The organism is Rhizobium sp. YJ-22 (assembly GCF_029601685.1).
In the GTDB taxonomy this organism is placed as follows: domain Bacteria; phylum Pseudomonadota; class Alphaproteobacteria; order Rhizobiales; family Rhizobiaceae; genus Metarhizobium.
On record NZ_JARRIR010000015.1, the window covers coordinates 62,485 to 106,521 of the forward strand.

Below are 44,037 nucleotides of genomic sequence, written 5' to 3' on the forward strand. Positions count from 1 at the left end.
GGCGAAAGCTGGAGACGCGACGACGGGAGGGAGCAAGCCTTCAAACCGTTCGCCGGTTTCGGGCAGTTCGGCCGATACACGCGGGGAGCGCGCATGCACTTCGGCGCCGACATGGTGCGCGACCAGGCGCACGATGCGTTCGCCATCAGCGGGCGTCATTGTCTCGCCGGTATCGGCCAGCCCTTCGGAAAGCCGATCCACCCAGATGCGGCCATCGGGGTTCAGCATGACCTCGACCACGGCCGGTTCCTCCAGAAACCGGGCGATGGCGGGTCCGAGCGCGGTGCGCAGCATGCGAGCGCCGCGCTGGATCGCTTCCTGTCTCTGGTGAGTGGATGCCATATCGTCCCCATTTCTCGTGGGGACGCGACAGATGACCCCCGGATCGGGGATGATTAAAAGGGCCCGGAATTAGGCTGATTCAACAAGTTTCGGTCGTAGTAGTAGTGTGGCGTGCAAATACAGGAGAACGGCGGCGCGGCCCTATTCTTGAACTTGTCGATCCCGCCCCCAGATGCCGCGCGCGAGGAGGTCAGGTGTCCGATTCGGGCTTATCCTCCGAAATCTCCTGCCGCAGCTTCGGCCCCTGCGCCAAGCGTCGACCCAGCGCCGTAATGAACGCTTCGTAACGCTCGCTGGATTTCGCTCGCGCCGCCTGCGCCGCCGGCTCCGGGAGGGCGGGCGTCGTGGTGATCCAGAAGCGGATGAACACCGCCAGGGTCTCCACCGCGATGCCGACATCGCGTTCGAGGCGTGTCATTCGACGATCGAGCTGGTCGAGGCGTTTTGAAAAGATGGCTTCGCGCCGTTCGGCGTCGTCCGGCGAGAGGAAGGACGCGATGGCTGCCTCGGCGATCATGGACTGTGATTGCTCGCGGCGTGCGGCGAAATCTGCCAGCGTCTTTTCGACCTCGGGGTCGAGATAGATCGTTGTCTTTCTCTTTTTTCGGCGAACGGTCATGGTGGCTACAGCTCCATGCCGTCGTTGGGATCAAGAGAGACCTGCCGTGCGATGCCCTGCATCTGCCGGATCATGCGACGGTTCCCCACGGCCTCCTCTTCGGCGTCATCCGGGAGGTCGATCTCGAATTCGTTTTCGATGGGCGCCTTTTTCTCAACCGGCTTTACGCGGCTCAGCTCGGGTTGCAGCCGACGTTCGGAACTGGTGGTGTCCTCATCGTCCGAGGAGGCCGCGGTCGTCGCGATCTCTTCCGGGCGCGGTGGTATCGGCAGGCTGCTCCAGTCGTCCGGGCCGGTGCTGTCAGGTCGTTTCGGCTCCGGCGGCGCCAGCACCCGCTCCTTGAAGCGGGCATCCTCGTAATAGCGCGCCTTCTTCGCCCGGATCGGCGGGATGCCGGCGACCATGACGATCTCGTCGGTCGGCGGAAGCTGCATGATCTCGCCTGGCGTCAGCAACTGACGGGCGGTCTCCGAGCGCGACACCATCAGATGGCCTAACCACGGCGACAGGCGGTGGCCGGCGTAGTTCTTCATGGCCTTCATTTCGGTGGCTGTGCCCAGCGCGTCCGAGACGCGCTTGGCGGTGCGTTCGTCGTTCGTGGCGAAGCTGACCCGGACATGGCAATTGTCGAGGATCGAGTTGTTCGGGCCATAGGCCTTTTCGATCTGGTTGAGGCTCTGCGCGATCAGGAACGCTTTGAGTCCGTAGCCCGCCATGAAGGCCAGCGCGCTTTCGAAGAAGTCGAGCCTGCCGAGGGCTGGAAACTCGTCGAGCATCAGCAAGAGACGATGCCGCCCGACCTTGGCCTGCAGGTCCTCGGTTAGGCGCCGCCCGATCTGGTTGAGCAACAACCGGATCAACGGCTTGGTGCGATTGATGTCGGAGGGCGGCACGACGAGGTAGAGCGTCGTGGGATGCTCGCCGCCCACGATGTCGCTGATCCGCCAGTCGCAGCGGCTCGTCACCGCAGCGACCACCGGGTCACGATAGAGGCCGAGGAAGGACATCGCCGTCGAGAGCACGCCCGAACGCTCGTTGTCGGATTTGTTCAGTAGCTCGCGCGCCGCGCTGGCGACGACGGGGTGCGGACCGGCTTCGCCGAGATGCGCAGTCTTCATCATCGACCTCAGCGTCGACTCGACAGGCCGCTTTGGGTCGGAAAGGAAGTTGGCGACGCCCGCGAGGGTCTTTTCCGGCTCGGCATATAGGACGTGAAGGATCGCGCCGACCAGAAGCGAATGGCTGGTTTTTTCCCAGTGGTTCCGTTTGTCCAGGCTACCCTCGGGATCGACCAGGATGTCGGCGATGTTCTGGACATCGCGAACCTCCCATTCACCGCGCCTGACCTCGAGCAGCGGGTTATATGCCGATGATTCCGGATTGGTCGGATCGAAGAGCAGCACCCTGCCGTGCCGGGATCGGAACCCGGCCGTGAGCGTCCAGTTCTCCCCCTTGATGTCGTGAACGATGGCCGAGCCGGGCCAGGTGAGAAGCGAGGGCACGACGAGGCCGACGCCCTTGCCCGAACGGGTCGGCGCAAAGCACAGCACATGCTCGGCGCCATCGTGCCGCAGATAGTCGCGCTCGTATCGACCGAGAACGACTCCGTCCGGACCGAGCAGGCCGGCGTCGCGGATCTCCTGATCCTGCGCCCAGCGCGCCGAGCCGTAGGTGGCGACATTCTTCGCCTCGCGCGCACGCCAGACCGACATGCCGATTGCGACGGCGATCGCAATGAAGCCACCCGACGCGGCGATCACGCCGCCCACGGCGAAGATGCCTGGGGCGTAGGCGTCGTAGAAATACCACCACCACATGATGGCGGCCGGAAAGTAGACCGGCACGCCGAACAGCGTGAACCACGGCTCGCCGAGCTGCGCCTGATAGCCGAGGCTCCACGCGACATACTGCGTCGCGCCCCAGACGGTGGTGAGGACGATCGCAAACACGATCAGGATCTGTCCCCAAAGGATTTTGGTGGCGGACATGGCGATAATCCTTTCTGACTGAGGTTAGAGGCCGAGCCCGCGCTTCCGACCGAAATCCCAGTCGACGCCGCCGTCGTCGCGCGAGACGCCGGAGACGTGGCGGCCGATCTGCTTTTCGAGCGAGGGAGACCAGGGCACGAGCTGGAAGCCGAGGCCGTCGTCGATCATGGCGAAGCGGCCGGAGGCGAGTGCAAAGCGCTGGCGATAGGAGCCGGCGACATATTCGCCTGTCCCGGCCTGAGCGAACGGCAGCCCGGTCTCGGCGGCGAGCTTTTCTCCGAGCGCATTGACCTCACGGTCGCGCAGCGTGTTGAGCAGGCGGCGTGCGAAGACGATGCGTCCGCCCTGACGATCGGCGAGCCCCTCACCGATCAGATGCTCGGCGCGTTCTTCCATGGCCTGGCGGACTTCCGAGCCAAAGCCACCTTCGGAAAGCGCGACCGGCTCACGGGCGATGGCCTGCCGGTCGAGCCAGGTGGCGCCGGTCGCGTTCACCTGGGCGCCGAGATCGAGATCGGACCTAACGGCGAGCGCCACCCGACGCTGACCCTGCGCATCCTCATAGGCGCGCAGCTCGACGATCGAGCCGGGCGGGCTGTCGCCGGCTGCGTCGAGGTGCGGCAGCCGGATGTGATGCGTACGGCCGTCCACACCGTCGACGACGGCGTAGGCGGACCCTTTCAGCTCGTCGTCAAGGCCACGCTCGACCAGTCGGCCGACGACGGGCACGTCGAGGCTTTCGCCGGCCAGCACGTAGCTCGCAGATCCGCGTTCGATGCCGCGCTCGGTCAGCGCGCGGTGCATACGTTTGATGATGTCGCCGCGTTCGCCGAGTTCGCGCAGGACGGTTTCCGCTTCCGGCTTGATGAACCATTGGGAGTGGCCTACCTGCCCGGCGACGCCGAGGGTTTCGAGCGTGCGCAGGCGGCCGACCTTCAGCGCATGAAACTCGTCAGGCTGGCGATCTGCGAGCGGGGCGAGATCGATGATGCCGGACTTGCCGGCGTCGCGGACGAGTTGCCGATCGAGCTGGGTCCACCGCTCTGCCGTGATCTGGCTTTCGAGGCTGCGGCGGATATCAAGGTCGGTGCGTGGCCCCAGCTCATGGCTGATGAGATCGCGCGCGCGGTCACGCATCCCCTCTTTGATGTAGTCGCGGGAGATCACGAGGTCCTGGCCGTCGTCCCGCACGCCCCGCACGATAAGATGGATATGCGGATGCTGCGTATTCCAGTGATCGACGGCCACCCAGTCGAGCCGCGTGCCGAGATCTTTTTCCATCTGGCCGACGAGATCGCGGATGAACGATCGAAGGTCGGACATGTCGGGAGCATCGTCAGGCGATACGATGAACCGGAAATGATGCCGGTCGTCTCCGCAGCGCTCGGCGAAGGCTCGCCCATCGGCGTCCTCGGTTCCGGGCCCGAACAATCGGGCCTTCTCGCCGTCACGGGTCACACCGTCGCGACGCAGATAATCGAGATGCGTCCCCAGCGGCGCGGACCGTGGGCTGTGGCGGACCACGCGCGCCTTGACGACGGCGCCGCGGGTCCGCGACGTGATCAGGCGATTGGCCTGGATGCTGGCGCGCTGGCCACGGCCGAAGCGGGATCGATTGCCCGAGGTGACGCGGCCGGACCGTGAGACGCCGCCGCCTGCCTTCTTCGCAGCGGCGAGCGCCTGCGCGACAAAGGGACGAGCCTGCTGCGCGCGGGTGGATCGGATGCGCCCGGGACGGACGCGGAATTCGCGTTCATCGGACATGACGCATCTCCGCGCGGTGCGAAACACCACGCAAAAACAGTAAGATGGGCGTGCGGCGCACGGTGCGCGAATACGCTGCACGGTGCGGAACGCGCCAAAAACATGAACAAAAACAACCGACCGACGGACGCGCACCGTGCGCCCTTTTATCCTGCCATCGTCCGGTCGCTGCGCCTGCCCCCACCCCCGGCGTTCTCCATGGCACGCCAGAGCCCGAGGGGATGCACCTTGATGGCGGGCCGCTCATGGCCGGCCTCCCGCTGCATTGCCCGCGACAAACAGCTCTTGGCGTTGCAAGGCGGTGATCGAATCCTGGGTCGCCGTGAGGGATGGGAGCGCGTCGTCTGACGCGCGGTCTCCCTGCGCTGGACTGGCGGCAGAAGTGCCACCCTCGCGCACGACGAAGATCCCCGCCTCGCGCCAATTGGGCGGTCGCGGGATCATGGAGCCGCCGTTCAAGGGCCGCTCGCCTCGCAGCGCGGGCGCAAGCGAAGCGACGTAGGCCCGCGTCTCGGCAGGCAAAGGGCGACCTTTCGAGCGATGCTCGTCGTAGCGCGCCGGGCCGGCATTGTAGGCGGCGAGCATGGCTGCGACGTCGCCGTAGCGGTCCCACATTTCGCGCAGGTACGCTGTACCGGCAAGGATGTTGTCGCGAGGATCATAGGGATCGCGGCCAAGGCCGTGGCGAGTGCGAAGCTCGGCCCATGTGTCGGGCATGAGCTGCATCAAGCCCATCGCGCCCGCCGACGATACGGCGCGCACATCGCCCGCGCTTTCGGCAGCCATCACGGCGACGATCCAGGCTGCCGGGACGCCGAAGCGTCGCGACGCCTCGGTGATGTTCGCGGCGTGCGGATGCGCCGACGCGGCTCCGACGATGGACGGAACCTGCGCCAGAACAGCGGGCGTTTCGGCCGCGGCGAAGGTCAGGCCGGAAAGAAGAAGGAGGAGCGCTGAGCGCCGGACGGCGGTCGAGCCGCCGGCGCTGGCGCGGTGCTGGACCGCCGCCATTCAGTCCTCCTTCCGCTTCTTGGAAGTGAGGTTGGTGTGCAGGCCCCAGGCGGAGCCGTCGTCACCGGCGCGGAAGAGGTTGGCGCGCAGAGTGCCGCCGAACAACGGGCTGTAGATCTCGACGGAGAAGAATTCGCCGGCGCGATCTCCGACGGCCGCCCAGGCGGCGCCGATCGGTAGCCCGTCCTCGTCGCCGAGCAGGACGCGATAGGCTGGAGCGTTCTTGGCCTCCGAAGGCTCGGCGGCGACGAAGGTGATTTCCTCGTCGATGCCAAGCGCCCTGAACCGCCCTTCGAAGCCTGATTCCGTACGTGTGAAAAGTCCGATGTTGGCCATGATCGTGGTCTCCTGTTGTGCGGCGGGATTGCATTGGTCGCGCCGTCACCGCGTCGGCGCGCGCCAGACGAAGCGGCCCTCGCCGTCGTCGTCGGTGAGAAGCGGTGTCGCCCGACCGATCACCGCGGTGGCGGGAAGCGGGCCGAAGTAGCGGCCGTCAAGGCTGTCTGCGACCTCGTGGTTCATCAGGAACAGCTCTCCGTCGCCGATGCGGCGGCAGCCCTGCCAGACCGGCAGGTCGCGGCCCTGGCTGTCGCGGTCGAGCGCATCGCCAAGCGGAACGTCGTCGACGCTGATTGCACGCCCGGAGCGGCAGACGCGTTGTCCCGGCAGGCCAAGCACCCGCTTCAGGAGCGGCACGTCACGAGCGACGTAGCCGCGCTCCACGATGAACAAGGCGACGGGCTCGGGCGGCATCACGACGACAAGGTCGGGCACCTCGAGACGACCAACGGGATCGATGGTGTAGAAGCCGACGGGCTCGCTCGCGGTCGCGTTCCAGACGAGCTTCATCGGCAAGGGCGTGGCGCTGGCGAGGGCGATGCCAAGAACGCCGAAGGCGGTCAGCGCAAGGTAATCGAGCCGCGTCATCGCACGATCTCCCGGCGCCGGAGCCATGCCTGATGGCGATCGAACGTGTAGGGACGCGGCGCTTCGCCGGCGTTCATCCAGTGGGCGACGTGCCGCCAGTGGTCGGGGTCGACATCGGCCGGATCGATGCCGAGCGCGTCGATGCCATCGACGTGACGCAGCACGTTCTCGACCTTCGGCCAGCCTTCGACCTTGAGCAGAATTTCGCCGCCGGGCCGCACGAAAGGCAGTGTCTGGTAGGGTGCGCCCGGAGCGACCGAACGCACGATATCGATGCGCGAGATGACCGTGCCGTAGTCGTTCGCGGCCCAGCGAACGAAGGCGAAAACGGTGTTCGGCCGAAAGCAGACGACACGGCGGCGGCGATCGAGGATCTGCTCGTGAGCCTCGCGGCCGAACCTGATCCAGTATTCGATCTTCTTCTCGACCCACGTGAGTTCCACGCGGGTCAGATCATCCGTTGGGTTGGCGGACGGCAGCGGGCCGCCGCGCATGCGGGTAGCCGCGATGCCGGTCATGGAGGGTCTCCTTCGGTCGGGGGGAATTCGCGCGCGAGCAGATCGCGCACCATGTCTGCGACGGTCATTCCGCGGCTGAAGGCGGCGACCTTGATGCGGCCGCGCATGGCGGGGGTGACGTCGATGGTCAGTCGGGCAGAATAGACGGCGGCGGCGCCACGAGCGGGCGCGGTGTCGCCGGCCTTGATCCAGCCGTCTGGATCGGCCGGCCGCGTTGCAAAACCGCGTTTTTCGGTGCGCGCCGTCATGACGCGCCTCCGCCGTCGGACGGCAGCTCGGAGAGACGCGCGCGGGCTTTCGCAGCCATGTCCGGGTCGATCTCGCAGCCGAGATAGCGCCGGCCGGACAGCCGGCAGGCTTCCCCGGCCGCGCCCGATTCCGCGAATAAATCGCCCACCAGGCCACCTTCGGGGCAACTCGTTCGGAACAGGATTTCGAGGAGGGCCGACGGTTTTTCGGTCGGATGGATGGCACGCCCATGGCAGTTGCGCACGTAGATGACCGAGCGCATAAGGCGGGGTCCGCCTTCATGACTGACGTAGTGACCGGCGTCGATGTGGCCGGTATGGGGAGGACTTTGCTTGCGGTGCACCGTTCGCGCCGCAGCGTCCGGCGTAGTCTGGACATCGTTGTAGATGTCGCGCCAGGCCGCTTCGCCGGGATAGCACTGGACGGCCAGTTCGTGCACCCGCTTGAAGCGATTTGCGTGAAAGCCGGTGCCGTTCTGCTTCTCCCAAACGATTTCCTGCGCGAGGCGAAGACCGACGTCAGCGAACCGTTGAGCGGTCGCCACGAAGCTGCGCAGCGAGCCGAAGGCCCAGATCGAGCCGGTCGGCTTGAGGGCGGCGCGCGCGAGCGCAATCCAGCCCTCGACGCGCCGATCCCAGGCGAGCGACGTCTCGCCGTACGGCGGATCGGCGAGGATCATGTCGAATGGCCCATGCGACGGCATGAGTTCGCGGCAATCACTGGTAAGGATGATCATGACGTCGCCCTCCCGATGCGCAGCCGCTCGATCTCGGTCACGAGCGCCGCAACTTCACGGGCGGCGGGCGATCGCGCGTCGATGTCCGACGCAAGCCGCCCGGTCTGTGCGGCATCAGCGAAGACGACGCGCTGGCCGATGGTGCTGGCGAGCACCGGCGGATCGTGATTGGCGAGTGTTTCCGCCGTCTCTCGGGCGATGACGGTGCGCGCGCCGCAGCGATTGAGCGCAAAACGGGCGACGAGCTCGGGGCGATAGATGCGTGCTTCGCCAAGGAGCGACAGCATCTCGGCCGAGGCCCAGCCGTCGAGTGGCGACGGCTGTACGGGGATCACCACGAGGTCGGCCGCGAGCAGCGCGGAGCGCATGAGGCCTGCGACGCGCGGCGGGCCGTCTATGACGATGTGATCGACGTCACGGGCGAGCTCGGGCGCTTCGCGGTGCAACGTGTCGCGCGCCAGGCCGACGACGCCGAACAGGCGCGGCAGGCCTTCCCGCGAGCGTTGCTGCGACCAGTCGAGCGCGGAGCCCTGCGGGTCGGCGTCGATCAGGGTGACGCGCCTGCCGCGGCGTGCCAGCTCGCCGGCGAGATGCAGCGCGAGTGTGGTCTTGCCGACGCCACCCTTCTGATTGAGGAGCGCGATGATCATCGGCGTCCTCCCGGCGGATCGAGAGGGAGACGCGGCGCTCGGGCGTCGTCTGATGTCGGCGAAGCGGAACGGTCGCGGGCTGGGCCCGGTGGCGTCGGCAGGCTCTTCCTGGCGGCGACGCTGAGGTTTCTGGCGGCGTCGCGAATGAGGTTATCCACCTCGCGCGCGCGCTCTACAGAGTTAGATTCCTGGTTAGACTCTAAGTTAAGAGGGCGATTTCTTGTTTCTGCGCTGAGACTTAGGTCTGGTTTGGGTTCCCGATAGCACGAGCCCCCGGTTCCCGATAGCACGATACTTCGGGTTCCTGATAGCACGAGGCCGTCCACAGGTTGTCCACAGGCCTGCGCGGGCTCGAAGGCAAGCAGCGTGCGCCCGCCGGGTTCCGTTTCGAGGAACAGCGTGTAGCCGGGAAGCGGCTGGCGCCGGACGATGTCGCGCAGTTCGAAGGTGAAGCGCTTGAACGGCGACAGACTCCCCGATTTCTGGTGGAGGTGGCGGAAGTCGAAGCGCCAGCCGTGTCGCTGGCGGCCACCGTGCTTGCGCACGAGGCGATAGAGCCAGCGGTCAAGGCCGCCCGTCAGGTCGAAATAGGCGCGGTCGATCGTGAGCACGAGAGCGTCGTCGAGAACGGCCTTGTAGAACCAGTCCGGTACGATCAGCTCGACGCCTTCGGGGCGGCCGTCGCGCCCGGTGCGTTCTTGCCACTCGTTGATCCAGGAAAAGCGATGCCGACGGCCTTCGGCCGGCTGGCGGATCGAGGTGGACACCGTGGTCGATTGCAGGCGGTCGAGGGCCGCCTTCAGCCGCTGATAATCGCGCGCGCTCGTGCCGCGACCGACATAGGAGAGAATTTCGTAAGGGGTGGCGGCCATCAGCCGCGACGTGCGAAGCCCGGCGTCGCGCGCTTCGACGATCTGGCTCGCGGCCCAGATCAGGATATCGGCGTCCCAGATGGTCGCCATGCCGTGGTCGTGAACGGCCTCGACCCTGATCGTCACCTTGCCGGCGACGAAATCGATCGGTGCGGTGCGATGGGTCTTGGAGAGGGAGAAGAAGGGATAGGCCATGAGATCCTGTGCGTCTCTTGGCGCGAAGTCGCCGGGGAGCGCGCGAAACAGGTCGAGCTGCCCGCGCTCCGAGAGGGATCGACGTCGCACCGCCATGAACGGAACCGGCCGCGATCAGCGTGCGTAGCGGCCGGCGTGGACCGGCCGGACGGGCGCCTGGCGCTTTGCTGGCAGGATCGAGCCGCGCGGATCCGAGGTGGACGTCACTGCGCCGCGGGCGGCCCAGCTTTCGAGCTCGTCGATCGCATAGACGACGCGGCCGCCGAGCTTGTGATACGACGGACCGGTGCCATAGGTGCGGTGCTTTTCGAGCGTGCGTGCGGAGAGGCTGAGGAATTCCGCCGCTTCCTTGGTGCGCAGGAAGCGCGGCGGGAGAAAGACGGGTTCGTGTGGCATGGTCGGGCCTCCGTGGTGTTGGGGACGGCCGCTGCGAGAAAGCGGCGGACGGCGACCACGGTGGCGGAGAAAAGGCGGCGAGTTGCAGGGCGAAGTTGGGGGGTGTCGAAATCGCCCACCGTCCGCGGCGGGGCGAGGCTCAGGATTGCCGGCGGTGACGGAGGAGCTTTCGATAGCCGCCGGCGATCATATTGCGGGCATCGCGTAGCAACGCCTTGATTACGTGGCGGGCAGAAGACGCCTGCCAGTCATCTCGATCGAGACGTTCCTGGTTCAGGATGACGTGGGCTATTTCCTGCTGTGTCGCGCCAGCGCGATGTCCGTCAAAGGCGCGGAGCATTCTGCGCTGGCGGATCCGCTGCTGGGGCGTCAAACGCGTGTCGGGCGGGATGGCGCGCCCGTGCAGGGCGGAAAGGAGGCGGTAAACCGCCTCTATCCGATCGAAGCCGTCAATGCCGAGCGGTATGGCGGCTACCGATGTGGTGCGGCCCTCGAGGACGTAGTCGATAATCTGGACGCGCTCATCGTTCGGCAAAGGAAGACGGAACGAGGCGCGACCGTCGCCGATCGGCGCCGTGTCGCTCCATGGGAGGAGAGGCGGGTAATCTTCAGTGTCACGGAAGTCGAGTGGCGCTTCGATCAGTACAACAACGCTCGTGTCATGGAGCGGGAGCCAGAAAACCGGAGCTTCAGGAGGCGGCTTCAGAGGGTCTACAGGGAAATCGCAGTCCCCAGCGCTGCTGGATCTGCTCGTTCACGGAGGTCGGAGCGCCGCGTTCAGTCGCGGATGCTTCGTAGTCCGCATCGTAAGCATCATTGCGGCGCAGCCATTCCCAGGCCAGATCGGATGGCGTCAGTGTGTCCAGATGGTCGTATTCAGCCGACGAGCGCCATGTAGATGCGTCAGGCGTCATGATGATCCTCCTGCGACTATTGCGACTTGGAGGTTGTAGAATTCCCGTTCGGGTTGGATTTTGGAAGTCACGTTGAAATCAACAGGTGATGCCTTCAGCGCATCACGATCCAGACTTCCGCTGACTTTCACGAACCAGTTCGCGATAACCGTGTTCGGTCATCCAGTGCGCGCGTGCGAGGTGGGAATTGTGGATCAGTCGACAGCGCATCGGATCGTCATGAGGATCGAGGCCGAAGAGGATGTGAATAGCCTCACGCCAGTCGGCGCCCTCCCGCTCGGCGTCGAGCAGCCGCAGATAGAGCTTCATGTGCTCGCGGTCGTAAGTCGTAAGCGTGTCGCTGGACGGTGGCGCGTCCAGGAACGCCGGTATCGCCTGTCCCATCAGAGTACCATAGTCACGTGCACGACTTTCGTTAACCGTCCCGAAGAGCAATACAGTGCTTTTATGTCAGCAAACCGTCTGTTGATGGCGCAAAGCGCTAACCAGGCTGGTCAGCTTGATGCAGCAACAGGACCCCCTCTCCCTTTTCTGTCGACAGAAGAACGATCCCGGCCGATTCGAGCGCGCGCCGTACGCCATCTCGCGTGGTTTCAAAAACGTCGAATCCGTTCTCGGATTCGAGGCGTTTGAGCGCGGTCAGCGATACTCGGGCCTTGTCAGCGAGCGTCTCCTGTGTCCAACCCAGCAGCGCGCGTGCGGCCCGTGATTGTCGGGCGGTGATCATACATAATCACCTCCCACTTCTACCCGCATGCACTCCAGAACTACGACTATTTTAGTCGTCCTACGGCAGAAAGCCACCCCATTTTTGGGCTTAAGCCGCTAATATAGCTGCGTTTCTCGACCCAGCTCGGTAGCTGATTCGGTTGCCCTCAAATGGCCGGAAAAATCGCGGCCGGTCGCACAGGCTGGAGATCTGGCACACACGGCTTCCGGCCTCGGGCGGGGCGGCTCTAGCGAGCGTGGCCCCAAGCCATCGCCTCGGTCCGGGAGAGGAGGATGGGTTTGGGAAGGAGGGCGAGGGAACCGTCGCCTCCTTCCCATGGGAGGGTTCGAGGGAGGGGTCTCCCTTCCCTTGGGAGGATGTTTGAAGGAGGGGCGCCAGCCCTTCCTTCATGGGTGAGCTGGAGAGGGGCTCACCCCTTTCCAATAGCCGGGAAGGCCGGTCGATCCGGCCGCGCCCGCTCCCGTGATGGTGTGAAGGCGGCAGGCCGCCAAGGCCGCCTGCCGCCCGATCGCTGTCACCAGACGAGACCGTCAATCGCTTCGTAGCGCTCGCGTTCATCGTCCGGCTCTTCGCCCTCGATGGAGAGGTCTGTGGTAAAAGTGTTGAAGTATATGCCCGTCTCGGCGGCGATCTGGCGAGTGATTGCGCACAGGCCGTACAGGCGGTCGTCGCTCACTTCCTCGCGGGGCGCAGGGAAGTCAGCGACGAAATGCCACCGTCCGGTGCGGCTGTCGTACCATTCGTTGGTAGACCAGTCGACGTGGACGTCGTTGCGCAAAAGGTCGATGCCATCGGGTTCGCCCCAGTAGTGCGTGAGCTCCTGTCCGGCGCACCAGATCCGCTCGCCCAGATCATCTGCCTCGGGGCCGCTCGGTGCCAGTGCGAGTTCGCGTTCCGCGGCAAGCGCACCGCGCACAAGATCGACGAGCTGGTCGAGCCGCTCCACGAGCCCGTCGTGTGCTCCGCGGCTGAATTCGTCGTTGCAGCCAAGGCGATTGGCCATCGCCATGAGGCGGAATCCTGCGAACTTCGCGTAAAGTTCGACATAGTGGAAATCAGACATTGTAAGTCTCCTTTCGTTTCTGACGAAAGGTGTCCACGCTGTAGCCCAGAGGGGTCAGGGACCGCGGTACGCGGCCGCCGCGCGGCAAGCGGAGGAGCCGATTTTGTGGCGTCGGCCTCGGGCCGGCGAAAGAAAATTGGAGGGGCCGCGCTGTCCTTGAGGCCGGATGGGCTGGCGTAAAATGGACAGTCAGAGAGAGATAGCCCGCGGCCCCGATCAGGGGCCGCGTCCGTATGGGCCGGGGTGGTTTGGAGGGGGTGGTTCACCCCCTTCATGGGTGGGGGAGCTGGAGGGGGCGGGGCGTGCCCTGCCCCTTCCGGGGAGAGTTTGAGAGGGGCGGCCTGCCCCCCTCTCATAAGCAAGGACGAACGGTCGATCCGCTCGCCCTCGCTCATCCTGAACATCGCGACCCTCGGGAAACGCGGGAAAACCCGGCGGCTTGCGCCGCCGGGCTCCTGGCCTTCCCGCTCAGAACGGGATGTCGTCGTCGAGATCGCGCTGGCCGGCTCCGTTTTCGCTTTGCTGCGCCCGGCTCAGGAAGTCGACCGTCTCGGCGATGATCTCGCTGCCGTAGCGATCGTTGCCCTCCTGATCGGTCCACTTCGTGTAGTGGATGCGGCCGCGAACCAGAACCTTCATACCCTTCTCGCAATATTCCTGGATCGTCTTGCCGAGGCCGTTGAAGGCGGTGATGCGGTGCCACTCGGTGTCCTGAACCCGGTAGCCCTTCTCATCCCGGACAACCTTGCCTTCCGAGTAGCGGGGGCGCGAGGTGGCCAGCGTGAAGTGGGTGATCCGGGTGCCGCCCTGGGTGGAGCGGGTTTCGGGGTCCTGACCGATGTTGCCGGCGAGAATGACGATGTTCTGCATTGTAGGTCTCCGTTGCCTCTCGGAGGGACCATCCCTCCGACGAGACCCGGCCAAGGACGGCGGGAGACGCCTGCAACTGCCTGCTTGCGGGCAGCTCGCCCATAAGGCCCGGAGTGGGGCGGGCAGCCGCGCTTGCGCGGCAACACGGTCCGGAGCCGCGTGGGTTGCGGCCGGAAACCGAACGGACTTAGGGGATCCGTCAGTCGGAGGGATTGGTGCCTCTGAACGCATACGAACCGAGACGCACAGCCGAACCATCGTCCTTGCCGGCAGCAGCGAAACGGCAGGCCCTATGAGTCTGCGCCGCCCAGGGCGGCATCCGGAATCTTCCATTTCCGGCCACCCGCTTCTTCGCTCGCGGAAGCTGTCCGGGACGAGGACGAACAAGGCTGTCGGCCGAATGGCACGGAATGGCGCCGCATCCGCTTCGATGGCGGAAGGTGCGATCCGACAGAATTGCGAGGGGTGGGAATGAAGGTGATCGCGGCTTGCTTTCACGGCGCGAAGGGGACTGACCGACGGCGCAACAGCCGTTCACGGCCTGCGGGAGTCATGCCGATGGTCGGGCGATCCCGAGCGACCGGGTGATGCTGACGGGAAACGGCGGCACGGGGCCACAGCATCGACGCTCCATGCCTGACCTGAGCGGGAAAGCCGGACATCCGGCGGCGCAAGCCGCCCTGGTTTTCTTGTGGCAGTGATCGATCGCGGTCGGCGGGTCAGCGCGAAAACACCGAGACGCCGAGGGCGTTGACGTTGACAATCGCGGCTATGCCGATGAACAGGCCGCCCGCGCCGCCGAGCAGATTGAGCACTATCGTCGAGTCAATCGCGTTCTTTGTGACGCCGAGCACGAGGGAGTATCCCGCAATGGTGGCCGGAATCGCGAAGATCGCCAGCGCGATCAGGCGCAGGGCCGGATTCCTGGCAAAGCCTAGAACCACGATCACCAGCGCAATCGATAGCAAGGCGGCGCCCATGGCGGCAAGACCGGACAGGAAAAGCCCGGCGCCGGCCCCCCAAGCATATTGCGCGGCCGAGAGGCCGACCATGAAGGGCAAGGCGTAGATAGCAAAATTGTAGGCGATGATGCAGAGCGTTATCGTCAACGAGATAGCAAGCAAGATCAGCGACATCGAAACCTCCAGATGAACGGTTGAGGGTTACGACAGGCTGCCCGCAAATACGCTCCGCCTGCGACTATGCTACTGCGCCGGTGCTGCATGGATGTGCAAACAAAGCCATCAACTTCTCCTTTAGTCAAGTATTTGGGGGCCGGACAGCCCCCCGAAGGCGGCGCTTACGCGCCGCCATCAAATTGCATGGTGGGGATGCCGAGCTTGCGAGCCTTGTCCGCGAGGTTTCCCTGAATGCCGCCGCCGCCGAAGACGAGGACGCCGACCGGCAGCACCTCCAGCATAGTGTCGTTGCGCTTGTAGGGAGCCTGTTTCGCCGGATACTTCTCGAAGTCGGGCGTGAAGGCGATCTGCGGCACCTTGCGGTTTTCTGCCCAACGAGCAGCGATGCGCTCTGCGCCCGTCTTCGCGCCACCATGGATGAGCACCATGTCGGCGTGCTTCGCATGGACCTGATCGAGTTTGGCCCAGATCAGGGTGTGGTCGTTGAAGTTGGTTCCGCCCGAGACGGCGACCTTCGGACCGGCGGGCAGCAGCACCTCCTTCTCAGCCCGGCGCTTCGCGGCAAGGTAGTCTCTGGAGTCGATCATCGCGGCTGTCAGGTTGCGATGGCTGACCTTCGAGCCGGTGCGGGGCCGCCAGGCGCTGCCGGTGTGGTGCTCGAAGGCCTCGGCGGAGACATCGCGGAAGAGCTCCATGCTGTTGCGCCGTTCGATCATGGTCTGGCCCTCTGCCGTGAGGCGTTCGAGCTCGACCGACTTCACCTCGCTGCCGTCCTGTTCTTTCTGGAGGCGACGCTGCGCAAGCTCGTTGTCGTCCAGCTCGCGCTCCACCCGAGCGGTGGCGCGGTGGAAGAGATTAACGGCTCCCCAGAGCAGTTCTTCGAGATCGGGTTCGAGGCGCGTGTCGCCGAGCGTGGCGATCAGGGCGTCGAAGATATCGGCGACGGCTGCGGCGACGGCGTTGCCCTCCGGAAGCGGCCTCGGATCGGGTTCGTCCTGATACGGCCGCCAGCCGTAGAGCTGGAGTTCGTTGAGGACATGATCGGTGGGGGACGAGGTGTGGATCGGCTCGTAGCCTGCGGTTTCGTCTTCGTTCGTCATCGTGAGCGTCCTTCGTCTGGAGACCGCGACCATCGCGGCCTTCGCAGGCGTCGACGCCCACAGGCGGACCGGACTGGCAGCCCTCGTCTCTCGCGAGGGCCTCGATGGCCAAGCCCGGCTATTTTGCTTCGCGATGCAAAGGCGGCACAGCCGCCGGCGGAAAATAGCCGGGCGCCGCGCCATTGCCCGGCCGGGCCGTTTGTGGGCCGATCGCCCTCTCAGAAGGCCGTGGCTGCGGGCTCTCGGACAGCAAAGGCCGCTTGCGATGATGAACGGAGACCGCAGGTGAAGACGCCTTTACCGCGCCTTATCCCCCGCCGATCGCCTCAGCCGTCCACGAAACGGCGGACGTCGTCAGGATGAATTTGCTCCATCAGTGCCGCCCGGAGGGCGTCGACTCCGCGCCATCGCAGATCCTCGTTGAAGTCCTCAAGCTTCGGCGACAGGGAAATCGCCTCGATCCCGAGGCTCGCTGCTCTGGCAAGCAGGCTGTCGCGTGCGCCATCTCCGGCCGGATCGCGATCGCGGAGGACATAGAGCCTGCGGAGCGTCGGCGGAAACAGGATGGCGGCGAGGTGCGCGGCCGAGAGCGCCGCCATCATGGGCATGTGGGGCATGACCTGACGGGGCGACAGCACGGTCTCGATGCCCTCGCCGGCTGCCAGCACCTCATCCGCGACGCCGAACCGGACGCCGTGCCCGAGAAGGTCTCCCATCGCCCGTCGCGGTGAATCGACGGGCGCCTTGCCCGAACCGTCCGGCGAAAGCCAGGTGCGGTGCGCGCCGGTCTGCCTGCCGTTGAGGTCGGTGACGGACGCGACGATCGCCGGCCAGATCTCGGTGGGCGAATGCTCGTCCGGTTTATAGTAGCACCGACCATGGTAGCGCAGCGCGGTGACGCCGGATAGCGACGTGATCGACCGCCCGTTGAGGTAGATTTCCGCAAGCGTGCCGCCGATCGGCTGCGACATCGCGAAAAGTCGGCGCGAGGCTTCCGGCGATCCCGACGGCGCGGGGCTGGACGTGCTGCCGGTCGGCGTCCCCGTCTTCTCCGGCTCGGGATGAGGGAGCGAGAGGAACCGGCGCGCTTCCTCTGCCACGTCCTTGAAGTCGATGAGGCCGAGCGCCTCGCGGATGACATCGAGGAGATCGCCGTGTTCCCCGGTCGATGCGTCGGTCCATTTGCCGGCTGCGCCCTTGCCGGTTTCAGGCCCGGTCAGGCGCACGAACATCGAGCGTCCGGGGCTGTTGCGCGCATCGCCAACCTGCCAGTACCGCCCGGCGCGTCGGCCGGATGACAAGTATTGGCGGCAAACCGCTTCGGCGTGATGGCCGAGGCGGATAGCCAGTTCGGAGGCGTCTTGACGGGACATCAGGCGGCCTCCCGCTCGCCGATGCGTTCGACCGGAAATCGGTCGAGCACTTTGGCAAGCACGACCGGGCCATTCGCGTCGGTCGGCACGAACATGCGCAGCTTCCACGAGATGATCTCGTGGAACAATCCGTAGGCCGTCAGGCGCTCGCGCATCGTGTCGTCGAAGCCCGACAGCTCGATGCGGTTCGCGCCCATAACGCGGACGCGGCGAAGCTGAAGGCCCTCGGCGAGGTCGAGGATCGTCCGGCCGTCCATCAGCGCCGTGAAGGCGTCGTCTGACGTGATCCTTACCGCGCCGGTCGTGGTGGCGGTCGCCGCCCATTTCGGCGAGACCCTGCGACCGATGATGCGCTCGCCCTCGTCTGTCTGGAGCCGGTAGACGCGCGTCGATTCGTTCGGCAGCCGTTTCCAGATCGGCAAAAGCAGTCCTGTGACCATGTGAAGCGTCGCGTCGGTGAACTCCGGCACCTCGGCGATCTCGGCGCTCCAGGCTGAGGCGAAGGTGTTCCGGTCGGTTTCGACCCAGTGGGTCTCTCCCATGAAGCGCACCGGGATATTGTGGGCCTCGGTCGGGCGGATCAGGCGGACGCGCCGTTCGACCTCGCCATCATCAAGCATGACGCTGCTCGCCGGGATCTGGACGGCGGCTCGGCCGGAGCGCTCGTTGACGAGCAGCTTTGCGCGCGGATCGCCGAGTTCGGCGAGAGCTGCGTCGAGCGTCACCGGCCGGTTGCGCCTGCGCTCGTTGATCGTGAGCAGGCTGGTTTCCGCGCCGGTGCGCGGATACGTGTAGATCGTCTGGCGATCGACGACGACGAAGCTCTCGGCGCGCAGCGTCTCCAGCCCGGCGTCATAGGTTCCCGAGGCGATCGCACCCTCGATCCGGGCGGTCAGGAGCTGCTCGAAGGCGGTGAAGAGGATGCCCTGAAGTTCGATCGTGAGAGCGAGCATGCGATTGAGAAACGTCGTAATCGGCGGCAGCTCGTCCTTAATGCCCGTCGAATCCATCAGCTTTAGGCCGGTGGCCCGCTCGAAGCGGTCGAGCGAGCAACCCTCGACCTTGCCGCGCACCAGCAGAAGGTAGAGCTGGCGCAGTGCATCGCGGGCGTAATGGCTTTCCAGATTGTCCTCGGGGCGGAACAGCCCCTGGCCGCCCGTCTGGCGCTGGCCGCGCGTGATCGCGCCCAGCGTGTCGAGGCGGCGGGCGATGGTCGAGAGGAAGCGCTTCTCGGCCTTCACATTGGTCGAGATCGGCCGGAACAGCGGCGGCTGCGCCTGGTTGGTGCGGTGCGTGCGGCCAAGGCCCTGGATGGCGGCGTCTGCCTTCCAGCCTGCCTCGAGCAGATAGTGGATGCGCAGCCGCGTGTTCTTCGCCGACTTCTCCGCATGGTAGCTGCGCCCGGTGCCGCCGGCGTCGGAGAAGACGAGCACGCGCTTGGCGTCGTCCATGAAGGATTGGGTCTCGGCGAGATTGGCGGCTCCGGCGCGCGTCTCGACGACAAGGCGGTCGACGGCGACGCTGCCGCCGCCCTTGCGCACGATGCGTCGCGACCGGCCCGTCACCTCGGCAACGGTGTCCGTGCCGAAATACTGGACAAGCTGGTCGAGCGCGCCGGGAACCGGCGGCAGGTTGGCGAGCTTGGCGATCAGCGCGTCGCGGCGGGCGACGGCCTCCCGGCTTTCGACCGGCTGGCCGTCGCGATAGACCGGTCGAGACGACAGATTGCCCTCCGAATCCGTGAACGGCTCGTAGAGCTGGACGGGGAAGGAATGGGCGAGATAATCGAGGACGTACTCGCGCGGAGTGATGTCGACGCGGACGTCGTTCCACTCCTCCGTCGGTAGCTCCGCCAACCGCCGTTCCATCAGCGCCTCGCCGGTCGAGACGATCTGGATGACGGCCGAATGTCCCGCCTCCAGATCGGCGGCTATCGAGCGCAGCAGGGTCGGCGTCTTCATTGAAGTCAACAGATGGCCAAAGAAGCGCTGCTTGGCGCTTTCGAAGGCCGAGCGCGCGGCGGACTTCGCCTGCTTGTTCAGCGTGCCCGACCCGCCTTCGCCGCCGCCAGTGATGTTGGCCGCCTGCATCGCCGCATCGAGATTGTTATGGATGACGGCGAAGGCCGCGGCATAGGCGTCGTAGATGCGGATCTGCTCGGCCGTCAGCTCATGCTCGACGAGCTCGTATTCGACGCCGGCGAAGGAAAGCGAGCGGGCGGTGTAGAGGCCGAGGGCGCGCAGATCGCGGGCGAGCACCTCCATCGCCGCGACGCCGCCGGCCTCGATCGCCTCGACGAACTCGGCGCGCGTGGCGAAGGGGAAATCCTCGCCGCCCCATAGCCCGAGCCGCTGCGCATAGGCGAGATTGTGGACGGTGGTCGCGCCGGTGGCGGAGACATAAACGATACGGGCGTTCGGAAGCGCATTCTGGAGGCGCAGGCCGGCGCGGCCTTGCTGCGAGGCGGCGACATCACCGCGTTCTCCCTTACCGCCCGCGGCGTTCTGCATCTGGTGCGCCTCGTCGAAAATCACCACTCCATCGAAGTCGGAGCCCAACCATTCAACGATTTGCTTGACCCGCGAAACCCTCTCTCCGCGGTCGTCGGAGCGCAGCGTGGCGTAGGTTAAAAATAGGACGCCTTCGTTCAGCGCGATCGGCTTGCCCTGCGGGAAACGCGATAGCGGCGTGACCAGAAGGCGCTCCATGCCGAGCGCACTCCAATCGCGCTGCGCGTCCTCGATAAGCTTGTCGGATTTGGAGATCCAGACCGCCTTGCGCCGGCCCTGGAGCCAGTTGTCGAGGATGATCGCGGCCGACTCGCGTCCCTTGCCGACGCCAGTGCCGTCCCCGATCATGAAGCCCTGGCGGAGACGGACAGCGCCTTTTGCGTCCTCGACGGCGGCGGACAGCTTGTCGAAGGTGATGTCGACCGTCCATTTGCCGGCGAGGAAGTCGGCATGTGCTTCGCCGGCATAGATGACGGTTTCGAGCTGCGCGTCCGACAGCAGACCAAGCACGTTCGCCGGCAGGGTCGGGCGATAGCTCGGCTTCGGCGGGGCGACGCTCGCCATCGACGCCGACTGGACGAGCTGGGTGGGATGCGCCGCGGCGCCGGAAATCCGGATGGTCTGTAGGCCGTATTCCTCATAGATCGCGTCGGAGAGGCGTCCGGCCTCGGCGGGCTTCCAGTCAACGGTCTCATAGGCGAGCGGAACGCCCTCCGGCTGAGAATGCGTCACAGCAGGTGCCGCCTTGGCCGCCCGGTTGACGTAGGCGCGCACAGTCCGGGCCGCGACAGGCGCGGCGACCGGCACAGCGATCGCCGGATCGACCGGCAGGCGCGCCGGGAGATGCTCGGCCAGCCATCCAAGAAGCGTGGCAACATCAGGCGCGACCCCGGGCGCGGCCGGGACGGACGGATCGGCAGCCGGAAGCTTGTCGATGACGGTCAGCCGCGTCGGGATGGTCGTGCCATGCTTGGCATAGACCGAGCCGTCGATAGCGGCGGAAAAGACGACGCGGCCGCGTTCCTGCAGACGGGCATAAGCCGAAGACCATGCTGGCGAGTCGGGCGCGAAGTTCGCACCGGTGATCGCCACGAGCCTGCCGCCGGGCGCGAGGCGCGACAGCGCCGAGGCGACATGCCGGAAGGCGGCGTCAGCGATGCGTCCCTCGACATTCGCCAACACCGAGAACGGCGGGTTCATGAGAATGACGGTCGGGAGGAGAGCCCGGTCGAGGTGATCGTCGATCTGGGCCGCGTCGAAGCGCGTGATGGAAAGGGCCGGAAAGAGGAGTGAGAGAAGATCGGCGCGGGTGTCGGCAAGCTCGTTGAGCAGGAGCGAGCCCCCGGCGATCTCGGCCAGGATAGCGAGAAGCCCGGTCCCGGCCGAGGGCTCCAGCACCCGGTCGGCGGGCGTAATCGCCGCGGCGACCGACGCCGCCAGGCCGAGGGGGATCGGCGTCGAGAACTGCTGGAAGCTCTGCGCCTCGTCGGAACGGCGCGTGTGCGTCGGCACCAGCCCGGCGATCTTGGAGAGTTGCGACAGGATCGCTTGCGGAGAGCCGGCTTTGCGGAAAAGCGGCTTTCCGTATTTGCGCAGCATGAGGACGGTCGTGACCTCGCATGCCTCGTAGGCCGTTTTCCAGTCCCACGCGCCGGCGGTGTCGGAAGCGCCGAATGCGGATTCCATCGCGCCGCGCAGCACGGTGGCGTTGATAGGCTGACCGCGTTCCAGGTGAGGCAGAAGAAGCTGCGCGGCCGCGACGATCGCCGATGCCATGCCGGAAGCGACGACGGGCGGAAGCGATGCGGCGACCTCGGCGGCCGCGGTTGCGGATGTAACGTTCATGATGGGGAACCTCGGGAGAGCGGACGGGATCGAGCCGCGCAGCGCTCTCTCTCGACCGCACCGGCTCAAATCCGTCCCGGCCCCTCTCTTCCTCTCACAGCTTCCGCGAAATCGCCGAGAGCAGCCGTTCGCCGCCGGAGGTTTCCGGCCGTCACCTCGTTGAGACGACGGCTTTGATCTACAATCGAGCGGGCTAGATTTGGCGCAGGTTTGCTCGCGCAAATCCCGAAAAAACCGCGATATTGGAAGGATTAAGCTCGTGAGGACATGGCTGCTTCCGCGTGCGCCGAGATTCTACTGGCTCATCATCCTGGCGTTCGCGGCATCGACGATCACGTCCGATTTGCCGGGTTTCGGAGAGGGGCATTGGTCGACCTCGACCGCCTTCCGTGCCTGCACCATCGCGATCGCGGTTGGCCTCGCGGCCCTGTCGGAGATCTGGGACATCGCGCCCGCGGTCATTGTCAAAGCGGAGGCCCGCTACCAGAACCGGCAGGCACGGGAGGTTTACACGATCCCCGTCGTTTTCGACGCTGCGCCGACCGTCGCGCCGGGAATGTCGCGACTGCGCGTGACGCGGACGGATGACAATCTGGCGATCCGGCCGTGGGCGCTGCGCTTCGAATACGCGGTGGACCGGCGTAAGGGTGAGTGGTAGCGCGGCCCCAACGACCCGCCAGGCGAGCCAACGCGACCATGCCAGGAGCGTCCCGGCTTGGAGACGGGACGCTCGACAGCGTCAGCCGAAGCGACGGCCGGCTTCGGTGAAGGTATATTCGTTCGCGATGATGGTCTCCTCGACGGACTCATCCGAGGTCAGGTATTCGTATTCGCGTTCGAGCTGCCGGTAGAGCCAGTCAGCGAGATCGCGCAGCGCCTCGGTCACGATCTCCCCGGCATGGGCGGTCATGCCCTGCCAGGTCGGACTGTCCCGCTCGACAGAGATCGCCATGCAATAGGCGTGATAGTAGTGGCCACGGTGGCTGACATCAGCGCGGAGCTGATAGAAATTCCGTCGCTGGACGGTCTGCAAACCGTCGGCGATGGCATGCAGGCGGTCGTCCTTCGGGGCATGGCCCCGGATGTCGCGCGAGGCGTTCTTCCGGTAGGAATAGAACGCCTCGAAGCAGGCGCCGTCCCCTTGCGACCAGAAGCCGGTGAAGTAGATGCGTGGCTGCTGCCGGGTTCCGCCGCCCATCAGCCGGACGGCGCGCGCCTTCAGGCGAACGCCGAGGATTTCGCAAATCTGCTCGAAATCATCGAAGATGGTAGCGTACCAGTCATAGTCGAAGCCGCCCTCTCGATACCATGCTCGGGCGTTCTCCCTGGCGGCGTCGGATAGCTCAGCAAGTTGATAGACCTTCGTCTCGATCACCTTACTCATCGGGATCGCCTCCGCCGAGGACCCACGCAAGCCACCCATCGGTGTAGGTCCATGCGATCGTCTTGCCAGTGGTGAGGTCGACTACATGCGCGCCGCCGCCGAAGGCGTCGACACGCGGCTGCGAGCAGGAGTTGGCGTACTGGAAGCCCCAGCGGCCTTTCAGGCCAAACTCCGCGGCGCAGATCCTGACGAACTGAAGGAGGCGTTCCGGATCGCCGGTTACGTCGTCGCGCATCCAGAGCTTGCTGCCGCCGTGCTCGGGCTGGATCGACAAGAGGAAACCGTCCGAGGGCGGATCCTCGGATGCGCCGTCTTCGGAAAGCTGATTGTAAAGCGCAAGCGCGCGGGCGGCATTGTCGGGTGTGCCGACGTCCAGCAGGCATGAGAAATGGGTGAAGTGGTCGGCCATGTCGGGCTCCTGAAAACGAGAAAGCCCGGCGCGACGGCCGGGCGATGGTCGATGGATACGGTGGTGTCGTGGTCAGAGGCGGAAGTGCGCCACAGTCCGCTGAGCCTCGGCGTGGTGGCCTAACATCTCGCGATAGAAGCGCTTTCGCGCGTCCCGCTTTTCGGGATCGTTCCAGGCTGAGCGGGACAGCTTGCGCCGCGCCGCCCGGATGACGGCGCGGTCGCTGTCCCAGACCAGAATGTCGAGACGGAGATAGGTGGCGTACACCGCCGCCTCCTAGACTTTGAAGCGTCGGTACAGTTCGTCGATCTCGTGGAGTTCGAGGCCGGCGTGCGCGCCGTTGTTGGTGAGGTCGCCCGTGAACACCGGATCGAGGGGCCCATTGATAAGAGCAAGCTGAAGGGTGGAGAGACCGGCGAGCACGGCGTCGCGCTCGCGGGCCGTCACGGTGATGGTGTGAAACGCTTCGACGGTCTCTCGCGGTTCGAGCAGGCGCACGCCGCTGTGCTCGTCGATTTCGTAATCGTCGAACTCCTGCACGTCGCCGGTGGCGAGCCATTCGCCATCGTAGTGGACACTTTTGGCGAGGCTTCGCGCCTCTTCGGACGTGTCGGCCTCAACGACGGTCTCGTAGTAGACGAAGGCATCGTGGCCTTTGCGGACAACAAATTTCGGCATTGGGATACTCCTCAAATGAATGTGTCCGGCGCGGTGGCCGGGCTGGATCGGAAAACCGGGGTCTGGCGTCACGCCGCCCTCAGCAGCGCGGCCCGCACCGTCTGCCGCCAGTCGGCATGGACAAGCCGGCCCTCAAGGATGCTGGCGCGGAAGCGCAGGTCCTGGGCGGAAGCGGCATTGTCCCGGCGCGCCTCGGACGACGCTTCCCCACGCAGCTTGCTGGCCTTCGCGACGACGAGGCGCGTTTCGCCATCCGAAGCGACGGGATCGCACCAACGAACGCTGCGATGCGAAGGCTCGCCAGCGAGAACCTGGCATTGTTCTCCGTCGATAACGACGAACAGTCGAGGCTTGAACGTCATGGCGTCGCCTTCGCCGGTCTCGAAGCGATCGCGGCGGGAGAGGCGTTCGACGCAGGCGATCGCGTCGTCGAGGGAACTGCACTGGCAGAGATCGACCGTGCTGATTAGGGTGCAGGAATCGAGATCCGGATCGTTCCCGGCATAGCGGGCCTCACCGAGGCAGGTTATTCGCAGCGGAAGCTTTCGGGCGGCGGTGAGCGCCGCGACTGCGGGAAAGGTTCTCGCGCCGAGGTTGGCAATGCTGAAGCTGTTCATCGTGAAGTCTCCGTGACAGGCGGCGGAAGCCTCTCTCCCGCCCATCATCCCGTCACGGTCAAACCGACACCCCTCTCCCTCTATCGCTCTCGAATGGCGGCCGTGGCCGGCATGAAAAAAGCGCCCCGCCAGGAAGACGGGACGCTCGATGTCCTTCAATCGATTGCCTGATAGATCGCCGATGCTTCGGGATGTCCGTCCAGATAGTCATGGAGGCGATGATAGCCTTCGGCGAGATGATCGGATTCGTATTGGATGGAGAGGTGCGACAGGACGAACAGGGTCGCGATGATGCCCGCGGCCTCCGCGGAGACCTCGCCACGGAACTCGGTGATCCCGCTTTCGATCCGCATGCGCTTGCGGGACGTAGGCGCGAGGAACAGAGGCCGGCCCCGGAGCTCGAAAAAATCCCAGAAACCGCCGCCATAGTCATAAGGACTGAGCCGCTCCATGAAATGATAGACGGCGTTTTCCGCGATTATGAGGTGCCGGAGACCGAACAATGTCGGCAGGAAGTTTTCGCGACGATCATACGGTACAAGGGTCGCAAAGTGGCGTGCGCTGGTCTGGAGCGTCATGGCCTGGTTCTCCTGAGAGAGGATGGAGACAGGTCCGGTGAGCGCTCTCTCTTCGCCGGTCCGAAACCAGCCAGGCCCGTCCGCTCTCTTCCTCTTCATATGCGCCAGAGCCCCTGCGCGATTTCGCGCGCGAGCATGGCGTGAGCATTGGTCATCACGTCGCTGCCGCTGGTTTCGGGGTGATCGAAGAACCGCGCGGCTGGGCCGTTCTCGATCCAGTCGGCGTAGTAGCACCAGGACCGATCCTGAAGCCGGAAAGCTGCCATATCAGCAGCCCAATGCGGCTTCGGCTCGACGACGACGGTGACGCCATTGCGGGTTTCGGGCCACGGCAGCGAGCGCTGCGAGGGAGGGCAGCGCAGGTCCGCAGCCAGTATCTCTTCGACGGTAATCATGTCGCAGTCCCCCCGTCCGGCGTTGAGATGAAGCCGTTCGGATCGTCGGGATCGGGCGGAAGGTAAGCATCAAAGGGGTTGCCATCGGCGAGATGGCCGAACGGCGTCATGACGATATGGCCGCCCTCTGCGCGGCCCACGGCGCAGAGGACGTAGCGACGCTCACGGGGTGACGGCGTCCAGGCACTCCGTGAGCGCCAGATTGCCGTCGCCGGCGGCGCACAGCAGCGTGTTGAAGTTTGTGCGGACTGGATCGGGAATGGCCACGATGGTCTCCTGAAACGAAAATGGCCCGGCGAGAGGCCGGGCCGTGAAGTGGGAAGAATGAAATGCGAGGCGACCGAAGCCGCCTCGACGTTCGGTGTCATTCGGCGGCGACGAGAACCACCGGATCGTTGGACGCATCCGCCTTGTCATCGCCGGCAAGGAACTCCGGCAGCGCCACATCATCTTCCTGGGCTACTGCCTGCATGTCGGCGGCCGGCTCCTCGACAAAGAGGCGAAGCGGTTCCGGCAGCCAGCCGGTGTCGGCCAGGAGGCGTTCGGCCTGACGCGCCATCTCATCCTTCTTCATGTGGTCGATGAGACGCGCTGTTTCTTCGCCCAGCGCCTCATGCACGGCTTCGTGGATGCGGGACTTGGTCACGCGGCCGAGGTAGTTCGTGACGGTAGGACGGAAGCCGGCCTCCGCCATGTCGAGACCCGTGACGCGGGCAAGGCGGTCGGCCTCGGCCATACGGGTGCGAAGGTCGTATTCAGAAATGCCGGTGGCACTGTGCGGATTCGGCCGCTCGTAGAGCGCGTTGATGCCGTAGGACACGCAATGAGCGAGAAGAGCCAGCCGGCTATCGAGATCGAGGGCGTCGAGCCAATCCCAGAGAGCGTCATCATCGGCCGGAATACCTGCCTTCCAGCCGGCGTGCCGTTCTGCCACCGACTTCGCATAGGGGCTGTTCTTGAGATCGATGCCCTGTTCGCGGAAGTAGACTTCCTGAACCTCGACCTGAACGGTCGCGCCTCTCGGAGACCGCTTGAAGCGGTCGCGTACGAGACGATGCAGCAGCGCCGTCATGGCGATATGCGGATTGGCGGCCACGGCGTCGCTCAACGCAACGGTGCGGTGTGCCGTCAGCTCGGCGACGAGCTTCTCGGGAAGAGGCCTGATCATGTCCTCTTCCTCGTCGAACTCGACCGGCTGACCGCCGACGGTGATCACGGCGTGCTGGACATCGGACGTGGTCACGCCGTCGGCATCCCCGTCGCCCTCGATCTCCGGCGTTTCGCCCTCGACGGACGCGGTCGGCTCGTCCTCGGGACGGACCCAGCCGCGATCGACAACGAGCTCGCCATCCTCATCGACAGTGACGAAGACGCCGGCGATGGCAATCTCGGCGGGGTCGTAGATAACCCGGCGACGCTCGAAGGCCTCGATCTGCTTTTCAAGCTCCGCAAGACGATAGTCGATTTCGCGCGGCAGTTCGTCGACCGCATGATATTTGTCTTCGAGGTCGGCGTGTTCGTCGCGCAGCGCCAGGAAGGCCGCATTTTCTTCCTCGGTCAAATCATCGATTTCGCCCGGGATGGGTCGCAGCCCATACTGATGGCCGTATGGAAGATAGAGGTCCGCCGAGACCCACTTCCAGCCTTCGGCGGCCACCGCCGCAGCGACCCCTTTAAGCTTTTCGGCGACGAGGCGATCGAGAAGCGGCACATCGTCGAGCCAGCCGTCTTCCTCATCGTCGAAGAGGTAACGCGGCAGAACCGGCCCGCCGGCCGCCACATAGGTGTCGAGGCCGATGAAGAGCACCCGCTTGTCGGATGCGGGAACGCTGGTCTCGGTCAGCATGTTGCGAATGCGCCAGGGCTCGCGATGGTGGGATTGCCGGACGGCGTCCCAGACCTGTTCCTGCCGTGCGTGATCCGGGTGCGCGGTGAACGACTCGAGCATCGCCAGCGTCATGCTGTTCTCTGTATAGACGGCATGGAGCGTGGGCGAGACCTTCGCCAGTGCAAGGCGCTGATCCACATAGCGCTCCGTGGTGAAATAAGCACTCGCGACCTCGGCGTTGGTCATGCCGCCGTCGACCATCCGCTTGAATGCCTTGAACTGGTCGAGCGGATGAAGCGCGAGCCGGAACGTGTTCTCGGCGAGCGAGTCGTCGATGGCCGATGTCTTGGCGTTGGCTTTCTTGACGATGCAGGGAACCAGACCATCGGCGGGGAAGCGGCCCCTCTCCACCAGCCGGGCGATGACGCGGAAACGGCGGCCGCCGGCCGGCGTCTCGAAATCTCCGGTCTCGTTGCCGTCGGCATCGAGGATGGCGCGGACGTTGATGCCCTGGATCAGATCTTCGCGTCGTTCGACGTCATAGGCGAGATCGTCGAGACCGGCTTCGACATCGGTTTCGCGCACATTGTCGTGGGACAAACGGATGCGGTTGAAGGGAATGTCGCGCGCTCGCGAGAACTCGATCAGTTCGAGGGCAGGCTTCTTCTTGGCTCGGGCCATGGTGGCTACTCCGTGACGGGCGCCGAGAGCCTCTCTCTCAGCCCTAAACCCGTCATAAATCCCCATCCCCCCTCTTCCTCTCCGGCGGCTAAGGCGGGCTCGGTGTGAGGTGGCCGCCCCCCTCCGTGGCCTGGATCCTGCGCGCTGCACGACGGATGACGACAAGGCGCGTATCGGCGGCCTGTGCGATCCGCTTTATTGTTGACAGCTCCGCATCCGAGCACTCCCCCATCACCTCGATCTCGACGAAGTGGCCGCCCCTGTCGTTGGAGACGCTTGGGCGGTGGCTGTAGGAGACGTAGAAGCTTTCGTGGCGCTCAATCGGTCGGACACGCGACCGCAAGAAAATGATGCCTGAGCCGAGATTCCCGCAGAACAGCAGCTCGTCGGCCGGTGTGGTCTTCGGCCCGTCGCCTTTCTGTCTGCGGCCGATCTGGCGGAAGGCCTGGTCGAACGTCGCCGGGTCGCGCGTGATCCGCGCCTCGCGGTCCTCATGGAATTTCCATGGTGGCCGCCAGGGGTTTAGCTTCCCGACCGCGATTTGATGGAGGAAATCGGCGAAGCTCGCCGGATCGGCCGGATACGGGCAGGCCCGCCAGATCTCGCGCACCCGCGCGCGCAGCGTGTCCGGAAGCGCGAAGAGCCGAGCGCGGCCCTTGCGCCACCAGGCAGCGCGCTGACGGCGGCGCTCGCGTTCGGCCTCGTCCCACCAGACAGCTCGACGGGCCATTTCCTCGTCGACGGAGAGCTGACCGGCGGCGATCTCTTCGGCGAAAAGCGGCAGCGCCTCGCGTTGGAGGCGCTGCTTGCGGAGAAATGCCGCGCGTTTACGCGACGTGTCTCCATAGGGTGCGGACCGATGCCAGCGACGAAAACGCATCACGCCGCCCTTCTGTCGATTGCGCCGGCGGCGGGAGCATCGGTCTCGGGAAGGAAGGACAAGATCCAGTCGGCCGCTCTGCTGGCCTGCGAGGCGGCGCGGACGATGGCGCGATTGTCCTCGCGTAGCACCTCCAGCCACGATCCGATATAATCGGCGTGTCGTACGGTCGGGACGATGCCGAGCGAGGCGCAGCAGAAGGCGGAGCTCATCTCGGCCACGAGCTCCTCGAACGCATACTTCCTGGTTCCAAAGGAACCGGAGAGATCGCGGTTCAGCCGGCTGTGGTGGCCGCTGGCGTGGCCGATCTCGTGGAGCGCGGTCCTGTGCCAGTTGATCGGCTCGAAATAGGCTTGCGGCGGTGGCACGGCCACGTAGTCGAGCGTAGGCATGTAGAAGGCCCGATCGCCACCAATGCGGAAGTCAATGGCGGTCGCCTTGATGAGAGCCTCGACCGTCGGTTCGATGAGGCCGGGCGGCGGGAGCGGCGCGGCAACGGTGATGTCGTCGGGCAGGCCCTCGCACTGGGCCGTGTTGAACACGGTGAACCGCTTGAGAAAAGGTATGGCCTGGGCTTCCTCGCCGCTTTCGCGCGCCCGCCGCTTCTCGTCCTCGGGGATGAAGCGGTCGGCATAGACGACGGTGGTGCCGTGCTCGCCCTTGCGGACATTTCCGCCAAGCGCGGCCGCCTGACGGTATGTGAGCCAGCCCTGACCGGGAAAGCCATGCTGTACGACTGCGCCCCAGAGGATGAGAATGTTGATGCCGCTATAGGCGCGGCCGGTGCTGGCGTTGTTCGGAAGCCCAAGCGGGGCTTTGGCCTCGGCCTTGCCCCAGGGCTGCACCCACGGGAAGCGCCCGGCCTCGAGGTCGGCGATGATCTTGTCGGTGATTTCGTCGTAAAGGTTCGTCCGGTCGGAGCCGGTGCGAGGGGTGCGGTCATGTCTGGACATCGCGGTTCTCCGCGACGGGCGCCGGGAGCCTCTCTCCCAGCCCTCAACCCGTCACGGCTAACCCAGTCCGCACTCTGACTCTCGGGGGGCGTTGCGGGGTCTCCCCGCAGAAGGGGGTGTGCCGGCGACTTCGGCGCCGGCCAGGGGGAAGACTTTCCCCCAAAGTTCTATCGGATCGTAAACCCGGGAAAACGCAAAGCCGACTATCAGTAATTACGCCCTTCAGGCGAGGTATCCGAAAACGGTTACTCAAGCCGAAACCGCATCCGCCAACCCGTCTATGAGCAGATCAAAAGCGATGCGCAGGTCCTCCTGCCGTAGCTTCTCGACCAAATCGCCGCAAGTCGGCAGGCCAATCTCGACGGACCTGCGACTCGTTCATTCGCATCAGCCGCGGACCAATTGCGCAGCCGCTTCGCCGGCGCTGTCCATATAGCTGGTGTCCCGGTGCAGAAGCACGACGGCGAATGCGCCATCGAGAAGAAGAACGATCTGCCGCGCGAGACGGCGCGCTTCGTCGGGGGCCCGGATTTCCTCCAGCACGACGCAGAGCCAGTCCTCGACCCGCTTCTTGTGCGCGCGGCCCGCGAGGATCGCCGGATGTCCCGGCAGGTGGATGAGCTCGACCGAAGTGCGCAGGAACCCGCACCCCTTCCACTTGGGATGCCGCGCAGACGCCGCCAGATTGCGGAAAATGCCTTGCACCTTGTCCGCCGTGTTGCCCTCGGTCTCGGCGAACCAGTGCTGGAACAACGCAAGGTTCGGCTGGTCGCGCGTTTCGAGATAGGCGGCGATCAGGTCGTCCTTGCTGCGGAAGTGATAATAGAGCGTTCGCTTCGTGAGCCCGACCTTTTCGGCGACCGCGTCGACGCTCACGGCGCGGATGCCTTCCGCGTGGAACAGCTTCCCGGCTGCCTCAATGATGCGCTCGCGTGTCGGTCTCAGTGATCTAGCCATGCCCGAATGTATACCGACTAGTGAATATACTCAACCGGCCTACACGTTTATCCTTCCGGCATGCGTAACCCGTCTTCAAACACCACTCTTATTGAAGGACAGCCGGTCGAGCTTTCCTCACCAGACGGTGTTCTGCTTGCCGGCCATCTCTGGCGGGTCCGGCAAGCGGACCCTATGGGGACCGTCATTATCAATCCTGCAACCGGGGTGCTCGCGCGCTATTACCATCGCTATGCCCGTTTCCTCGTGGAGCACGGATTCGACGTGCTGACCTATGATTATCGCGGCATCGGGCTGTCGCGGCCCGTCCGTCTGCATGGCTGCGGCTATCGCTGGCGTGACTGGGGCGAGCTGGATTTTGAAGCCGCCATCAGGTTCATAGAGCAGCAGGGTCGTCATGACAGAGTGCTGGTGGTCGGGCACAGCGTCGGCGGCTTCCTGCCGGGACTCGCTGCGAGTGCTCGCCGCATCGAGCGCATGCTGACCGTTGGCGCCCAATATGCCTGGTGGGGCGACTACGCCTTGCATCGGCGGCTCCACCTGTTTCTCAAATGGCATGTCGCGATGCCCGCGCTGACACTTGCCTTTGGCTATTTTCCCGGCCGCCGGCTGGGTTGGCTGGAAGACCTGCCGGCTGGCGTCGCTCTTGAATGGAGTTTTCGCCGGCCGCGTTTCGAGCATAGCCATCCGCGCGCGGTGAGGCGGGGCGCGCTCGACCGCATGGCTGCCGTCACGGCGCCGATCCTGGCAGTGGCCATGTCCGACGACGAGCTTGGGACGCCGGCCGCCATTCGCCGGACGTTGAAATACTACACCGGCAGCGCCGAGCGAATCGCGGTGCTGCTACGGCCGTCGGACTTTGGCCGCGACACGGTCGGACATTTCGGCCTGTTCCACGACAGCCATGCCTCCGGCTTCTGGCTGGAGACGCTTCTGTGGCTTCGCGACGGCCGAAATCCATGGCGCGGCCACGTCATCGATCCTTGAACGGGAGGTTTTCATGCACCGTCTCTTTTACTCGCCCGGCGCCTGCTCGCTCGCTATCCACATCGTGCTGGAGGAGATTGGCGAGCCTTACGAGGCCGAGGTCCGCTCAGCCAAAAACGGCGAAGGCACGACGACGGCGGACTATCTGGCGCTCAACCCGAAAGGCCGCGTGCCGGCGCTGACAGGCGTTCCCGGTGGCGCTGGAGGCGCACCGGACCTTTTAACCGAAGCCGTCGCCATCCTGTTGTTTCTTGCTCGAAGCCATCCCGAGGCGAAACTGCTGCCTGCCGATCCGGCCGGTGAAGCCCGATGCCTGGAATGGCTGAGCTGGATCTCGATCGATCTACACGGCATCGGCTATGGCCAGCTCTGGCGTCCGCACCGGTTCGTGGCCGATCCGGCGCTCCATGAGGCAGTGAAGAGCAAGGGGATGGAGAACATCCTCACCGCCTACGATCATATCGACCATATCCTGTCCGATGGCCGCGAATGGGCAGTGCCCAGCCAATACACGGTCGTCGATGCCTATCTGGTCGTGTTCTGGCTTTGGGGCCGGCGGATCGGTCTTGAGATGGACACGAGCTGGCCGAACTGGGCACAGCTGATGAACAAGGTGCTGGAACGTCTGGCGGTGAAGCAGGCGCTCGAGCTGGAGGGCCTGGCTTGAGATGATGTCCATCACGGCCCATCAGGCGTGCGTTGCCGATGTCAGATGCTCGAACAGACTGCGCGCGGGCGCGGTCAGCTCCGCTTCGCTGCGAACACAAACGGACAGTTCGCGCGTCGCCCAGCCGTCCTGAAGCCGAGCCATTGCAATACGTGCGGATCGCCTCAAGCGCCGCGCTGCCGTTTCCGGTACGATGCCGACGCCGACGCCCTCGCTGGCCATTCGGCAGATACCTTCGAAATTGCGAAGCGCTACGCGCAACTTCAACTTCGTCCCAAGCTGGCCAGCCTGCATCTCTAGGTGCTGTTGCAAAGCTCCGTCCGCCAAGGCGATGAAAGGATGATCGAGCAGATCGGCGAAGCGAAGCTGGGGCTTTTTCGCAAGATCATGGTCCAGCGCGAAGACGGCTACCAGCCGGTCGATGGCGAAGGGGTGCGATATGAGGTCGGCGATCTCGGCGGCGCTGGACAGGATACCGATTTCGGCAAAGCCCGCGGCAACGCTGCGCGCGATCTCAGAGCTTTGCCTTTCTTTCAGTTCGATGTCGATCTGTGGATGGGCTGCCATCCAGGGCGCGAGCCGTGCGGGCAGAAATTCCGTAACCGCCGCCGTATTGGCGAAGATGCGGACGCTTGCGCGCATTCGCTTGGCGTAGCGGGATATCTCACCGCGCATCTGCGCCATCTGATGCAGGATCGTGCGCGCATGGTGGGCGAGCGCCTCGCCGGCTTCGGTCGGACTGACGCCCCGCCGGCCGCGCTGGAGCAGCAGGACCTCGCCTGCGGCCTCCATGTCGCGCAACCGCTCGCTGGCAGCCGGCAGCGACATCCCTGCATCGGCCGCGCCATGGGTGATGCTACCGGCATCGACGACGGCCAGGAAAAGGCGCAGATCAATCAGGTCGAAACGCATGCTGAACGTATAGTCGCATTTTTGCCTTCGGCATAGCCGAAGTCACGCATCGGTCTTTCCGCATTGCGCGAAGACGTCCGCTCGACAGTCATGGGCAATGTTTGATCTTTCCACACCGTTACTGGCCGCAGTCGTTGCGACCTTCTTCGCGGCCGGCCTCGTCAAGGGCGTCACCGGCATGGGGTTGCCTACCGTGGCGATGGGCGTGCTTGGTGCCCTTGTCTCGCCGCTAGCGGCCGCAAGCCTGCTGATCGTGCCGTCCTTTGTCACCAATGTCTGGCAGCTCCTGGCCGGCCCGAACTTCGTCCCGCTCCTGCGGCGGCTCTGGCCGATGATGCTGGCTGTCGTCGCGGGAACCGTGCTCGGATCGACATGGATCGCCGGCGGCGACACAAAGCTTACGACAGCGTTTCTCGGCATCGCGCTCGTCGTCTATGCGGCCTATACACTGTTCGCGCGCCAGATCAGAGTTCCGCGCCGTACCGAGCCGTGGCTGTCACCGCTGATCGGCGCTATCACAGGAGCCGTGACGGGGGGAACCGGCGTTTTCGTCATCCCGGCAGTTCCTTATCTCCAGGCGCTTGGTCTGTCGAAGGACGACCTCGTGCAGGCTCTCGGCCTCTCGTTTACCGTGTCGACGATCGCGCTCGCCATCGGACTTGGCGCGCATGGGGCATTCCAGGCCGATCGTCTCTCGCTATCGGCGCTCGCAGTCTTGCCAGCGCTGGCGGGCATGTGGGCGGGGCAGCGCGTTCGCAACCGGATCAGCCCGCTCGCCTTTCGCCGCGGCTTCCTGATTTGCCTGCTGCTGCTCGGCTGCGAAATGGCCACGCGGTCTCTGCTATGATTTGAGAAGTCTCGTGGGCACGCAAATCCACCAATGTGAGAGGCCGATTGTTTACTCTAACTTCGGCGAACCGGAACGTGGTCGGCACTCGATCTTCTGCTAAAAGCTCATAGAGCAGAGCACAAATAGCTGTTAGATCAAGTTACATTGGATTCCGGCGAGCACGAATCGGGAGGGCGGGAACGATGCATTTAAGGAAGCTTGCTGTCCGCAACTTTCGACGGCTACAAGATGTTGTTATCGACTTCGCATCTGATATTTCCATCTTCGTCGGCGCTAATAATAGTGGCAAGACGTCCGTCGGCCACGCACTCCAGCTCTTCACCGGCCATGGCCGTTTCAACATCCATGATTTCAGCGCGGATTTATGGCCGGGGATCGTGGCATTCGGTGCGGGCGACGACAGTCTGGCGTTGCCGACCATGGAAGTCGATATTTGGCTGGAAATCGGGGCGGAGGATGTTCATCGTGCCATTGACCTGCTGCCTAGTCTCGCTTGGGACAGCACCCTCGTCGGGATGCGTGTTGCCTATGCGCCGATAGACCCTGACGCGACACGTGACCGTTTCATTGAGGCCCGCGAGCGCGCGCTCGCTGCAGTCGAGAAAGATGCGAACGGCGCTCCGGTGTTTGACCCGGCGCCACGACACCTTCGTGATTATCTGCGCGATACTCTGCATGATGAATATGAGCTGCGCTACTTTGTGCTTGATCCGGCGCGGTTCGACACCGACATGGTCGCCGAGGACGGCTACATACCCTCGTCGCTTGCGGGTCGGGATCGCAGCGGCCGCGAAATTCTCAACAGCATCCTGCGCATCGATTTCCTGGACGCCCAGCGTCACCTGTCCGACAGCGCTGGAGGAGGTCGGGCCGAGGACCTGTCGCGAGTCCTCAGCCGCTTCTACGGGCGCAATCTTGAGCAGAAGGGTGACGACCTCGAGGCGCTTCGCGCATTGGCTCAATCGGAGATCGCGCTCAACCAGCATCTGGAGAGAGTGTTTGAGCCGACCTTGAAGAGCTTATCGAAGCTCGGATATCCCGGACTCTCCAACCCTCGCATGATGATCCGCTCCGCGCTCGATCCGGCACAGATCATGAGCAGCCGTGATGCGGCCTTGGTCCACTATGCGCTCGGCCCAGACGATGGTGCGGCCGATCCCCCGACATTGCCTGACCGCTACAACGGGTTAGGGTTCAAGAACCTCATATTTATGGTCGTTGAACTGCTCGACCTCCATGCGCAATGGCTGGCTATCGAAGAAAACCGTCCGCCGGTCCATCTGATCTTCATCGAGGAACCAGAGGCGCACCTGCACGCGCAGCTCCAGCAAGCTTTCATTCGCAAGGTGATGGACATCCTCGCGCTCAAGGGTGTCGACCGGACCGCTTACACAAGCCAGGTCGTCGTCACCACGCACTCGACCCATATCCTCTACGAGCGAGGCTTTCGGCCGATCCGCTATTTTCGGCGTTCGCGCGCGAACGCCGAGTCGACGTCCGACGTGCTCAACCTTTCTGCATTCTACGACAGCACCGCCCCGGATATTCGCACCTTCCTTGAACGCTACCTCAAGCTCGCGCATTGCGATCTGTTCTTCGCAGACGCCGCCGTGCTCGTTGAGGGCAATGTCGAACGGCTATTGCTGCCGCAAATGATCGAGACTGCTGCTCCGCGACTGCAATCGACATATCTCACCATTCTAGAGATTGGTGGCGCTTTCGGCTACCGCTTCAAGGCGCTGATCGAATTTCTCGGCCTCACCACCCTCATAATAACCGACCTTGACAGTGTGTTCGGTCCAGCGGTCTTGGCCGAAGGCGAAGACGCCGTCGTAGGCCAAGCTGGTGGGCCCACGGAACAGAGTGAGGCTGCCGCACAGGAGGAGCCCGATCTCGGCGCCGCTGACGAGGATGATGAAGGCGAAGAGGCGGCGCCAGCGGCGGGCGACAAGCCGGGCAAGGCCTGCATTGCCGGGCATCCAGGCGCGGCGACCTCCAATCAGACGTTGCTGCAATGGCTGCCTAAATGCGGGACCGTCGAGGCGCTCTGGGATGCGACGGCCGACGACAAGACTCAGGCTCGTGTGAATGACGATGACGCGCTTGTTCGGGTTGCCTATCAATGCCGCACTGACGTCAGTTGGGGTCACGATACGGCCGCGCTCGCAGGACGAACGCTTGAGGAGGCTTTCGCGCTTGAGAACCTCGAGTGGTGCCAGCACAAGGATCGCCGGCTGCTTCAGTTGAGGATCGCGAAGAACGACGAAAAGACGCTGGCTGAGCTCGTCAGCCGTATCCACAAGCGCGTTCAGGCGAAGAGTTTCAGCAAGACCGACTTTGCTCTGGCGTTGCTAGCTGAGGATCCGACCAAGTGGATTGTGCCGGAATATATCGCAGAAGGGCTACGTTGGCTGGAGGGTGAAATCGCGCCACCCGAACCGGAACCTGATGACGAGGACGAGAGCGAAGACGAAGGCAGCGATGGTGGGGCTGACGGCGAGCACGGCGACACTGGCGCTGAAGGCGCCGTCCACCTCGCCGTGTCCGCCGCTGGCAACGGTTTTGCCGCATGACCAGTCGCATCGGCAGCCCGGACACACCCGCGGACGTCGAGGTTCGTGCCTGTCTTGATGGAGAAGTTCCCCGTTCCTTCGTGATGGTCGCAGGGGCCGGCTCCGGCAAAACAACCTCGCTGATCAAGGCCCTTGACCATCTCGCTCGAACCCGTGGCCCTTCTCTGCGTCGCGCGGGGCAGCAGATCGCCTGCATCACCTATACAGAAGTCGCTGCCGGCGAGATTTCTGAGGATGTCGGCGTCTCGCCGCTATTCCACATCTCAACGATCCATAGCTTCCTGTGGTCGGTGATCCGGCCGTTCCAAAGCGACATTGCAACCTGGGTTGGCGTCAGAATCGAGGAGAAGATCGCCGAGCGGCGAGCGCATTACGAAAAGCCACGCACGCAGCCACGAACCAAGGCGCGGTTAGAGATCGAGATCGCCGAACTCGAGGCTCAGTTGGGCGCGATTGCGTCGGTGGATAGGTTCACCTACGGCACTGGCAGCAGCTATGCCGAAGGTATTCTGGGTCATGATGACGTCCTCAAACTGACGCCCTATTGTGTCGGCGCGCATCCACTGTTGCGCAGAGTGATCGCCAGCCGTTTCCCATTCATCTTTGTCGACGAAAGCCAGGACACCAACCCGGAAGTTGTCGAGGCATTGCGCTCGATCGCAGCCGAGCAGCCTAGATTGTGTGTCGGATTTTTCGGCGATCCGATGCAGAAGATCTATATGAGCGGCAGCGGCGCTGTTCCGCTTGACGAAGGCTGGGCAAACATCAGCAAGCCGGAGAATTTTCGTTGCCCGACGTCAGTTCTCGCGGTCGTCAACGCCATCCGCGCCGGCGGCGACGGTCTCGTCCAGACACGTGGACGCCGGATCAAGGTCGGCGAAGTAGAACAGCCCGTGGTTGGCACGGCCAACCTGTTCGTTCTGCCGGCCGACCATCAGCGAAGCGCTCGCCTCGCCGCGGTTCGTGCATGGCTCGCAGCGCAAACCGAAGACGAGCTTTGGCTGAGCGATGTCTCCGAGGGCGATGTCAGGCTGCTGGTCTTGGTTCACCGGATGGCCGCCGTCCGGCTCGGCTTTCCGAGCCTCTACTCTGCGCTCAACGATCACGCCCCGACCAGCTTTGCCGAAGGAATCGCTGACGGCTCCGCCTGGCCGCTTCGACCTATAGCGCAACAGATCCTGCCGATCGTCTCGGCAGTTCGGCAAGGCGACCGCTTTACGGTCATGTCGATCCTGCGTCTTGCCAGCCCCAAGCTCCAGCCCGATCGCCTGCGTGGCCAGCCAGCGGCGGCTGTGCTGACAGGACTGCAGCATGCGGTCGATCACCTTGTAGCGATGCTTGCTGACGGTTCGCAAGCGACAGTCGGCGCGGTAATGCGGCACGTCCACGATACGGAACTGCTTCGACTGGATGACCGCTTCGGACCGCATCTCGTTGACGGGCCGGTGGACGACGGTAGCAGCGGCTTCGCAAATGTTCAGGCTTTACTCGCCTGTAGCGTCAACGAGCTCTGGGCGTACCGCCGCTACTTCACCGAGGAGTCGCCGTTCGCGACGCACCACGGGGTGAAGGGAGCGCAGTTCGAGCGGGTCCTCGTCGTGGTGGATGACGAGGAGGCGGCGTTCCACCAATACTCTTACGGGAAATACTTCGGCTACGTACCGCTTTCTGAGAATGACCAAGCCCGGATTGAGGCTGGCGAAGAGACGGTCCTCGATCGCACCCGGCGTCTTTTCTACGTATGCTGCTCACGCGCCATGACGGATCTTGCCGTGGTGCTCTTCGTGCCGGACGTGCCGGCGGCGCTCGCCGCAATCGCAGAAAAGGGGTTGTTCCCGGACACCTCGATTTGGGGCGTTGAGGCGCTCGCCTGATCAACGGGAGCGAATCGCACCACCGTGGTATCCGTTTCGGCGCCATGAAAACAGCGACTGCCTCAGGCCGAAGGCTTCAAGAGGTGAAGGCGGGGATATCCCAACCGGGAGGATCGTAGATCTTCGAACGTTTGATCTGGCCCGAGAAGCCCGTCGCTTTCGCGATTGCCGCCCTGTCGGCCTTCCAGCCCCGTCGATCCCGGTTCGGATCGGCCATGATCTGTGTGATCATATCGTGAGGGTCGACCGGATACCGATAAAGACCGCGGGGATCGCAGTTGCCCGCATCGCCGAAGTGGTGCAAGCGTATTTCGGCCTCGTGCTTGAAGGCCCGACGCTTGAGAAGAAGCGATCGGACGAGTCCTCGTGCCGAGATTTCCAGGCGTCCGTTGTTGGCCAGATATTCCTTCAGGACCGGCTCGGTTTCATAGCTGACGGCGCCTACAAAACAGGTGTCTTGAGGCATGCGAGGGTGAGCTGCGGCAAGCGATGTCAGCAGTTTGCGTGGCGTCGAACGGATACGCAGATACCTCTTACTCGGATCGTTCGCATAAATTCCCCACATCGCTTCCGAGAGGCTGTGCCGCGTCCAGCATTGGCCGACGAAATCATCCTTGAAACCGTAATCGAACCGTTCTCCATCCAACGTTCCGCCGAGGTTGAGCTGGAAATTCTCAAACTTATCCTTCCAATTGCTGATCTTGCTCAGGACGTTCTGGCTGTCGCTGAACAGCGTGAAAACGTACTCCTGCGGCATGATGCGATAGATGTGTTGATCGAGTTCCTTGTCGTCCAGATTCAGGAAATTCATTCTTGTTGTTCCCCCCATTATGACACTCCTAGTTCGAACACGCTATTTGGCCTGACGCGCCGCTTCGTCTCGTCGCCGTTGAACGATGCTTTCCATCAGACGCGGCTGTGGCGTCCTGCCGAAGCGGTTCTGAATGAAGCGCGCCTGATTCTGATCCATGCCGTAGACGAACCGCGATGCGCCTTCGACGACCTGCCGATTGCATTCCTTCACGAGAGCGATCTGGTTTGTGCGCAGGACTCCATCGAGAAAGCCGCGATCATGGGAGGCGATGAAGAGAAGGCGCGGACCAATCGGCAGCGCGATATGGTCACCCTCCTGATCGAGGCCATTCGTCCTGATTATCGGGCGGTCGGAGGTCAGGAATGCGGGGGCGGCTGGCGGTGATTGCAGCACGCGCCAGTCCATTTCGTTGATTTTGCCGCCAACGCTGTCGTGGTCGACCAGGGAATAGAAGACCTGGAACTGATGGCGTTCCTTGATGCCTAGCGGTTGGCCGGCGAGGAACTCGGCAAAGGTCTCTGGATCTTCAGCGCCGCGCGCAGCCTGATAGCGCGCTTCAGCGTCAGCGTCGGTGCGGCTGAAATCCTCGTGCCACCATTCCCTGAAAGCCTCGATATCCTCGGGGCAACGCAGCAGCAGCGACAGGAGAAACCTCGTCCACGCCGAGCGGCTATGGCTGTCCCAAGGCGCCTGGTGGCCGTGTCGTTCGAGCATGGTGAGCGCGTTGGACGCCCAGGTATCGAGCGGCTTGAAAAACTTTTCTTCAACCTGCTGCGCAAGGCTCGGCTCAAAGCCCTTCAGTTCATACAGGCGCTCCTGATACCCGGTGCGATCAGGCATGATCCTTCTCGCGACGATGTCATGACGCGGTTTGGTGAACTCCGTGACCTTGCCGTCGCCACCCGCCCATCTTCTCAGGTAAAACGCTGGAATATAGTGATGCTTCGTTGGAGGGTTTGACGTCATGTACTGTATTAAGCCGATTTCGCGATATTACCTCAAACGATAACAAGTACAGAATGTGATTTCACCGGAAATTCTTGCCTTTCACCGTTATCTCGCCGATGTTGGCGTGACCGTCCGACAAGGTCCGGCCCCGGAACGGGCTCGGCAGCAGGCCGCGCGGATCTGGCGCCGGAGTACCGTGATGGTGCGCGTCCCCGCATCCGCTAAATGCCGGTTTGGGCGTCAGCGAGTGAGGCTGCGATCGCGGCCATCGAGCGGAAAAGAACAAGCGGATCGTCCCGCGTGGGAAGGAAACCACGCCGTTGCCAGAACTGCGCGGCTTCATTATCCACGGCGTTGACCATCAGCGCGCGCCCGCCGATCAGACTTGCGGCCTGAACGCAGCGCTGAAGCGCATGCTTTACCAGGCCCGTGCCAATGCCGCGCCCCGACCATTCCGTATCGGTGGCAAGCTGGCCGAGAAGAAGGCAGGGGACCGGATCGGGCGGCTGACCAGTGCGGATCGAGCGCGGCAGCACTCCCGGGACAACGGCGGTCGGAGCAAGACCGTAGTAGCCGACGACACGTCCAGCCTCGTGAACAACGAGAACGGCCGTGAAACCCTTCTGCTGATTGGACAGAGCGCGTGTCTTCAGCCAGTGATCAAGCGTCGGGTTTCCACAGGAGAACTCCGACACGTCATGCGTGGCGGTGAGTGGTTCGGGAGCCGATAGCGCCACGATTTACCGCTTGGGCTCATAACCGGCTTCCCAGGGCGCCGGCCGCCTGGCCAGTTCGACCATTTCGGGAACCGGAGCTGCCGGGGCGGCGAGAACCTCTATGAATCCGGCGAACCCTTGCGGGCTCATGCGGATCAGGCTTTGTTCCATGACGACTTCTTCGGCCGCACGCACCGCAGCGTCACGCACGAAGTCGGTTCGCGAGCGCCCACGCAGCGTTGCCGCGCGATCGATCATCGCGACATCCGCTTCCGGCAGTCGCATCGAGATTGGATATTCCTTACGTTCGGCATTGGCGGCCATAAATTTTCTCCTTGACCGCATGATAAGAGATTGTATCGTAAAACGCAATACGCTACGATGGCGTTCATGTTGAGCGATCTGAAAAATGCCATCTCGGTGCGACCGATGGTCGGTTCGGAGACAAAAGCGAACAGGTTATTTCGCTATGCCACAGCGCGCGGACGTACGCCGCGCCGCGCCAGCATACGCCGGAACACAGCAATAGTCGCCGAGCATTCTATCGTGTTTTCAGTTGCTTATACTTCATATCCGGCAAACTCTACCGGGCATGAGCGTGCGATCAACCCATACTCCGGCGAAAATGAAGAGAAGCGAGCGCGAAGAGCTGCTCGAATCTCTTCTGCTCAACGAACCGGAACTTACCTTTACTCCTCGTGGCGATCCCGACCCGCGGCTTTTGCGTTTGGTGGACTTTTTGGCGCGGCAAGCTGCGCGGGAATGCTACGCGGAGGAAGTGAAGGCGACGAGGCGACGGGGGAAGCGCGCCTCTTGATGCAGAGAGGAGACGCGCATTGAAGATCGCGATCTACGCCCGCTATTCGTCCGACAGTCAACGCGACGCGTCCATCGCCGACCAGTTTCGGATGTGCCGCCTTCATGCTGAGAAGCAGGGTTGGACCATTGTCGAGGAATACTCTGACCACGCCGTTTCCGGCTCCAGCATGATCCAGCGCGCTGGCATCCAGGCGCTGATCATGGATTCCAGCCGCGGCCGTTTCGACCTGGTCATGGCCGAGGCGCTGGATCGGATCAGCCGGGATCAGGAAGACATCGCCGGCATCTACAAGCGCATGCGCTATGCCGACGTGAAGATGCTCACCCTGTCGGAGGGCGAGATCAGCGAGTTGCATGTCGGGCTCAAGGGCACGATGAACGCGCTCTTCCTGAAGGATCTGGCCGACAAGACCCGCCGCGGGCAGCGTGGCCGTGTTGAGGCCGGAAAATCGGGCGGCGGCAATTCCTACGGTTATGACGTGGTAAAGAGGTTCGACGCCAACGGCGAACCGATCCGCGGAGACCGCACGATCAACGAGGCTCAAGCCGAAGTCGTCCGCCGCATCTTCCGCGACTATGCCGCCGGCAAGTCGGCCAAGACCATAGCCTTCGCGTTGAACAAGGCGGGTATCGCCGCCCCGTCCGGCGGAGATTGGGGCTTCAGCACGATCAACGGCAACCCCAAGCGGGGGAACGGCATCCTCAACAATGAGATGTATGTCGGCAAGATCGTCTGGAACCGCCAGCGCTTCGTGAAGGACCCCGATACAGGCAAGCGCCAGGCTCGCCCCAATCCCGAATCCGATTGGGTCGTTCAGGAGGCGCCGGAGCTGCGCATACTCGACGACGATCTCTGGAAGGCCGTGAAGGCGCGACAGGGCGAAAACCGGACGGAGAGGGACGAGAGCGGTGTCGCCGATATCCGCAAGATGAACTATCGCCGCCGACCCAGGTATCTCTTTTCCGGCCTCACGCGTTGCGCTTGCTGCGGGGGCGGCTATTCGGCGATCTCAGCCACATTGATCGGTTGCTCGACAGCGCGCAACAAGGGAACCTGCGACAACCGCGTCAACATCCGGCGCGAGGAACTCGAAGCACGGGTGCTCAACGCGCTCCGGACCCGCCTCGTTGATCCCGAACTGTTCGCCCGGTTCTGCGAGGTGTTCACCCAGGAAATGAACCGGCTGCGCATGGAAGGCCGCGCGGGGATCGCCGCGGCCGAGGCGGAGGTCGCCAGGATCGACCGGGAGCTCGATACACTGCTCAACCTGATCCTCAAGGGCGGCGCAGCGGATGCGATCAACGCGAAGATGGTCCTGCTGGAAGCCCGGAAGAAGGAGCTGGCGCTGTTCCTAGCCGAAGCCGAAGAGCCGCCTCCACTTCTCCATCCCTCCATGGCGCTGCAATATCGCAACCGCGTCCAGCAGCTCTACGAGGCCTTGCAGGATGAAGAGGAAGAGACGCGGATAGAGGCAGCGGACATCCTGCGCTCTCTCGTGGACAGGATTTTGCTGACCCCTGTCGAAGGTAAGGTGGAGATCGACGTCCAGGGCGATCTCGCTGGAATCCTTATGATTTCCGCCCAAACGAAAAACCCCGCCGGTGGGCGGGGTGGATCGCAAGTAAAGATGGTTGCGGGGGCAGGATTTGAACCTGCGGCCTTCAGGTTATGAGCCTGACGAGCTACCGGGCTGCTCCACCCCGCG

General features: G+C 64.1%; 45 protein-coding genes, 1 tRNA gene and 2 pseudogenes. 7 read left to right on the plus strand and 41 right to left on the minus strand.

Going from position 1 to position 44,037, the window contains the following annotated elements:
• From P7F60_RS25915 to P7F60_RS26025, 23 genes and pseudogenes are all read right to left on the minus strand, one after another.
• Positions 1 to 342: pseudogene (locus P7F60_RS25915) on the minus strand (P-type conjugative transfer ATPase TrbB); the annotation flags it as partial.
• 190 nt (positions 343 to 532) lie between these two features.
• Positions 533 to 961 (minus strand): CopG family transcriptional regulator, encoded by a 429-nt coding sequence (locus P7F60_RS25920; RefSeq protein WP_094543422.1) that lies wholly within the window; start codon positions 959 to 961, stop codon positions 533 to 535.
• Between the two features lie 5 nt (positions 962 to 966).
• Positions 967 to 2,949: a conjugal transfer protein TraG gene (locus P7F60_RS25925; protein WP_277920575.1), complete on the minus strand. Its 1,983-nt coding sequence runs from the start codon at positions 2,947 to 2,949 to the stop codon at positions 967 to 969.
• A 24-nt stretch (positions 2,950 to 2,973) separates the two neighbouring features.
• Positions 2,974 to 4,713 carry a VirD2 family relaxase/mobilization nuclease gene (locus P7F60_RS25930; RefSeq protein WP_094543425.1) on the minus strand — a complete coding sequence of 580 codons (1,740 nt, stop codon included), beginning with the start codon at positions 4,711 to 4,713 and terminating at the stop codon, positions 2,974 to 2,976.
• A 243-nt stretch (positions 4,714 to 4,956) separates the two neighbouring features.
• Positions 4,957 to 5,724 carry a lytic transglycosylase domain-containing protein gene (locus tag P7F60_RS25935; RefSeq protein WP_277920576.1) on the minus strand — a complete coding sequence of 256 codons (768 nt, stop codon included), beginning with the start codon at positions 5,722 to 5,724 and terminating at the stop codon, positions 4,957 to 4,959.
• Entirely contained in the window at positions 5,725 to 6,060 is a 336-nt protein-coding gene (locus P7F60_RS25940) for a DUF736 domain-containing protein (RefSeq protein WP_094543428.1), read from the minus strand.
• 45 nt (positions 6,061 to 6,105) lie between these two features.
• Entirely contained in the window at positions 6,106 to 6,651 is a 546-nt protein-coding gene (locus tag P7F60_RS25945; protein WP_094543429.1) for a S26 family signal peptidase, read from the minus strand.
• Positions 6,648 to 7,169, minus strand: a complete 522-nt coding sequence (locus P7F60_RS25950) for a DUF2840 domain-containing protein (RefSeq protein ID WP_094543431.1) — start codon at positions 7,167 to 7,169, stop codon at positions 6,648 to 6,650. Before P7F60_RS25950 ends, P7F60_RS25945 begins: the two co-directional genes overlap by 4 nt.
• Complete coding sequence (locus P7F60_RS25955; RefSeq protein WP_094543433.1) at positions 7,166 to 7,417, minus strand: hypothetical protein; 252 nt, start codon at positions 7,415 to 7,417, stop codon at positions 7,166 to 7,168. Before P7F60_RS25955 ends, P7F60_RS25950 begins: the two co-directional genes overlap by 4 nt.
• Positions 7,414 to 8,154 carry a site-specific DNA-methyltransferase gene (locus P7F60_RS25960; RefSeq protein WP_094543434.1) on the minus strand — a complete coding sequence of 247 codons (741 nt, stop codon included), beginning with the start codon at positions 8,152 to 8,154 and terminating at the stop codon, positions 7,414 to 7,416. The genes P7F60_RS25955 and P7F60_RS25960 overlap by 4 nt, the downstream gene beginning before the upstream one ends.
• Positions 8,151 to 8,804 (minus strand): ParA family partition ATPase, encoded by a 654-nt coding sequence (parA, locus tag P7F60_RS25965; protein WP_094543436.1) that lies wholly within the window; start codon positions 8,802 to 8,804, stop codon positions 8,151 to 8,153. Before parA ends, P7F60_RS25960 begins: the two co-directional genes overlap by 4 nt.
• Positions 8,801 to 9,967: a replication initiator protein A gene (locus P7F60_RS25970; RefSeq protein WP_094543438.1), complete on the minus strand. Its 1,167-nt coding sequence runs from the start codon at positions 9,965 to 9,967 to the stop codon at positions 8,801 to 8,803. Before P7F60_RS25970 ends, parA begins: the two co-directional genes overlap by 4 nt.
• Before the next feature lie 18 nt (positions 9,968 to 9,985).
• A complete protein-coding gene (locus P7F60_RS25975) occupies positions 9,986 to 10,267 on the minus strand; it encodes a helix-turn-helix domain-containing protein (protein WP_094543441.1) in 282 nt (93 codons plus the stop codon).
• Positions 10,268 to 10,406: 139 nt separating this feature from the next.
• Positions 10,407 to 10,802 (minus strand): DUF2285 domain-containing protein, encoded by a 396-nt coding sequence (locus tag P7F60_RS25980; RefSeq protein WP_233290650.1) that lies wholly within the window; start codon positions 10,800 to 10,802, stop codon positions 10,407 to 10,409.
• 154 nt (positions 10,803 to 10,956) lie between these two features.
• Complete coding sequence (locus P7F60_RS25985) at positions 10,957 to 11,181, minus strand: DUF6499 domain-containing protein (RefSeq protein ID WP_094543446.1); 225 nt, start codon at positions 11,179 to 11,181, stop codon at positions 10,957 to 10,959.
• 102 nt (positions 11,182 to 11,283) lie between these two features.
• Complete coding sequence (locus P7F60_RS25990) at positions 11,284 to 11,565, minus strand: DUF2285 domain-containing protein (protein WP_094543449.1); 282 nt, start codon at positions 11,563 to 11,565, stop codon at positions 11,284 to 11,286.
• A gap of 97 nt (positions 11,566 to 11,662) precedes the next feature.
• On the minus strand, positions 11,663 to 11,908 hold the full coding sequence (locus P7F60_RS25995; RefSeq protein WP_094543451.1) for a helix-turn-helix transcriptional regulator: 246 nt from the start codon (positions 11,906 to 11,908) through the stop codon (positions 11,663 to 11,665).
• Positions 11,909 to 12,425: 517 nt separating this feature from the next.
• Positions 12,426 to 12,974 carry a hypothetical protein gene (locus P7F60_RS26000; RefSeq protein WP_094543454.1) on the minus strand — a complete coding sequence of 183 codons (549 nt, stop codon included), beginning with the start codon at positions 12,972 to 12,974 and terminating at the stop codon, positions 12,426 to 12,428.
• 468 nt (positions 12,975 to 13,442) lie between these two features.
• Entirely contained in the window at positions 13,443 to 13,844 is a 402-nt protein-coding gene (locus P7F60_RS26005; protein WP_094543254.1) for a single-stranded DNA-binding protein, read from the minus strand.
• A gap of 719 nt (positions 13,845 to 14,563) precedes the next feature.
• Positions 14,564 to 14,980, minus strand: coding sequence for a hypothetical protein (locus tag P7F60_RS26010; protein ID WP_094543256.1), 417 nt, complete (start codon positions 14,978 to 14,980; stop codon positions 14,564 to 14,566).
• A gap of 164 nt (positions 14,981 to 15,144) precedes the next feature.
• Complete coding sequence (locus tag P7F60_RS26015) at positions 15,145 to 16,083, minus strand: DUF2493 domain-containing protein (RefSeq protein ID WP_094543259.1); 939 nt, start codon at positions 16,081 to 16,083, stop codon at positions 15,145 to 15,147.
• Positions 16,084 to 16,409: 326 nt separating this feature from the next.
• Positions 16,410 to 17,456: a toprim domain-containing protein gene (locus tag P7F60_RS26020; protein ID WP_094543262.1), complete on the minus strand. Its 1,047-nt coding sequence runs from the start codon at positions 17,454 to 17,456 to the stop codon at positions 16,410 to 16,412.
• The gene (locus P7F60_RS26025) at positions 17,456 to 21,811 is read right to left on the minus strand and encodes a strawberry notch family protein (protein WP_094543264.1); all 4,356 of its coding nucleotides are present in this window, start codon (positions 21,809 to 21,811) and stop codon (positions 17,456 to 17,458) included. The genes P7F60_RS26020 and P7F60_RS26025 overlap by 1 nt, the downstream gene beginning before the upstream one ends.
• A 259-nt stretch (positions 21,812 to 22,070) precedes the next feature.
• Here P7F60_RS26025 and P7F60_RS26030 point away from each other — a divergent pair, with 259 nt between their 5' ends.
• Positions 22,071 to 22,469, plus strand: coding sequence for a hypothetical protein (locus P7F60_RS26030; RefSeq protein WP_143853304.1), 399 nt, complete (start codon positions 22,071 to 22,073; stop codon positions 22,467 to 22,469).
• An 81-nt stretch (positions 22,470 to 22,550) separates the two neighbouring features.
• Here the strand turns inward: P7F60_RS26030 and P7F60_RS26035 are convergent, their stop codons facing one another.
• From P7F60_RS26035 to P7F60_RS26090, 12 genes and pseudogenes are all read right to left on the minus strand, one after another.
• Positions 22,551 to 23,195, minus strand: a complete 645-nt coding sequence (locus P7F60_RS26035; RefSeq protein WP_094543269.1) for an antitoxin of toxin-antitoxin stability system — start codon at positions 23,193 to 23,195, stop codon at positions 22,551 to 22,553.
• On the minus strand, positions 23,188 to 23,604 hold the full coding sequence (locus tag P7F60_RS26040) for a hypothetical protein (RefSeq protein ID WP_094543271.1): 417 nt from the start codon (positions 23,602 to 23,604) through the stop codon (positions 23,188 to 23,190). The genes P7F60_RS26035 and P7F60_RS26040 overlap by 8 nt, the downstream gene beginning before the upstream one ends.
• Positions 23,605 to 23,676: 72 nt before the next feature.
• Positions 23,677 to 23,871, minus strand: coding sequence for a hypothetical protein (locus tag P7F60_RS26045; protein ID WP_094543274.1), 195 nt, complete (start codon positions 23,869 to 23,871; stop codon positions 23,677 to 23,679).
• Positions 23,872 to 23,880: 9 nt separating this feature from the next.
• A complete protein-coding gene (locus tag P7F60_RS26050; protein WP_094543276.1) occupies positions 23,881 to 24,282 on the minus strand; it encodes a hypothetical protein in 402 nt (133 codons plus the stop codon).
• 68 nt (positions 24,283 to 24,350) lie between these two features.
• The gene (locus tag P7F60_RS26055; protein ID WP_277920577.1) at positions 24,351 to 25,058 is read right to left on the minus strand and encodes a hypothetical protein; all 708 of its coding nucleotides are present in this window, start codon (positions 25,056 to 25,058) and stop codon (positions 24,351 to 24,353) included.
• Positions 25,055 to 25,477: an antirestriction protein gene (locus tag P7F60_RS26060; RefSeq protein ID WP_094543282.1), complete on the minus strand. Its 423-nt coding sequence runs from the start codon at positions 25,475 to 25,477 to the stop codon at positions 25,055 to 25,057. Before P7F60_RS26060 ends, P7F60_RS26055 begins: the two co-directional genes overlap by 4 nt.
• Before the next feature lie 95 nt (positions 25,478 to 25,572).
• A complete protein-coding gene (locus tag P7F60_RS26065) occupies positions 25,573 to 25,872 on the minus strand; it encodes a hypothetical protein (RefSeq protein ID WP_094543285.1) in 300 nt (99 codons plus the stop codon).
• Positions 25,869 to 26,139, minus strand: a pseudogene (locus P7F60_RS26070) (DUF6117 family protein). Before P7F60_RS26070 ends, P7F60_RS26065 begins: the two are co-directional and overlap by 4 nt.
• Positions 26,140 to 26,236: 97 nt before the next feature.
• A complete protein-coding gene (locus tag P7F60_RS26075; protein ID WP_094543287.1) occupies positions 26,237 to 28,381 on the minus strand; it encodes a chromosome partitioning protein ParB in 2,145 nt (714 codons plus the stop codon).
• An 88-nt stretch (positions 28,382 to 28,469) separates the two neighbouring features.
• The gene (locus P7F60_RS26080; RefSeq protein WP_094543289.1) at positions 28,470 to 29,261 is read right to left on the minus strand and encodes a hypothetical protein; all 792 of its coding nucleotides are present in this window, start codon (positions 29,259 to 29,261) and stop codon (positions 28,470 to 28,472) included.
• Positions 29,261 to 30,214: a zincin-like metallopeptidase domain-containing protein gene (locus P7F60_RS26085; protein ID WP_094543291.1), complete on the minus strand. Its 954-nt coding sequence runs from the start codon at positions 30,212 to 30,214 to the stop codon at positions 29,261 to 29,263. The genes P7F60_RS26080 and P7F60_RS26085 overlap by 1 nt, the downstream gene beginning before the upstream one ends.
• Positions 30,215 to 30,601: 387 nt before the next feature.
• Positions 30,602 to 31,171: a TetR/AcrR family transcriptional regulator gene (locus tag P7F60_RS26090; RefSeq protein WP_094543292.1), complete on the minus strand. Its 570-nt coding sequence runs from the start codon at positions 31,169 to 31,171 to the stop codon at positions 30,602 to 30,604.
• 60 nt (positions 31,172 to 31,231) lie between these two features.
• Between P7F60_RS26090 and P7F60_RS26095 the strand changes: the two genes are divergently transcribed.
• Positions 31,232 to 32,158, plus strand: coding sequence for an alpha/beta fold hydrolase (locus P7F60_RS26095; RefSeq protein ID WP_094543294.1), 927 nt, complete (start codon positions 31,232 to 31,234; stop codon positions 32,156 to 32,158).
• A gap of 13 nt (positions 32,159 to 32,171) precedes the next feature.
• Entirely contained in the window at positions 32,172 to 32,825 is a 654-nt protein-coding gene (locus P7F60_RS26100; RefSeq protein ID WP_179253463.1) for a glutathione binding-like protein, read from the plus strand.
• 21 nt (positions 32,826 to 32,846) lie between these two features.
• Here the strand turns inward: P7F60_RS26100 and P7F60_RS26105 are convergent, their stop codons facing one another.
• On the minus strand, positions 32,847 to 33,737 hold the full coding sequence (locus tag P7F60_RS26105) for a LysR family transcriptional regulator (protein ID WP_277920578.1): 891 nt from the start codon (positions 33,735 to 33,737) through the stop codon (positions 32,847 to 32,849).
• Between the two features lie 97 nt (positions 33,738 to 33,834).
• On the opposite strand from P7F60_RS26105, the gene P7F60_RS26110 reads away from it, so the two are divergent.
• The 3 genes from P7F60_RS26110 (at position 33,835) to P7F60_RS26120 (ending at position 39,034) form a co-directional block, all read left to right on the plus strand.
• Positions 33,835 to 34,584 (plus strand): sulfite exporter TauE/SafE family protein, encoded by a 750-nt coding sequence (locus P7F60_RS26110; RefSeq protein WP_203316580.1) that lies wholly within the window; start codon positions 33,835 to 33,837, stop codon positions 34,582 to 34,584.
• A 185-nt stretch (positions 34,585 to 34,769) separates the two neighbouring features.
• Positions 34,770 to 37,160: an AAA family ATPase gene (locus P7F60_RS26115; RefSeq protein WP_094543303.1), complete on the plus strand. Its 2,391-nt coding sequence runs from the start codon at positions 34,770 to 34,772 to the stop codon at positions 37,158 to 37,160.
• Positions 37,157 to 39,034 carry a UvrD-helicase domain-containing protein gene (locus P7F60_RS26120; protein WP_094543304.1) on the plus strand — a complete coding sequence of 626 codons (1,878 nt, stop codon included), beginning with the start codon at positions 37,157 to 37,159 and terminating at the stop codon, positions 39,032 to 39,034. Before P7F60_RS26115 ends, P7F60_RS26120 begins: the two co-directional genes overlap by 4 nt.
• Before the next feature lie 76 nt (positions 39,035 to 39,110).
• Here P7F60_RS26120 and P7F60_RS26125 read toward each other — a convergent pair whose 3' ends face one another.
• The 4 genes from P7F60_RS26125 to P7F60_RS26140 form a co-directional block, all read right to left on the minus strand.
• Complete coding sequence (locus P7F60_RS26125; protein WP_094543306.1) at positions 39,111 to 39,845, minus strand: hypothetical protein; 735 nt, start codon at positions 39,843 to 39,845, stop codon at positions 39,111 to 39,113.
• A gap of 42 nt (positions 39,846 to 39,887) precedes the next feature.
• Positions 39,888 to 40,814, minus strand: a complete 927-nt coding sequence (locus P7F60_RS26130) for a DUF4238 domain-containing protein (protein ID WP_064332037.1) — start codon at positions 40,812 to 40,814, stop codon at positions 39,888 to 39,890.
• 203 nt (positions 40,815 to 41,017) lie between these two features.
• Positions 41,018 to 41,533 carry a GNAT family N-acetyltransferase gene (locus tag P7F60_RS26135; RefSeq protein ID WP_064332036.1) on the minus strand — a complete coding sequence of 172 codons (516 nt, stop codon included), beginning with the start codon at positions 41,531 to 41,533 and terminating at the stop codon, positions 41,018 to 41,020.
• Positions 41,534 to 41,536: 3 nt separating this feature from the next.
• Positions 41,537 to 41,836, minus strand: a complete 300-nt coding sequence (locus P7F60_RS26140) for a DUF1778 domain-containing protein (RefSeq protein WP_064332035.1) — start codon at positions 41,834 to 41,836, stop codon at positions 41,537 to 41,539.
• A 512-nt stretch (positions 41,837 to 42,348) separates the two neighbouring features.
• On the opposite strand from P7F60_RS26140, the gene P7F60_RS26145 reads away from it, so the two are divergent.
• The gene (locus P7F60_RS26145; RefSeq protein ID WP_084438349.1) at positions 42,349 to 44,004 is read left to right on the plus strand and encodes a recombinase family protein; all 1,656 of its coding nucleotides are present in this window, start codon (positions 42,349 to 42,351) and stop codon (positions 44,002 to 44,004) included.
• Here P7F60_RS26145 and P7F60_RS26150 read toward each other — a convergent pair.
• Positions 43,961 to 44,037 (minus strand) — tRNA-Met (locus tag P7F60_RS26150). The genes P7F60_RS26145 and P7F60_RS26150 overlap by 44 nt on opposite strands.

What these genes read in the sequence shown, in the direction of transcription:
- P7F60_RS25920 (WP_094543422.1), bottom strand. Translation starts at nt 961, where the DNA reads ATGACCGTTCGCCGAAAAAAGAGAAAGACAACGATCTATCTCGACCCC.
- P7F60_RS25925 (WP_277920575.1), bottom strand. Translation starts at nt 2,949, where the DNA reads ATGTCCGCCACCAAAATCCTTTGGGGACAGATCCTGATCGTGTTTGCG.
- P7F60_RS25930 (WP_094543425.1), bottom strand. Translation starts at nt 4,713, where the DNA reads ATGTCCGATGAACGCGAATTCCGCGTCCGTCCCGGGCGCATCCGATCC.
- P7F60_RS25935 (WP_277920576.1), bottom strand. Translation starts at nt 5,724, where the DNA reads ATGGCGGCGGTCCAGCACCGCGCCAGCGCCGGCGGCTCGACCGCCGTC.
- P7F60_RS25940 (WP_094543428.1), bottom strand. Translation starts at nt 6,060, where the DNA reads ATGGCCAACATCGGACTTTTCACACGTACGGAATCAGGCTTCGAAGGG.
- P7F60_RS25945 (WP_094543429.1), bottom strand. Translation starts at nt 6,651, where the DNA reads ATGACGCGGCTCGATTACCTTGCGCTGACCGCCTTCGGCGTTCTTGGC.
- P7F60_RS25950 (WP_094543431.1), bottom strand. Translation starts at nt 7,169, where the DNA reads ATGACCGGCATCGCGGCTACCCGCATGCGCGGCGGCCCGCTGCCGTCC.
- P7F60_RS25955 (WP_094543433.1), bottom strand. Translation starts at nt 7,417, where the DNA reads ATGACGGCGCGCACCGAAAAACGCGGTTTTGCAACGCGGCCGGCCGAT.
- P7F60_RS25960 (WP_094543434.1), bottom strand. Translation starts at nt 8,154, where the DNA reads ATGATCATCCTTACCAGTGATTGCCGCGAACTCATGCCGTCGCATGGG.
- parA (WP_094543436.1), bottom strand. Translation starts at nt 8,804, where the DNA reads ATGATCATCGCGCTCCTCAATCAGAAGGGTGGCGTCGGCAAGACCACA.
- P7F60_RS25970 (WP_094543438.1), bottom strand. Translation starts at nt 9,967, where the DNA reads ATGGCGGTGCGACGTCGATCCCTCTCGGAGCGCGGGCAGCTCGACCTG.
- P7F60_RS25975 (WP_094543441.1), bottom strand. Translation starts at nt 10,267, where the DNA reads ATGCCACACGAACCCGTCTTTCTCCCGCCGCGCTTCCTGCGCACCAAG.
- P7F60_RS25985 (WP_094543446.1), bottom strand. Translation starts at nt 11,181, where the DNA reads ATGACGCCTGACGCATCTACATGGCGCTCGTCGGCTGAATACGACCAT.
- P7F60_RS25990 (WP_094543449.1), bottom strand. Translation starts at nt 11,565, where the DNA reads ATGGGACAGGCGATACCGGCGTTCCTGGACGCGCCACCGTCCAGCGAC.
- P7F60_RS25995 (WP_094543451.1), bottom strand. Translation starts at nt 11,908, where the DNA reads ATGATCACCGCCCGACAATCACGGGCCGCACGCGCGCTGCTGGGTTGG.
- P7F60_RS26000 (WP_094543454.1), bottom strand. Translation starts at nt 12,974, where the DNA reads ATGTCTGATTTCCACTATGTCGAACTTTACGCGAAGTTCGCAGGATTC.
- P7F60_RS26005 (WP_094543254.1), bottom strand. Translation starts at nt 13,844, where the DNA reads ATGCAGAACATCGTCATTCTCGCCGGCAACATCGGTCAGGACCCCGAA.
- P7F60_RS26010 (WP_094543256.1), bottom strand. Translation starts at nt 14,980, where the DNA reads ATGTCGCTGATCTTGCTTGCTATCTCGTTGACGATAACGCTCTGCATC.
- P7F60_RS26015 (WP_094543259.1), bottom strand. Translation starts at nt 16,083, where the DNA reads ATGACGAACGAAGACGAAACCGCAGGCTACGAGCCGATCCACACCTCG.
- P7F60_RS26020 (WP_094543262.1), bottom strand. Translation starts at nt 17,456, where the DNA reads ATGTCCCGTCAAGACGCCTCCGAACTGGCTATCCGCCTCGGCCATCAC.
- P7F60_RS26025 (WP_094543264.1), bottom strand. Translation starts at nt 21,811, where the DNA reads ATGAACGTTACATCCGCAACCGCGGCCGCCGAGGTCGCCGCATCGCTT.
- P7F60_RS26035 (WP_094543269.1), bottom strand. Translation starts at nt 23,195, where the DNA reads ATGAGTAAGGTGATCGAGACGAAGGTCTATCAACTTGCTGAGCTATCC.
- P7F60_RS26040 (WP_094543271.1), bottom strand. Translation starts at nt 23,604, where the DNA reads ATGGCCGACCACTTCACCCATTTCTCATGCCTGCTGGACGTCGGCACA.
- P7F60_RS26050 (WP_094543276.1), bottom strand. Translation starts at nt 24,282, where the DNA reads ATGCCGAAATTTGTTGTCCGCAAAGGCCACGATGCCTTCGTCTACTAC.
- P7F60_RS26060 (WP_094543282.1), bottom strand. Translation starts at nt 25,477, where the DNA reads ATGACGCTCCAGACCAGCGCACGCCACTTTGCGACCCTTGTACCGTAT.
- P7F60_RS26065 (WP_094543285.1), bottom strand. Translation starts at nt 25,872, where the DNA reads ATGATTACCGTCGAAGAGATACTGGCTGCGGACCTGCGCTGCCCTCCC.
- P7F60_RS26075 (WP_094543287.1), bottom strand. Translation starts at nt 28,381, where the DNA reads ATGGCCCGAGCCAAGAAGAAGCCTGCCCTCGAACTGATCGAGTTCTCG.
- P7F60_RS26080 (WP_094543289.1), bottom strand. Translation starts at nt 29,261, where the DNA reads ATGCGTTTTCGTCGCTGGCATCGGTCCGCACCCTATGGAGACACGTCG.
- P7F60_RS26085 (WP_094543291.1), bottom strand. Translation starts at nt 30,214, where the DNA reads ATGTCCAGACATGACCGCACCCCTCGCACCGGCTCCGACCGGACGAAC.
- P7F60_RS26090 (WP_094543292.1), bottom strand. Translation starts at nt 31,171, where the DNA reads ATGGCTAGATCACTGAGACCGACACGCGAGCGCATCATTGAGGCAGCC.
- P7F60_RS26095 (WP_094543294.1), top strand. Translation starts at nt 31,232, where the DNA reads ATGCGTAACCCGTCTTCAAACACCACTCTTATTGAAGGACAGCCGGTC.
- P7F60_RS26100 (WP_179253463.1), top strand. Translation starts at nt 32,172, where the DNA reads ATGCACCGTCTCTTTTACTCGCCCGGCGCCTGCTCGCTCGCTATCCAC.
- P7F60_RS26105 (WP_277920578.1), bottom strand. Translation starts at nt 33,737, where the DNA reads ATGCGTTTCGACCTGATTGATCTGCGCCTTTTCCTGGCCGTCGTCGAT.
- P7F60_RS26110 (WP_203316580.1), top strand. Translation starts at nt 33,835, where the DNA reads ATGTTTGATCTTTCCACACCGTTACTGGCCGCAGTCGTTGCGACCTTC.
- P7F60_RS26115 (WP_094543303.1), top strand. Translation starts at nt 34,770, where the DNA reads ATGCATTTAAGGAAGCTTGCTGTCCGCAACTTTCGACGGCTACAAGAT.
- P7F60_RS26120 (WP_094543304.1), top strand. Translation starts at nt 37,157, where the DNA reads ATGACCAGTCGCATCGGCAGCCCGGACACACCCGCGGACGTCGAGGTT.
- P7F60_RS26125 (WP_094543306.1), bottom strand. Translation starts at nt 39,845, where the DNA reads ATGAATTTCCTGAATCTGGACGACAAGGAACTCGATCAACACATCTAT.
- P7F60_RS26130 (WP_064332037.1), bottom strand. Translation starts at nt 40,814, where the DNA reads ATGACGTCAAACCCTCCAACGAAGCATCACTATATTCCAGCGTTTTAC.
- P7F60_RS26140 (WP_064332035.1), bottom strand. Translation starts at nt 41,836, where the DNA reads ATGGCCGCCAATGCCGAACGTAAGGAATATCCAATCTCGATGCGACTG.